The sequence below is a fragment of the Dyella sp. OK004 genome, assembly GCF_900114495.1.
In the GTDB taxonomy this organism is placed as follows: domain Bacteria; phylum Pseudomonadota; class Gammaproteobacteria; order Xanthomonadales; family Rhodanobacteraceae; genus Dyella_D.
Genome location: NZ_FOZI01000002.1, coordinates 1 through 57,671, shown reverse-complemented (window position 1 = coordinate 57,671; position 57,671 = coordinate 1). Strand labels below are relative to the sequence as shown.

Sequence of the window (57,671 nt, the reverse complement as noted above, 5' to 3'; positions counted from 1 at the left end):
GTGGCGCCATCGGCCGGCCTGCTTACCGAGCGCGAGCGGGAAGTCCTTCGCTGCATCAGCCTGGGCGCGAGCAACAAGCTTGCCGCACAGAAGCTCTCCATCAGCCCCAGCACTGTACGCACCCACGTTGAAAGTGTGTTCCGGAAGTTGGAGTGCTCAACGCGCGCGGCAGCTACGTTGAAAGCTACTCAGTTGGGTTTGCTGTAGAGCTGGGTCGCGCACCTGCGACTCAACCGGTCTGCGGTCTTCTGGCAAAGGGATGCGCGATGCGACGCGCAGCGCTGGATAGGTTTGACCTGCGTGCCATCCAGCATTCAGAGCGATGCGAGAACGCCGTCTCTGTTGGGCAAATTCCGGCGATCCGAATTCGCCATAGCTGTAGCTGCGATGTGCGCTTCACTTTCTGAGCCATACCAATGCGGGGTGACACCGAATCGGCCGCGCATGTAGCCTGCCGCGTTGGTCAGGTGCCAGCGGCCACGCCACAGGCCACCCGCGTTTGGCCCATCGGTCGACGTCTCAATAGTGATGGATGACATGCACGTGCTCCTTGGGCGGCATGGGCGACGCTAGTCCTAACACGGGGGAGTTACAACCAGTATTGGCAGCATGAGGTGTTCCCGTGGTTTCAGGCTGAGGCCAACTGAATAAGTAACGGATGCGGTCGTATGATGGGTTTCCCATAGGGGGCTTCATATGAAGGTAAATCCCGATCCGACTGAGGAAGGTCTGCTCCGCTATCAAGCAACAAACGGATTCTTTGACCTCGCCGACTTCTTTGTAGTGCGCAAGGAAGCGATTCGACTTGTACCGTGTCGATGCAGATCCAATTGTGTCAAGCCTTGCTCGGGCAGCTGCGGCTGCCAGGCATGCGCGTGGCGCTCGGCGGCGGACGGGCGGCCAGCGAAGAGAGGCTGGTTGCAACATTGAATGATGGGACAACCGTGCCAGGCATTTCACTGGATGCCAGGCAGATGTCCTCGCTCGGGGAGTTCGATGGATGTCCGCGGTCGACCAGAAGCGGGTGTGGATGGAACCCATGCAAACTCAATGTCATCCTGCACGGCTTCGTTGACCTCTCCGGCCGGAACGCCAAGAAGTTCGTTGATGCGTCCGTGCCGCATACCGAAAAAGATACCGCTGCGTCGGTAAGTCGCGGCCCACGTGACGCGATCCGCGCCTGTGTGCTCGTAATCACCTTCGTACGTAAAGCCGTTGGTGGTCTTGCCGGAAATACTGGTCATGGTGGATTCCTTTGAAAGAGATCGCTGTCTGCGCCTCCTTCCCTTGATGGGAGCGGTGCGGACAGCGCGAGCGTTGTTGGGCCAGCGACTGCCGTCAGAAATCGCGAGGGTCAGCGTTTGGGAGGGGTGCGCCGTCGTCATCCATGCGATTGGCGTCCATGTCTTGCCGGTATCGGTCAGGTTCCGGCGGATCGACCGCAGGCATGAGCGCACTCTGCCGCAGCGGGGCATTTGCTCGCGGTGATACCACCGATACGTCGTATCCCGGGAACCAGCGATTGCGCAGCTCGCTGTCTTCAGCATCCGAAAGAGGCGTGAAATGCAGCTTATGCGGGTGAAAGTAGAGTGAGTTCGTTTGATTGGGGGTATACATGGAGTTGCCTCGAGTACTGACCTACATCCTGTAGGTCATAAGCAAGCGCTAGCCCGCGGCTCCGACCAGGGCGGAGAAAACTCAGAGGCCTTGCAAGAAAAACCATATAGAGAATCTGAGGCGTCCGAAGCGGGTCTAACGAAGCTCCGGCGCACGATCAACATGCGCTTCGTGTTGTTACGCCGCTGTAAGGTCTTGCCTGGGGCGTGATGCAAGCCTAGCTCCGGAAGAAGTTCGCCTTTCCCGATAGCACTCAGGTATCGCGATGCTTGTGATCTTTGAAGTGCGACCATGCTGGCTGCTTTGCGCTTGCGGGCCATGCCTTCGGATCACTGTCACCTAACAAGTGCAAGCGCATGCTGCTGCGGCGCCAGGAAAGAAAGTCTCCTCCTTGGCAGGCGTCTCAGTTACGCGGTCCTCTCCCTAACGCCATCTGGGTACTTCTCCGATCTGCATCGGAGTCGCGGCTTCGGTCGCTCTGGATCCGCCCCGCGGATCACTACTCAAGGCAAACTTATGTCCAATCATGATTCCAACACCTCGCGCGCCGTTGGCAAGAATATCGTCGAGACAGCCGCGGCCAACGGCTCCTTTCATACGCTGGGCAAGGCTATGGAAGTGGCCGGACTCACCAATATCTTGAAGGGCAACGGCCCCTACACCGTCTTTGCGCCGACGGATGCGGCGTTCGAGAAGCTGCCCAAGGGCACGCTGGAAAATTGGCTGAAGCCAGAGAACAAGGCGGAGTTGATCTCCGTACTGAAGTATCACGTGTTGCCGGGTCGGACATCAGCCATCGAAGTCGGAAAGCTGACCGCGCCGAAGATGATGCAAGGTCAGGCCGCGCCGATTACGAAGGACGGCGACAAGCTCCGCATCGGCAGCGCCACCATCACTGAGCCGGACATCGCCTCGAGCAACGGCATCATCCACGCGATCGATGCGGTGAACGTGCCCACTAAGCACTAACCAACAAGATCTTGTGGCGGGGCGCGCCCCGCCGCGAGACCCCATGCGCTTACCCCATCACTGCCGGATCGATACGTCTCGACGCGGCTAATGTCGAGCATGCGGACCTAGGGATTCACTGCCTCTGGTAGCGCAAATAGCTCGCTCCACATCAATGGCTGAGGCCGTGCCGTAATCCGGCCACATGAGCGGGTTCTCCGTGGGCGGCTTCGCATCCTGCAATTCAATGGATGTCGCACCCGCGAGTGACATAAGACGGCGAATATCGCTGGCAAGCATTTCATCATCCAGTTCGACCGTAACCATGGTATGGCCCATCTGTTTGGGGACTGGAGGATGGCTGGGCGATCTGAACTCCGATGCTTTCTGGCCTTCCCGATGGCCCTGGTGACTGGTGCCGGACATGACCGATGTCGGCGCGCTTGCGCTTGCGGCTGAGTTTCCTACGCTTTCATCCACGCATGACTGCACGTGCATACGTTGCATGCCCCGTGCTAACAGCTTGTCTATGACGGATGCGGCTGCAAACTGATTATCAAATTTGGCTACGATGAGATTGGACATGCTAGTAACTCCCGCGTCGGGAACGTCTATATGCATGCTACGTCGCTGCAAGGAATTTTTCCGTGAGGACTTCCTTATGCGCGCCGTCAGGTGGAAGTCTGGACTGCCCCAGCCTCGTCTCTAGAAGGCTGCCACAAAAAAGGACCAGGCTACCGGTGTCGGCCGAGAATGCGAGAATTTTGCAAGCGTGCCGCAGCGCGATCTTGCCGCGACGGGCGCGCCTTGGTTGCTGCGGGCCGGATCATCGCATTCGGCGCACGCTCTCAGGAAAGGGGCGTACGCAGAAATTCGAACAACGAACATGCGAGTACAGGGGTGGCCACGCCTAGCTCGGACGCCTCGTCGAGAATCCACTTTTCATCGGACGCGTCACCCCGGACGCCCGTCTGACGAGCCAGATCGTTGGCTGTCAGACTAAGAAGGCGCGCGAGCGCGGCATCGCTGTGGCTCCAGATCTCCGCTAGCTGAGGGAGGTCAAGATCGGGGTCCGTTTTACAGCAAAGGATCGCGATACCTTCCTTGACCATCTGCGCCATGGCCGACGCCATGGCGGCATGGATCATCCTGGCGAAATGGCCCGATCCTGCCGGGCCCACTCGGCCCCAGCCTTGAGTGCGCGTGGGACTTAGCGCCTCGAAAACCCAGCCAAGATGCTCAATGGTCGATGGATCTCCTCCGATGACCATGCCGCCACCATCCGTGGATGGCCATGCTCTGCACATACCCACGTCGATGAGCTGATAGCGAAACCGTGAGAAGACGTGCGCCCGACGCAGTGTGTCCTTGTAATAGGAGTAGCCTGCGTCAATGACCGTGTCGCCCTTGGTGAGCAATGGCAGCAGCTCGTTATAGATACGTTCGGTCTCGGTGCGGTCTGGCAATGCCATCCATAGCGTGCGCGGTGGCGGCAAGGCTATCGCTAGGTCATCGAGGCGATCGACCAATGTCAGCCCCGGATGCAAGGTTCTTTCGTGCTCATCTCGGCCCGGATCGAAGCCGACGACCTGGTATCCGGCCTCCGACCATTGCATGGCGACGTGAGCGTTGGCCGCGTTGTATCCAATCATGCCGATCTGCATCGCTTGCCTCTTCGATCCTCTACTATCAAGGAATACCGGCATCTGATCCCGAAAGTCTGATCTGGGTGCGGTTATCCCCTTGTGAGGCCCACGACGTCGCGTCGACATCCAGGTGGCCTCCCTCCGTGCCAGTCATGGCCCACCTACCTGGCACCTCTTCACGCAGCGGCCTCGCCGAGCGGCGTAAAACCGAATGTCGGGAAGCAAAAGCCGAGCGTGATCGCGTTTGAGCGCGGAAAGGACGCTACATCCACAACCTCATAACGGGATGGTCGCTTTTGAAGATAAGCAGTCCTCTGGCTTTGCTGAGCCTACGCCACCTTCGGGCCATTCTTCGCAGAGAGTCCATGTTGCGTCGTGGCAGCTTTGCGCAAGAGCCTGCCTTGCGCTCGGAGCTGTACAGCGCCGACCAGATGGAGGCATACGGCGCGGTGCTGGCAAGCCGGCATCGTTCGAGCAAGCACTCCAGGGCCAATACGTTGTTGACGCGTCTTGCCGACAACGAGGTGGTGCTCTCGCACACTTGCGAAATGCTTACGCGCGCCTTGGGAGGCGGACAACGCATCACGCCCGCGGGCGAATGGCTGCTCGACAATTTCTATTTGATCGAGGAACAGATTCGCACGGCGCAGAGGCATTTGCCCAAAGGCTACAGCCGCGAGCTTCCGCGCCTCGTTCATGGACCATCCGCGAGACTTCCGCGCGTCTATGACATCGCGCTGGAAACCATCTCGCATGGCGACGGCAGGGTGGACAGCGAGAGTCTGCGCCGCTTTGTGGCCTCCTACCAGACGGTCACCCTGCTCACGCTAGGCGAATTGTGGGCCATTCCAATCATGCTCCGCCTGGCACTGATCGAGAATCTGCGCCGCGTGGCTGCTCGCGTGATGTCCGACTGGGGCGACCGCAACCTGGCCGACGAGTGGGCGGACCAGATGACCGAGATCGCCGAAAGCGATCCCAAGAGCGTTGTGCTCGCGGTGGCCGACATGGCGCGATCGGATCCTCCGATGGCCAGTTCGTTCGTCGCCGAACTGACCCGCCGATTGCAAGGACAAAGCCCGGCATTGGCATTGCCGCTGACCTGGATTGAGCAGCGGCTCGCGGAATCGGGCCTGAGCATCGAGCATCTGGTGCAGATGGAGGCGCAGCAGCAGGCCGCCGACCAAGTGTCTATCGGCAATAGCATCGGCAGCTTGCGCATGCTGTCGGCGATGGACTGGCGCGAGTTTGTCGAAAGCACCAGTGCGGTCGAACAGGCGCTGCGCGAAGATCCTGCGGGTATCTATGCCGCCATGGATTTCGACACGCGCGATCACTATCGGCATGTCGTCGAGGCGCTGGCTAAACATTGCGGCCACGCCGAAGCGGACGTGGCCCGCGCAACGGTCGAGCTGGCACGGTCTGGAAGCGGGCAGGGGGCTGCGCCGTCGCACGTCGGCTTCTATCTGGTGGACAAGGGAGTGGTGACTCTGGAGCGAGCCATCGCTGCCCGGAGAATTTTTTCACAACGACTGCAACGGCTCGTTCTGGCGGCTCCGCTGGAAATCTACCTTGGCCTGATCGCACTGCTGACCCTGCTGCTCGCGCGTCCTTTGATGCTCGGCATCGGGCTGAATGGCATACATGGGTGGCTGGCCGCGCTGATCGCGATTCCCACGGTGCTCGTGACCAGCCAGCTGGCCATCGGTCTGGTGAACTGGCTGGCGACCATCGCCGTGACGCCCCAGATGCTGCCTCGCCTGGATTTCAGCGAGGGCGTTCCCGAGCATGCCCGGACACTGGTGGTTATTCCTACGCTGTTTTCTAGCTTGCAGGATGTCGACGAGCTGATCGAAGGTCTTGAGGTGCGCTTTCTCGCCAATCGCGACGAACACGTCCATTTTGGCCTGTTGACCGATTTCACTGATGCATCGACGGAAGTCCTGGAGCAGGACGCGTCTTTGTTGCGGCTGGCACAACAACGCATCGATGCGCTCAATGCGGCCTATCCCGATGTGCATGCTGACCGGTTCTTTCTCTTTCATCGGCCGCGCCGCTGGAATGAAGCCGACAAGGTATGGATGGGTTTCGAACGCAAGCGGGGCAAGTTGGCTGAGCTCAATGCGTTGCTGCGAGGCACGGGGCGTGACCGGTTCTCGATGATCGTCGGACGCACGGATATTTTTCCGGAGATCAGGTACGTCATCACCCTCGACGCCGATACGCAATTGCCGCGCGATTCCGCCCGGCTGTTCATCGGTGCCATGGCGCATCCGCTCAATCGCGCTGTTTATGATCCCGCCAAGCGGCGCATCGTCTCTGGTTACGCCATTCTGCAACCGCGTGTCGGCATCAGCCTGCCCAGCGCGACGCGTTCATCCTTTGCGCGACTTTTTGGCAGTGATGCCGGCGTCGACCCGTACACGCGGGCGGTGTCGGATGTCTATCAGGATCTGTTTCGTGAAGGCTCTTTCATTGGCAAAGGCATTTACGATGTCGACGCCTTTGAACAGGCCATTGCCAGGCGTTTCCCCGACAACGGCATCCTGAGCCATGACCTGCTCGAGGGTTGCTACGCCCGATCCGGATTGATCAGTGATATCCAGCTCTACGAGGAATATCCCTCGCGTTACAACGCCGATGTGAAACGGCGTCATCGCTGGGTGCGCGGCGACTGGCAACTGCTGCCATGGCTTCTCCCCTGGGTTCCCTTGCCGGGCAAGCGCCGCGAGCGCAACCCGCTTTCCGCGCTGTCGCACTGGAAGATTCTCGACAATCTCCGCCGCAGTCTGGTACCGCCGTCGCTGCTGGCGCTGCTTTTGCTCGGTTGGCTGGACGTGTCGCAAGCAGCTTCGTGGACTTTTGCCGTTCTGGCGGTTGTCCTGGTTCCGCCGGTGCTGGCCTCGTTGCTGGATCTGCTCCAAAAGCCGAGCGAGGTGGTGCTCGAACAGCACCTGGGGGGAGCGCTGCATTCGGCCGGACAGCACTTCGCCCGTGCACTGCTGGCATTGATATGGCTGCCTCACGAAGCGCTGTACAGCCTGGATGCGATCGTCCGAACACTCTGGCGTATTGCCATCAGCCGGCGACGACTTTTGCAGTGGAATCCATCCAGAGAAGTGGAGCGCGTCAGCACCAACGATCTGGCCGAACTGTTCCGATCGATGTGGATTGGCCCGCTGCTGGCCATCGTGACCTTGACAGTGTTATGGCTGCGGAGGCCAGAAGCATTGCCGGTCGCTGGGCCGTTCTTGTTGATGTGGCTCGTGTCGCCTGCGGTGGCTTGGTGGATCAGCAAGCCGCCGTTGATCAGCACGTTCAATCCGACGCCGCGAGAGCGGCGTTTCCTGCGCCGGCTGTCCCGCAGAACCTGGGCGTTCTTTGAGGCACATGTGGGACCTCAGGAGAACTGGCTTCCGCCGGACAATATGCAGGAGCAGCCGGAGGCCGTCATTGCGCATCGTACTTCCCCGACCAACATGGGATTGGCGTTGCTGGCGAACCTTGCCGCCTACGACCTTGGCTACCTGACGGCAGGGCGGCTGGCAGAGCGTACGGCCGCCACGCTGCAAACGATGGGGAACATGGAGCGGTATCGGGGGCATTTCTATAACTGGTACGACACGCTGTCATTGCAGCCGCTGCGGCCGCGATACGTATCCGCCGTGGATAGCGGCAATCTGGCTGGGCATCTGTTGACCCTTCGTCCCGGCTTGCTTGCGCTGCCGGATGATCCGGTTTTTGACGAGCGCATGTTCGAAGGCTTGCATGACACTTTGGACATCTTGCGCGAAGCCGTGACCGCGGAACGCCCGGAAGGCGTCGCGGCTCTACTGGGTGTCGAGGCTGAACTCGAGGCCGCCCTCGCCGCACCATCGGAATCGTTGGCGATCGCGCGGGATCGCATGCAGAAGGTGCTGGATCGGGCGGAGAAAGCGGCCACCGAAGTGAAGGCCGTCCTCGATGGCCATGCCGATTTCTGGCTGCAGCGGCTGCTGGAGCAGTGCCGCGATATCCAGGATTACCTGGCTTCCTTGGTTGGGCTGTCCGGTGTCGAGGGAGAGGGTAGTCGGGAGGGCATCCCAACGCTTCGGCAAGTGGCCAATATCGACATGGACGAAGCGCAGGTGGCGATGGATGCGCGACCTTCGGTCCTGGCAGCGAAGCGACGCGCGATCGAGTTGATCGACGTGCTCGTCACGTTGGCGCAGCAGGCGGCCGACCTGGCCGATATGGAATATGAATTTCTCTACGACACCCATCGCGACCTGCTGTCGATCGGATACAACGTGGAGGAACGGCGGCTCGATACCGGCTTCTACGATCTGCTGGCATCGGAAGCACGGCTCACCAGTTTTGTCGCGATTGCCCAGCAACAGCTGCCACAGGAAAGCTGGTTCACGCTCGGCCGGCTGCTGACTAGCGTGAGCGGTGAACCGGTGTTGCTATCATGGAGCGGCTCGATGTTCGAGTACCTGATGCCGATGCTGGTGATGCCGAGCTATGAGGGCACGCTGCTGCACCAGACCTGTCGCACCGCCGTCGACCGACAGATCGAGTACGGCAATCAGCTGAGCATTCCCTGGGGCGTTTCCGAGTGCGGGTATAACGCACGCGATGTCCATTTCAACTACCAATACCGGGCCTTCGGCGTTCCCGGGCTCGGCCTCAAACGCGGCCTGGGCGAGGAGCTGGTCGTTGCGCCTTATGCGTCGGCCCTGGCGCTGCTGGTGGCCCCCGAAGCCGCTTGCGCCAACTTGCAACGTCTTGCTGACGAGGGGCTGGAGGGGCGCTTCGGCTTGTATGAGGCCGTCGACTACACCCCCGCGCGTTTGCCGCGCGGGCAAAGCTCGGCGATCGTTTACTCCTTCATGGCGCATCACCAGGGTATGAGTCTGTTGGCGCTCAGCTACGTGCTACGGCCGCGCCTGATGCAGAAGCGCTTCGAATCCGAGCCAAGCTTCCAGGCCACCTTGCTGCTGCTGCAGGAGCGGGTGCCCAGGACGGCAGCGGAATATCAGCACGCCACCGGCTTCGCCTCGCTGGAAGCCCCGTCGCTGGTATCCGAAACCTTATTGCGCGTGTTTGCCGATCCGAACCGGGCGGAGCCGGCCGTGCAGCTGCTTTCCAATGGCCGCTACCACGTCATGGTGAGCAGTGCGGGCGGCGGCTATAGCCGACACCGGGATATGGCTGTGACGCGGTGGCGGGAAGACATCAGCTCCGACAACTGGGGCATGTTCTGCTATTTGCGCGATGTGGCCAGCGGCGAATTCTGGTCTAGTGCATTCCAGCCCACCTTGAAGAAAACCGAGGCCTACGAGGCGATCTTCTCTGATGCGCGCGCCGAGTTTCGCGTGCGCGAACGGGACTTCGACGCGCATACCGAAATCGTGGTGTCGCCCGAAGACGACATCGAGCTTCGTCGCATCCGCATCACGAATCGCGGGCGAGCGAAGCGGACCATTGAGATCACCAGCTATGCCGAAGTGGTCTTGGCACCACCGATGGCCGATGCGGTGCACCCCGCCTTCAGCAATCTGTTCGTGCAGACCGAACTGGTGCGCGCATTGCAGGCCATTGTATGTACGCGGCGCCCGCGCTCCAGCCAGGAGCAGGTGCCATGGATGTGCCATCTGCTGGCCGTGCACGATGCCGACATCGACGAGATTTCCTATGAGACTGACCGTGCCAGATTCATCGGCCGCGGCCGCAGCGTGGCCTCGCCGCTGGTCATGGATAGCACCATTGACCGTCTTTCGGACAGCGAAGGTTCGGTGCTTGATCCGATCGTAGCCATCCGCTGCCGCATTACGCTGCAGCCCGAGCAATCAGCACTGATCGACACGGTCACCGGTATCGGTGACAGCCGTGACGCCTGCGTGCACTTGATGGAGAAGTATCGCGACCGTCATCTGGCTGACCGCGTGTTCGACCTCGCATGGACCCACAGTCAGGTACTGCTGCGCCAGTTGAATGCGAGCCTGGCTGATGCGCAGCTGTACGAGCGCATGGCCACGTCCATCATCTATGCGAATGCCTCTCTGCGTGCCGACACCGGCATTCTTCTGGCGAATCGGCGTGGCCAGTCAGGTTTGTGGGGCCAGGCCATTTCCGGTGACCTGCCAATTGTGCTGCTGCACATCGCGGAGCTTGCCAATATCGACCTGGTACGCCAGCTGGTGCAGGCACATGCGTACTGGCGCCTCAAGGGTCTGGCGGTCGATCTGGTGATATGGAACGAGGATCACGCCGGTTATCGACAGCAATTGCAGGACATGATCATGGGCCTGATCGCCTCCGGCGTGGAGGCGAGCCTGCTGGATCGCCCGGGCGGTATCTTCGTGCGGCCGGCGCAACAGATATCCAACGAGGATCGCATCCTGGTGCAGGCCACCGCGCGCCTGATCGTCGACGACAGTCGCGGTAGCCTGACCGAACAGATCAATCGACGGCGGGTAAGAACGCAGCCGGTGCCGTTCACCGCCGTGGCGAACCGGCTTACCTCTGACGAGGTCGGCGGTCACGCCGCGTCCGAAACGCCGCCCAGGGAGCTGTCTCTAAGCAATCCCTATGGCGGATTCAGTGCTGACGGCACCGAATATGTCATTACCTTGAAGGCAGGGCAGGCGACACCCGCGCCATGGGTCAACGTGCTGGCCAATGCGCAGTTCGGCACCGTAGTTTCCGAAAGCGGCGGTGCCTATACCTGGGGCGAGAACGCGCACGAGTTCCGGCTGACGCCCTGGCAGAACGATCCAGTGACCGACGGTTGTGGCGAGGCGATGTACCTGCGCGACGACGAAACAGGCTATTACTGGTCGCCCACGCCGCTGCCGCGATGTGGCGAAGGTCCTTATGTGACCCGGCACGGCTTCGGCTATTCGGTGTTCGAACACGCGGAAGAGGGCATCAGCAGCGAGTTGTGGGTTTACGTGTCTTTGGATTCCGCGGTGAAGTTCTCCGTGCTCAGGGTGCGTAATACATCCGGACGCACACGCCGCCTTTCCGCGACGGGGTATGTCGACTGGGTACTGGGTGAATTGCGCAGCAAATCGGCGATGCACGTGGTGACCGAGTCCGATCCGATGACCGGGGCGCTCTTTGCGCGTAACGCCTACAACACGGACTTCCCGGGTAGGGTCGCCTTCTTCGATGTCGACAACCCCGCACGCACCTTCAGCTGTGACCGCAGCGAATTTCTTGGCCGCAACAGCAGCCTGCGCGCACCGGCAGCGATGGGGCACGCGCGCCTGTCGGGACGTGTCGGTGCCGGTCTGGATCCTTGTGCGGCCATCCAGCTTGCCTTCGAACTGGATGACGGCGATGAGCAGGAGATCATCTTCCGACTGGGCATGGCCGGCGACGCCAAAGCGGCCAGCGATATGGTGCAGCGATTCCGCGGTATGGGCACTGCAGCCAACACCTTGGAAGCCGTACGCACGCACTGGCGCTGGACGCTGGGCAAGGTGCAGGTGCAGACGCCCGATCCAGCGGTCAATGTGCTTACCAACGGCTGGTTGATGTACCAGGTCATCGCTTGCCGCTTCCTGGCGCGCAGCGGTTATTACCAGTCCGGCGGCGCCTACGGATTCCGCGACCAGTTGCAGGACTCCATGGCGATGATCCATGCCTCGCCCTACAGCTCGCGCCAGCATTTGTTGCTGTGTGCCGCGCACCAGTTCGTCGAGGGCGATGTGCAGCACTGGTGGCATCCGCCGCTGGATCGGGGGGTGCGCACGCGCTGTTCGGACGACTATTTGTGGCTTCCCTTGGCCACCAGTCGCTACGTACTTGCCACCGGTGACCACGGCGTGCTCGATGAGGTCGCGGGCTACCTTGAAGGACGCCAGGTCGGTCTCGATGAGGAGTCCTATTACGACCTGCCAGCGCATTCGGGTCTGCGCGAAACGCTCTATGAGCATTGCGTTCGCGCCATCGGACATAGCATGCCGCGCGGCACGCATGGACTTCCGCTGATGGGTATCGGTGACTGGAACGATGGCATGAACCGCGTCGGTGAACACGGGCACGGCGAGAGCATCTGGTTGGGTTTCTTCCTTTATGGCGTGCTGCTTCAGTTCGCGCCGGTGGCACGTCTGCGCGGTGATGAAGCGTTCGCCGCCTGCTGCGAGGTCGAGGCCGCCAAGTTGCGCACGAGCATCGAACAGCATGGCTGGGATGGTGCCTGGTACCGGCGCGCGTACTTCGACGATGGCGCGCCCTTGGGTTCGGCCACCAACGATGAGTGTCGGATCGACTCCATTGCGCAAAGCTGGTCCGTGCTGTCTGGCGCGGGTGAGGCGGCGCGCCAGCAACAGGCGATGAATTCGCTGGACCAGCACCTGGTGCGTCGCGACGTTGGATTGGTGCAACTGCTCGAACCGCCGTTCGACAAGTCCTCACTCGATCCGGGCTACATCAAGGGTTATGTGCCAGGTGTTCGTGAGAACGGAGGGCAGTACACGCACGCGGCGATCTGGGCAACGATGGCGTTTGCCGAACTTGGCGACAGCAAGCGCGCGTGGGAATTGCTGGGCATGATCAATCCGGTCAATCACAGCCTGACGGCCGAAGGCATGGAGATCTACAAGATCGAACCCTACGTCGTGGCTGCCGATGTCTATGGTGTGGCTCCACATACCGGACGGGGAGGGTGGAGCTGGTACACCGGCTCGGCCGGCTGGATGTACCGGCTGATCGTGGAGTCGCTGCTTGGCTTGCACGTGGAAGGCGAGCGCCTGCATATCAGGCCCGTGCTGCCCTCCGCATGGCGTTCTTTCAGCATGGACTACCGATATCGCGAGACGGATTACCACATCACCGTCCTGCAGGAAGCCGGACTTGAAGGCGGCGATCAGGTCAGCCTCGACGGTAAGGTGCAAGTGGAGCAGAGCATCTCCCTGGTCGATGATGGCAAGGATCATCAAGTGGAGATCCGGCATCGATCCGCGTCGCAGAGTCATCCCGGCACAGACATCACGTCATGACGAGGCTGCCGATGTCCGATCTTGACGTCCTGCTGCATCCCATGCCCTGATTCGGCAAGACCACCACCACCCTGGAATTCAAGCAATGAGTGCCACGATCCATCCGCTTGCCGGCAAGTTAGCCCCGGCGTCACTACTGGTGGATGTGCCCAAGCTGCAGAGTGCTTATGCCAGCCTGCGGCCGGACCCTGGCGTGCCGACTCAGCGTGTGGCGTTTGGTACGTCGGGACATCGCGGCAGCTCGTTCGACCGCAGCTTCAACGAATGGCATGTGCTGGCGATCACTCAGGCGATTTGCGAATACCGCAAGCGCAAGGGCATCGACGGTCCGCTGTACATTGGTTTCGACACGCACGCGCTATCTCTGCCTGCCTTTGAAAGCGCGCTGGAAGTGTTGGCAGCTCAGAGTGTGGAGACGATGATCGCCAGGGGTGACGAGTTCACCCCGACACCCGCGATTTCCCACGCGATACTGACCTACAACCGCGGCCGCACCACGGGGCTGGCCGACGGCATCGTCATCACGCCATCGCACAATCCACCGGATAGCGGCGGCTTCAAATACAACCCGCCCAATGGCGGGCCAGCCGATACCGACGTTACTGGCTGGATCCAGGGCCGCGCCAATGCGTTGCTCGAAGGCGGCCTCAAAGAGGTGCGTCGCGTACCTGTTGAGCAAGCGCGCCGTGCGGCAACAACGCATTGGCACGATTTCATCGACGCGTATGTGCGTGACCTCGTTCATGTCATCGACTTCGACGCGATCCGGGTCAGCGGTGTCCACCTGGGTGTCGATCCGCTCGGGGGCGCCGGCGTGCATTACTGGGCGCCGATTGCTGAGCGATACAAACTCGACCTGACCGTGGTCAGCGAGGTGGTCGATCCCACGTTCCGGTTCATGACGGTGGACTGGGATGGCAAGATCCGGATGGATCCCTCGTCGTCGTATGCCATGCAGCGGCTGATCGATCTCAGGGATCGTTACGACGTGGCCTTCGCCTGCGATACAGACCATGATCGCCACGGCATCGTGACCCGGAGTGGCGGCTTGCTGCTGCCGAATCATTATCTGGCGGTGCTGGTCGACCATCTCTTCCAGCAGCGGCCGGCATGGAGCGCCGCGGCGGCCGTCGGCAAGACGGTGGTGAGCACCGCATCGATCGATCGCGTGGCGAAACGATTGGGGCGACAGCTCTACGAGGTGCCGGTGGGCTTCAAGTGGTTTGTCGATGGCTTGTTCGCTGGCTCATTGGGGTTCGGCGGCGAGGAAAGTGCAGGCGCATCGTTCTTGCGTAAGGATGGTTCCGTCTGGACGACCGATAAGGATGGCATCGCCGCGGCCCTGATGTCGGCCGAGATGACCGCACGCCATGGCCGCGATCCCAGCGAGTTGTACCGCCGGCTCGCCAGCGAGCTCGGAGATCCCGTTGCGGATCGCGTCGAGGCACCGGCAGATGCCGTGCAGAAATCGAAGCTGGCCAAGCTTTCACCAACGCAGGTCAAAAGCACCGAGCTGGCCGGCGAGAAGATTGAGCGCGTGCTCGACCGTGCGCCTGGAAACGGCGCAGCCATCGGTGGGATCAAGGTGATCTCCGCCAGCGGCTGGTTCGCCGCGCGGCCGTCAGGTACGGAAGACATCTACAAGATCTACGCAGAGAGTTTTCAGGACAAAGCGCATTTGGAAGCGTTGTTGCACGAGGCGCAGCAGATCGTTGACGTTGCACTAGACGCAACGTGAATCCAAGCCCCCAACCGTTTACGAAAGTTGGGGCGTACCAGCCAAGGTTAGGGGCTGTCGACAGGCTGCCAGTCGGCTACAAGGGCTTGACTCCAGACCTGGATCAGAGGTCTCGATCATGCCCATGAACACACAATCCCCTCCCTGGCTATCGATGCCGTCGCCAAGCGCGTCGGCGTTGCTATCGAAGTTGCGGTACCGAATTCGGCCGCCCCGGTAATACGGGGCGGCCGGTTTGCAGGTTTCAACGCGCAAGTATGGCGAAGCTGTCGACGGTCAGTCGTCGAGCAAGCCAAGATCGATGGAGTCCGCCATCGCCTGGTACCCCACGTCGTTGGGATGCAAATGATCGCCGCTGTCGTACGCGGGTAACAGGTTGGTGGGATTGGCCGGGTCGCGCACGACTTGGTCGAAATCGAGCACGCCATCGGCGCCGTTCGCCGAGCGCACGAAGGCATTGATGGCTTCGCGCTTCATTTCCCCTATGGCGTCGTAGGGCGAGGACCCATTGTCCGGATGGATCGGGCTATTTCCGCGAGGTGAAAGAAGTCAGCATTCCTTTGGAAGGTCGCATTCTCGCGGCGGCCGCCGCGCTGGTTTCGCTTCGTGCAGCACGGCCCTGGCGCGAAGCGCACATGGAACACGCTGCAAACGAACTGCTGATGACCGAAGCTGCTGCAGGCCGCTATGACGTTGGAGTCGTCCGTGCGCCTCTCGACAAGCCACGTTCTTCGGGTGCCAGGCTGCAGGTGGCGCCATCGGCCGGCCTGCTTACCGAGCGCGAGCGGGAAGTCCTTCGCTGCATCAGCCTGGGCGCGAGCAACAAGCTTGCCGCACAGAAGCTCTCCATCAGCCCCAGCACTGTACGCACCCACGTTGAAAGTGTGTTCCGGAAGTTGGAGTGCTCAACGCGCGCGGCGGCTACGTTGAAAGCTACGCAGTTGGGCTTGCTGTAGAGCAGGGTTGCGCTCCCGCGGCTCAGTCGTCCGGAGGGGCGTCTTCTGGCAGAGGGATGTGCCATTGGCTGACGGGTCTCCGGCTCGTTCTCATCGCTGATGCACAACGACTCGTTGCTGACGTACTACGTATGTGGACCTTCCACGTGAAAGGTCATGCAGCTACGAGGATGAAGATCATTCTTCAAAGCAAGCCCGATGCCAGTGGTAACTGTTGATGTTTTTCAAGAATTCGCAGGTAGGGTTTTCCCCAGGTCTCCCGTTATAGAAAGGTGATTGCACGACATACATGTGCACAGGGGCGCGTACGCCGGTAGCTGGCGTTGCGGGCAATATGGCTTGCTCTGGCGCTGACGGCGAATGCTGACGAAGTAGGAGTGTCTACCTTGCATACGCAACCGCGAACAACCATGGGTACGCAGAAAACCGTGGCTACTCAGACGTCGACGGTAATCATGAAGGGGTACCCCATCGTGGATGCCGCGGAGATCATGCCGATGGAGCCGGGTAGACAGCTGAACCTCGTTGTTTATCTCAGTCAGCGCAATACGGCAAAGCTGAAAAAGTATCTGCACGACGTCAGTCAGCCGGGAAGCCCGAGCTATCAGGAGTTCCTGACGCGAGAGCAGTTCAAAGCTGAGTTCGCGCCGACGGACGCTCAGGTGCTCGCAGTGGTTGCTTATCTGGAGAATGCGGGTTTTACCGACGTCAGGGTGGCACCGAACAACATGCGCGTAAATGCTGATGGCACCGCCATGAGCGTGAACGCCGCGTTCAACGCCGATATGCAAACATTCAATCTTCGCGGAAGGCGATGTTTTGCCAATGCGTCAGATGTAACTGTGCCGCAGTTGCTGGGCGACATCGTCCAATCAGTGCTCGGCTTGCAGGACGTCGAGACGGTACACATGATGTCTCGATCCATAACCGGCAACGTCGTGGCTTCCCGGTTCGCCGCAGCCAAAGTGACCCCCAGGCCAGTTGAACTTCCAGCGGTCCGTGATGCAGGAGGTACTGCGGAAGCATCGAACGCCGACGCGAATATCCTTGATTGGTACGAGTGCGATGTTGACAGTCATTGATCTGAATTCTGGGGACGGGCTACGGTCGTGATCGCAACATAAGATGCCAGAGCGTTTGACGGTTTGAGCATCGCGTTCTGAGTTTTGGGGGGAGTCCATTGCGCAAGGACGCGCTATCTCGGAACCGCATTCGCCCATCAGTCTGGGAGACTTCGATCACTAAATTCAGGTGATATTTGCGAGTGACGCTCGATGTGATCTATCTGTTGGTTGATGGTGAGTGGGAAGCAGATAAGGCATGTGGCAATGCCTTGGTTTAGAAGTAGGGTGGGTGTTGGCGCAAACCCGCCTTTTCTCACCGACACAACTCAGCAATCGGGCGTTGTGGATGTGAACGGAAATTCGATGAAAGCCGGCGGCGGCATCGATTTTTACGCCCCCAATGGACAAGAAAACCAAAAGTGGCTGCCCATCATCGCCGTGCTCGGAAGTCACGCCGCTTATTTTGCCAACGAGCAGGATAATCAGCTGTTGGACGTAAGGGGTGATCCGGGTGCCGCGAGTACGACGACCTCTGCGCACGATCTCGATCAATGGCCGCTCGATGGCGGGATCAATCAACGGTGGTCGGTGACGGTGCAAGGCAATCACTGACTCCGTACGAGGTAAGCCGGGCTATGCCGGGACTTACTTTAGTGCCGCATATACGGAAGGAATTTCGTGAAGACGCTGCGAGGTTCACAATGACTGATGCGTCGGTGTACTTCAGTGGGTGAGTTGCTCATGCTTCGCTAGTTGAATTAGCGGATGCAGCCTCTCAGTTGCGACATCGCGCTTGATAGCATCGATTAACGCCAGTGCGGCTTGTGACAGCCTGAAATCCCGTCGGTGCATGATGAAGACTTCCCGGCATATGATCGGGTCGAGCGGTGAGAACTGCATATTCATCGCCTGTGGATGGGAGGCGCCCAGACCGGACATGACGGCGACGCCCACTCCGCCGCTAGCCATCGCCAACTGCAGGGCAAGTGTGGATACCTCGACGCCATCGCGCATCCAGCTCACGATATCTGAACCCTTGCTGCTAAGCACATGCATGATGCTCGTATCATTGCTCTCGCGTAGCAGCGGAAGCTTCTCGAGCGCGGCTATGGTGACTGATTTTGGCAAACTGAAATGCTGCGGATTCGCTAGAACTCCAAGCGGCGCGGTCAGTAATTTGTCACAGAGCAGGTGCTCCGTATCGCCGATGGGCGAACCGATACCGAAATCGACCTCGCCGTGCATGGCGCGTCGCGTGATGCCGAGGCTATTGTCGGCCACCAACTGCACGCGCACTCGAGGAAACAATTTGGCGAATCTCGCCAGTACACCAGGCAGCACGGTGCAGCCAAATGCTTCGCCGACCGCCAGGCGGACGGTGCCGCGATGGCCGATGGATTCTTCTCGAATGATGTCGACGGCCTCGTCAAGGTCGTGCAATAACCGCTCGGCAATCGGCAGAAACCGCTCCCCTTCTGACGTAAGGCAGAGCCGGCGTGTGCTGCGCGCGAATAGCACGAAGCCGAGCTGATTCTCCATTTCCTGCAGCGCTCGGGTTAGTGCGGGTTGACTGAGATGCAAGGCTTCGCTGGCGCGCGAAATGTTGCCCAGCGTGGCAGTGGTCACGAACATCCTTAGCTGGCGCTGAGTCAGATTCATAACGTCGTTCTATAAATCATGGCGATCTTTGCATTGGACCTGAAAGTGCTCTCTGCATAGCCTGGGTCTATGAGAGATCCAGTCATGTTCCGCACAATTAAGCCGCGAAGAAAGGGCTGAGCAATCAACGTATTGCGTGTGGACACGATCGACAGCCGTCGATCAGGCCCAACGTAATCCGGCAGGGCCGTGCGGTCAATTCGAGCCTTCCACTACTGTGTTTGGGTATCCGAATTGGGGAGGGTCGGGCTGGCAGAATTTCATTAGAGGCGCAACCAGGGCAAGGTGCAACGTAGCACCTTTGAGTGGACCTGGGCGATATCGCGGGGGAGCCATATCGTGCTTAGCGCTCGCCGTCATTTTGTGTAACGAGTCCAATGGTGAGGTGGGCCAGAAGCGACGGGCGTCGATCATGCCGGTTCCTTGGCGGGATATCGACAAGGAGACCACGGCAGGCATTCGGATGGACCGCGACTTGCGCAAGGCGATCGAGTGCGGCGGGAGTGATCATGAAGGTCGTTCGATATTGCAGCGAGAACAAATCCTCTGCACTTAAGCGCAGGGTCGGCTCCAGTGGACTTCCAGGCTCGCACGCCTGATGGGGTGAGTGCGGGGTGAGCGTTCGGGCGCTGGTCTGCATCAGCGGGTCATGAATATCCGAGGCGTCGCCAGAATGATGGAAGTCGCGTGGTTAAAGGATGGGTGCGGCTTGAATGAGGAAAACGAACATGAAGACGCCTCATCTGCCCTGCTTTCAAGGGTGGGATTAGAAGACGACGATGTCATAGAGCGCCGCTTTGATAGTTTCGTTCGCGAGCATTACCACAACCTGGTGCAGTACTTACGGCGACGCACCAAAGGTGAGCAGGATGCCGAGGATGCGGCTCAGGAGAGCCTGGCCAAGTTGCTGCGCTACCGCACTTCTACGCCAGCGTCCGAATGGAAACTCCTGCTGTACCGCATCGCGACCAACGTTGCCCACGACCAAAGCCGATGTCAGCTGACCCATGCCGCCAAGGATCACATCGCGCTGGAGGGACGAGACATAGCGGCACCCGACCTTACGCCAGAGGATCGCGCTGCTCACGATCAGCAACTTGCCCTTATCACTAAGGCGATCCTGGCTCTTCCGCCCAAATGCCAGCAGGTCTATTTGCTGAAGCGGGTGCACGACATGAGCCGTGCTCAAATCGCGGAACACTGCAATATTTCAGTGAAAATGGTTGAAAAGCATCTCGCGAATGCGCTGATGCTTATAAGGCGTAATGTCTTCATGGAGACGGGAGAGACGTCGCCTTTCCCGCTCCAGCGGGCGAGAAAATCACAGTAGCAATGCTACCCGTTCTTGCCATCGTTGCTGTCCTCGCAAGAGCTAGGTCGTGCTTGTCCGATATCCGTAGCATCGATGAATGCCCTTCAAAAATTCCTAGGTAGGGTTTTCCCCGTGTCGCCCGTTATAGGGAGGGTGGCGGTATGGGTGGCACGTGTACAGGGGGCATCTTGCGTGCGTCGCTGCGGGCAATCCAGACGATAGGTCGCGTGATGGGGGGCGGCGTGCGTCATGTGGCTGCATCTGTGCCATTTGTTCTGGGCGTAACGGAATTTGCTAATGTCAAACCGTATGTTTGGTGCGGCGAGTTGCAAGGCCGCATGGGCGACAGTTCTGTCGCTGGCTATGTCGCTGACGGCGAATGCCTGTGATGAAAGGGCACCTACCCGTACACATGCAGCTATACCGCAGAACGCAGCTACTCAGGCTTCGACGGTGATCATGAAGGGCTATCCTGCAGTGGATGCCACGCAGAGCATGCCGATGGAGAAGGACAGGTGGCTGCACATCGTTGTTGATCTCAATCAACGCAATACGGCACAGCTACAAAAATATCTGAAAGATGTCATCTCGCCGGGAAGCCCGGGCTATCAAAAATTCCTGACACCGGAGCAGTTTAAGGCAAAATTTTCACCGACCGACGCTCAGGTATGCGCCGTTGTCGCTTATCTGGAGAAGTCTGGCTTCACTCGTATCCAGGTGGCGCCGAACAACATGCTCGTGGGTGCCGATGGCACTGCCATGAGCGTGGACGCTGCGTTCAACGCCAACATGCATACGTTCAATATCCGCGGGAAACAGCATTTTTCCAATGCGTCGGATGTGACCGTGCCTCGGTCGCTGGGCGGCATCGTGCAGTCAGTGCTCGGCTTGCAGGATGTTGTCGCGCCGCACGTGCTGCCGACGATCGGAACCTACAATTCCGTAGGCCCGCAGGCAGGAGACGCCAACACGAATCACGAGCCGGCAGCATCTCCGGCTATTCATAGTGCGAGCAGCAGTGCCGCCGCATCGAATCCCGAAGGGGATGCCATCGACTGGTACGGCCTCGAAGATCATTGATCTGATTGATACGGAGCTCGGACTATGACGATGATGCTAAGACTAACTCCGCATGGGCGGCAAACGACGAGCAGTGTGCATGGGTGATGTCGGCAGGCGCAGCTTGAACATCGTGTTCTGAGTACTTGGGGGAATTCATTGCGCAAGGACGCGTGTTCTCAGAACGGATTTTATCCAGCTAGGGTCACAAGCTTCGGCCACCGATCCTCGCTTATTTTATAGAGTCATTCCAGAGGGCGCGCGGTCATATTGACGCTTATTTCCTTGGAGGTCTGAACAAGACTACGCGGCTGTCATGATGTGTGGGAGGTTCGCTTGGTGCGGTGCGGAGTGATGCAGGGCGAGTTGCCTTCATCGCTCTTCAGTTGGTCCACCCCCTGAACCTTCCTCTACAGCCTAGACGTGGGTCGTGCCTGGCGTCTCCCACACATCATGACGGCTGCGTAGTCTTGTTCATGGGGCCTCTCAATGCATCGTCTCTGATGCACTTGAAGGGCGGGGCGAACTAACTATCAACGATGGCAGCCAGCTATTAGAAAGTACTTGACTGCATCTTGGTCGGCGTGGCTACCATGCTCATGCTAGGTGCAGTTTGATATTGCTTCATTCGGCATGGTCATTCCCGGGGAGGGCATGCGTGCACTGTTCTTTATGCTATTCGCCATTTGAGTATGGCCGCTTAAGCTGCACGACCAGCATCGGTGGTAACCGCGATGGCTGATTGTGGCTTCATGAGTATCGGGCCATCCCATGCGCCGATGTTGCATCCTGTCGATTCACGCTGCTGTAAATATTCGACCAGCGGTGTTCGTGCCGCATCTGGTTCGCGGTAGCTATGGTGTCGAACTCGGTAGGTTTTCGGCTTCGCTCCATTGATAGCGGCGTATGCGCGAGACGGATCCATTCGTAATTCATGGCCAGGCTTTTCTATGCGTAGAACTGGGAAAGTCAGAAGAAGTAAAGAAAGGCTCCGCGTTGCTTGCATAAACAAGGGAGATGACTGCTCCGTTGGTCTTTCGCGGCGGCTATGTACCGCCATCTGTGCAACGTTGATCCGGTCCGCATTCAGGCGCCATCGAGGCCTCGCCATAACAGCAGTAATGCTGACGCTCGCTACAGCCTCTGCATGGGCATCAGGGGCAACAGATTTATCTAGACACTACGTTGTCGTCCCAGGTGGCTTGTCTGATGCGCTCGACGCGCTTGCTTTGCAAGGCGACGTACAGATCGTCTACAACCCCGAGGTAGTGCGAGGAAAGATGGCGCACGGAGTGTCCGGATTTTTTTCCGCGGCGAGCGCTCTGAAGCATTTGCTCGAAGGCACTGGTTTAGATGTGAAGATGGCGGGTGAAAGAAGTTTTGTCGTTGTCCAGGGCGTATCTCCCGAGAGCGTAGGTAGACAACCTTCAGTCACCCCCGGAGGGCGGCCTCCCTACACACTGGACACGATAACCGTCAGTGGCGCATTGATCAGCAACGCTCAGATTCAGACCGCCACGCCGACGTTCACCATGACTGCCGAGGAAATCAATGCAAGAGGCTTCAGCAGTCTTGAAGAAGCTCTGCAAAGTTCAGTGCTGGCTTTGGGTCCGACACAAGGGCCGCAGTATTCATTTTCGTTTACTCAAGGAGCCCAGACGGTAAATTTTCTGGGTCTTGGGCCGGGTTTCACTCTCATCCTTCTCGACGGCAAGCCGCTGGCCAATTTCGGCATGTTGTACAACGGCACTTACAACTTTAATAACCTTGCCAATATTCCGATGTCATGGATCGATCATATCGACATCATGCCGGGCGGCGGTTCTTCGATCTATGGTTCCCAGGCCATCGCAGGCGTTATCAATATCGTCACTCGACAGCGGATGGAGGGTGGAGAAGTTTCGCTGCATGCGAATCGATTTACGGGTTCTGGAGGCGAAGGGCAGGGAGGGGATATCAGTTTTGGCCAGAGGTACGGCAGGTTCACTGTGCTGGGTGGGCTCGCGTTTGATCGTAGTGCACCTATCTGGGGCTACCAGCGTGGGTCAATCACCCACAACGCCAATCAAGACCGTGCGGCTGCTTCGCAAGCTGTCGTAGTGGATTTCGGAGGGATCCGCGCCTTCAATGGAAGGGCAGTGGGCTATCTGAGTCCTCCCGCGGGCTGTGATCGAGGTTTGTTTGGCGGTAGTACCGCGTTGGTCAATCCTCCTTCCACCCGCACTCATGGCCAGTACTGTGGCGCATTGATACAAAATTTCTCCACTCTCGCCGATGAAGGCCGGACCTATGACGGCCTTCTGAAGGTCAAATACGACGTTAACGAAAGCACGCGTCTGTACAGCGATATGCTGGTGGATTGGCAGGAGCAGCGATGGATGGCCGGCGTCCATAGATGGAAGAGCTCAAATCTTCCGGGACTGGGCCTTGTAGATGCGGACACGGGGCATGTTCTTCTGCTGGAGAGATACTTCGCTCCGGAAGAAATGCCCGGTGGCATACGCGGACAGATGCAGCGGCAGCACGATCTGCTGTATCAGTTTGATGTCGGCGCCAACGGGCGTTTTAGCAATCCGGACTGGTCCTGGGATATCTACTATCTGCGGTCTGGCGATCGAACCACCATAGTCGACTACGACCCTATAACCGCGCGGGTCAATCAATTCTTCACTAGAGAAATACTCGGCCCCGTGGTTGGCGTAGACCCGGCGACTGGATTCAGAAGCTATCGTCCCGATTACGCCGCTTTCTTTCGCCGCATTACACCAGCGCAATATGCTTCTTTCATCGAGCCTGTAAGCGATCTAAGTCAGAGCTGGATCAATAATACGCGCGCCTCAATAAGTAACGACCGCCTCTTTCATTTGCCCGGCGGAGATGCGGGCATGGCTGCTCTGGTCGAAGGGGGCAATGAGGCTTGGTACCAGCCCATCAATCCGCTCTATCTTGACGGAAGTGTATACGACCGCACTGCGGCTAGCGGTGGCGGCCGGCGCTCGCACCTGGCTTCGGCGATGGAGTTGAATCTTCCGTTGTTGCAACGATTGACGGCGGATTTATCGGTGCGCTACGACCGTTATGAGGTGGGTCGTGGCGGCTCAAGTCAGAAGGTTACCTACAAGGCGGGCCTGGAATGGAGGGCCTTGGACGCGTTATTGATCCGTGGCAACTATGCCACTGTCTTCAAGGCACCCGATATGTCGTCGCTCTTTCTGGGTCCGACCAGTAGCTATCAGCACGTGACTGACTATTACATATGCGCGTTGCAACATAGTCGCGATTGCAATGGCTACTCCCAATCAGTCAGAACGACGATTTCGGCCAACCCTTTCCTACGACCAGAGACAGCGAAAACCTGGACCTATGGCATCGTGTGGTCGCCTGGCGGCAACTTGAGTTTGAGTCTTGACTACCTGCATATCGCTATCCGGAACGAAGTGACTTTTCCGGACGGCAACTCCCTGATCCGCCATGAAGCATTGTGCCGGCTAGGTGAGGTGGACCCATCCTCGTCCGAATGCCGTGCATTGACCGACCCGATCAACGGACAGGTTCGCCGCGCCTCACGCGCCGACCCCGCTTACGTGCCCGGTGAGATCACGGGAATCACTGCGTACTATGCCAATCAGGCCGATGAAGTGACCGGATCCATTATCGCCAGCGCACGCTACCGCTTTGTCTGGCACGGAGTTGGTAGATTTGTGGCGCAAATGGACTACGGCGATATGCTCAAGCATACGTATCGGATGGGACCCGGCGGGCAGATGCTCAGCCGTCTTTCCGACCCGCAAAGTAGCTTCGATTTCAAGAGCGTCCTAAGCGGTTCGCTGAGCTGGGCGAGTCAAGATGGTCGCTGGAGCGGCACTCTGTATGGTCACCGTTACGGACCGACGCCCAACGCCAAGGCGATAAATCATGGTTTGACGGCGGCAGGAGCCGGGCGCACTTCCCCCTGGATCACCTATGACTGGAGCATGGCCTATATGCCTACTTCCGACCTGAAGCTATCCCTGCTTATCAACAACGTGACCGACAAGATGCCTGCAAAAGATCCGACGTACAGCGCGTTCCCGTATTTCAACGTCGATAGCTACAACGTCTACGGCCGGGAGATCATGTTGCAGGTGAAATGGCTATTCGGCCGCCATACCCATTGAGCTATCGGTCAGTCAGTTTCGGCGCAAATTTGTGCGACATCTCTGTATGGAAAGGATGGATCATGGCAATTGAAGCACTGCGGCCTTGTGATGTGGGTTGGGTCACTGTTGAAAGCCGGTGCTTGTCTAGACTCGTGAGTTGGTTGTTCTATGGGCTGGTCGAGTTCGGCGGGTAAAGGATGGGTGTGGTTTGAGTGCGGAAAACGAACGTGAAGAGGCGCCAGCCGCCCTGCATTCAACAGCGGGATTGGAAGACACCCGGGCCATAGAGCGCCGCTTCGATGGCTTTGTCCGCGATCATTACCGCAACCTGGTGCAGTTCTTACGGCGACGCACCAAAGGCGAGCAAGATGCCGAGGATGCGGCTCAAGAGAGCCTGGCCAAGTTGCTGCGCTACCGCACTTCAACGCCAGCGTCCGAATGGAAACTCCTGCTGTACCGCATCGCGACCAATGTTGCCCATGACCAAAGCCGATCTCAGCTGACCCATGCCGCCAAGGATCACGTTGCGCTGGATGGGCAGGAAATCGCGTCAATCGATCTCACGCCGGAGGAGCAGTTTGCCCGTGATCAACAACTCGCCCGGTTGACGGAGGCGATCCTGGCTCTTCCTCCCAAATGCCAGCAGGTCTATTTGCTCAAGCGGGTGCACGACATGAGTCGCGCGCAAATCGCGGAACACTGCAATATTTCGGTAAAAATGGTCGAAAAGCATCTCGCGAACGCACTGATATTGATAAGACGGAAGGTAGGCATTTCCACGATGGAAACGTTGTAATGGGCATGGACGAGGGGATGGCAGATATGGGTACGGGCTCTGGCTCGCACGAGCAGGCTGCGCATTGGTTGGCGCGTCTTCTGGATTCCGATGTCTCTGCCGAAGAACAGGCGGCATTCGAGCATTGGCGCGCGGCCAGCCCGGAAAACGACAGCGCATACCGGGAGATGGAGCGCTTGTGGGCGCAAAGTTCTGAGACGATCAAACACCCCGCCATTCTGGCGGCGGCAGATCGGGCCATGCGGTCTGATCGCCAACGGGCGCGTTTCCGCGGAAGCTGGCCGCTAAAGATTGCTCTCGCCGCGGCTGCTGTCCTGGTGGTTGGGGTATTTGCCTCACGATGGGCCGTCGTGCCCTCGGATCCTCTCGGTACGCATTACGCCTCGATGGCAGGGCAGCAGCGCACGCTGCACTTCAAGGATGGCTCGTCCGTTGTGCTCGATACGGATAGCGAAGTGGTCGAGCGCTACAGCGCGGGTACGCGCAGAGTAGACCTATTGCATGGCCGGGCGCAGTTCCAGGTCAAGGGTGATCATGCCTGGCCTTTTGTGGTGCATACCCAGGGGGGGACAGTTACTGCTGTAGGCACCCTTTTCCAGGTCCGTATGCAGGATAAGGTGGCCGCAGTGACCTTGCTTGAAGGAAGGCTGGAAGTGGTTGCGCCTCCCCGGAATGGAGCGTCGCAAACAAGATCGCTAACGGCGGGGCAGCAGGTGAAATACGATCGATCAGGGCAGATGTCAGCCGTGCATGATGCCGATCGGCCATTGGCTGAGGGCTGGACGACGGGCAGATTGGTTGTCCACGACTGGCGCCTCTCGGAACTCGTGGCAGAGATGAATCGCTACAGCGCAATGCAACTAATCGTTGCCGATCCGTCACTGGAAGACATACACATCAGTGGTAATTTTTCTGCGGGCGACCAGACGTCGTTGATCCAGATGCTGCAACAAGGTTGGCCGATAGCGGTCCATCAAGTTTCCGATAGAAAAGTGGAGTTGGTTCGACGCCACTAGACGTGTAGATGTCTTCTCTACTTGTTTCATAGAGCATCGGCATTTGTGATGTCGATCAATACTTCCAGGGTAGGGTTTTCTTTCCGCCTCTCGTTGTATAGAAGGCGCCCCCGATGCCGGTATGCCTCCCCAGTGGTCTCTCATGCACGGTATGCCGGCATCGGGCGCGCATGCGTGCGGAACTACGGTCAATTCTATTGTCGCGGCATCTCCCAACTTTCCGGTCCACTGACATTGATGACAGCCCGTTGGAGACCTCGTTCACGGTCGATGATGTGAGCTTGGACATTAAGTAAGAAGTGGCGCGACGTCGCGCTGTTGTTGTCTGGTCATACGCATCTCGTAGTGCGTATTACGATTTAGGCTCATAACGAAGCTGATCGTGCGCAAGTTTTTTTGCCGACCACTCGCGTCGGTCGAGAAGCGAGTTTCCGCCATAAAAGCGGACAAGCTGCGACGCAGCTCGACGTCTTCGCTCAGTCGGGCTGTCGCAGTCGAGCGAGGCGCGTCGGGTTGTGCATGATCACCTTCAGTCCGATCGCGATTTCAGCTCGTACGAGATGGATCGTTCGCAAATTCTTGTCACTCATCTTCGCCAGTCGAACAAAAGGTTTCCGCGCATAAGAAAGTGGATCGGACGCGACGCGGCTCGACGTTCTCGCTGCTTTGTCCACATGGCATAGGCATTGGCGGCGCCTTTCAAAAATCACCAGGTAGGGTTTTGTGTCCATCTCCCGTTGTAGGGAGGGCGACGCGAATAAATACCGATGAACACGGAATGTTGGAGGCATCGGTATCGGAGGGGTTTGAGGGTCGCTGGACCATCCTTGTGAATAAAGGACCGCACTCGCCTGCGGCAATGACTAATGCATAGGGCTTATGTGGCCACCTCGGCTTCGTTTGCCTCAATACAACATGGTGGGGAGTTCACAGATGTCAAACGTTATTCGTTCTTTGGGGAGTCGCAAGGCGTTGTTGCCGGCAGCTTTGTCGGTGGCGTTGTTGTCCATGTCAGCGCACGCCGACAATTCCTGGGTATCGACACGCACGCATGCGGGCATCAAGGACAGCACTGCAAACGCTTCTACATTGGTGATGACCGGCCATCCGTCGGTTGACGCAAGGCAGATCATGCCGCTGGAGCAGAGCAAGCCGCTGCACATCGAAGTCAGCTTGAGCCTACGCAATGCCGACCAGTTGCAGAGCTTTCTACAGTCAGTGAACCAGCCAGGCAGCGCGAGCTATCATCAGTTCCTGACGCCAGAGCAATTCAAGGCGCAGTACGCACCGACCGATGCGCAGGTGAAGGCCGTGGTGGCCCATCTGGAAGCCAGCGGCTTCCGTAACATTACGGTGGCACCGAACAACATGCTGGTGTCGGCTGACGGCCATGCCGCCAACGCCAACGCTGCGTTCAACGCCAACATGAAGACCTTCAGCTTCAAGGGCGAGCAGCGCTACGCCAATGCCGCCGATGCCACCGTGCCGCAATCTCTGGGCGGCATCGTGGAATCTGTGCTGGGCCTGCAGGATTTCGTCAGGCCGCATGTGATGTATCACAAAATGAGCAACGCTGTTGCCCAGCCGCAGGCCGGGGCCGCGGGTAGCCAGCAGGTCGGCCACAATCCGACGGATTTCGCGAAAATCTACGATGCCGGCAACACGGTTACGGCGTCCAAGACCACCGTCGGCATCATTACCTGGGGCGACATGACCCAGCCGATTGCTGACTTGAAGACCTTCACAACGAATGCCGGTATGGCGACGGTCAATACGAAGACGGTCACGGTGGGCAACGCGGGCGTCTCGGACGACGCCAATGGCGATGGCGAATGGGCATTGGATAGCCAGGACATCGTCGGCGTTTCTGGCGGCGTCAAGCAGCTGATTTTCTATGCGGCGGCCAACGGCGTCGGCAACGCCAGCCTGACCGACGCAGCCATCACCGCGGCCTATAACAAGGCGGTGACCGACAAAGTCGCCACGGTCATCAACGTGTCGCTGGGTGAAGACGAAACAGCTGCCGACAATAGCGGCACGCTGGCGGCGGACGATAAGGTATTCGCACAGGCGGTTGCACAAGGCCAGACGTTCTCAGTGTCTTCCGGTGACGCGGGCGTTTACCAGTGGTCGAACGACGGCGATCCCGGCTATGTCGCCGATGGCAACGGTGTGGTGAAGATCGACCTAACCCATTACAGCGTGAGTGAGCCCGCAACCTCGCCGAATGTCGTCGCCGTGGGCGGCACCACGCTGAGCACCGTGGGTACCACCGCGTGGTCCGGTGAAACGGTGTGGAACGAAGGGCTGGCTCCCGACAACGCTGGCAATGAGCGCCTGTGGGCGACCGGTGGTGGCGTCAGTCTGTTCGAGCCCGCACCGAAGTGGCAGACCACCGCACTGGGTGCAACGGTGACCAAGCGTCAGGTGCCGGACGTAGCGTTCGATGCCGCTCAGGTCTCCGGCGCCAAAATCGTCATTAACGGCGTCGCAGACCAGCTGGTGGGTGGCACCAGCCTTGCCTCGCCAATCTTCGTGGGCATCTGGGCGCGCATCGAGTCGGCCAACAACAACTCGCTGGGTCTGCCGACGCAGAACATGTACGCCCACTTCCCAACGGATGCCGCGCCGCTGCATGACGTGACCTCGGGCAACAACGGTTACGGCGGTCACGGTTATAGCGCCAAAGCCGGTTATGACAACTCCACCGGTTGGGGCAGCCTGGATATCGCCAAGTTCAACGCCTATGTCACCAAGTATTGGGGTGGCGGCAACGTGGGTGGTACCCCGACGGCCAATTTCAGTGCCACCACCAATGGCCTGACGGCGACCTTCACCGATAGCTCCACCGATGCGGGCGGCACGATCACCTCGCACGCGTGGACCTTCGGCGACAACGGTACTTCGACCGCCACCAGCCCGAGTCACACCTATGCGGCGGCCGGTACCTACAGCGTGACCGAGACGGTGACCGACAGCGCAAGCGGCAAGACCAGCAGCAAGACGGTATCGGTGACGGTCAGCAAGCCCGCAACGAACATCATCGCCGCCAATAGCACCTTGTGCTTGAACGTGGCCAGCAACACGTCGGGTGCGGGTGTCATCCAGTCGCCCTGCGCGGCCACCGGCAATGAGCTGTGGACGCTGGTGCCGGTGGGCAGCTACTACCACCTGGTTGCCAAGGGTAGTGGGCAGTGCCTCAACGTGCCGGGCAGCTCGACGGCTACGGGTACGCAGCTGATCCAGTACGGGTGCCAGGGTAGTAGCTCGACCAATGATCAGTGGAGCCTGGTGGCGGTGGGCAGTCGCTATCACCTTGTTTCTCGTAGCAGCGGCTTGTGCGCCAATATAAATGGTGGCTCCAACAGCGCTGGCGCCAAGGTGATTCAGTGGAGCTGCCAGTCGGCGTCCACGACGAACGATCAGTTCACGTTGTAATCGCTCGGTATGGCGGAGGCCAGTGCGAAGCTGGAGGACGCGGCGCCATCAACAACTGGAGCTTGGTGTTGATAATGTGAATGGCGTCGGATGAAAACGAAGGGCCCGACCGAGAGGTCGGGCCTTTTTTCGTCAGAACGAGAGAGAGTCGCCCGAGTGCGAATGGCTTTGTCGGCGGAATATGAGCTGCGCGGGTTTGAACCGTCTGTCTCCGCGCGCGGCACATCAATAGGGCGCCGCGATGCGCCCACTCGATGCTTGGTGAGCTATGTATATCGCTGCTTTTCTCATGGGGAGAAGATGCGCCGAGGAGTTGATCTTTCGCTGGGAGAGATGCGCATCGGCGGTGATTTCTCTGCCAGCACCCAACCATCGTTGATCTCGATGTTGTAGCAAGATTGGCCGATAGCGGCCCACCGAGTTTATGAGGAGAAAGTTAAGGCTGGTGCCACACTGCCAGGCATTTGGACGTACTTTTTTTCTCCCAGAACGCATACGCATTTGTGATCTCGTTCAATAATCTCTAGGTAGGGTTTTCTTTCCACCTCTCGTTATATAGAGGTCACCGCTACGACATGCCGTGCACAGAGAAATCGGGGGCTGGCGTGTTGGCAACGGGGCGTGGGGAAGACATGTTTGTTAGGTCAAGGGCCGCATCTCGTTGCGGCAACCAGCATGGGGTCCAGGCGGCCGCATAGGGTGCGCTTGCCTCAAAACCTAAAACCGGGAGTTCATCATGAGCGTTCGTTTGATTCAGGCAGCTACCTTCTCAGCCTTGCTTACGCTGGCTGCGAGTGCAGTCGCCACTGAAGGCAACAGCGGCAATCAGGCCGCGCAGAAAAACAGTCACGCATATCGGCACGGCGTGGTCGTTCCCGCCAACAAGGACATCATCAACTATCGCAAGAGTCATGACGGTTTGATGGTGGCCACGCCGGCCGCCAAGGCTGCGGCCGCCGCCAACCTGATGAGCTACGGTGGTGGCGATGCCAACGGTAATGGCGTCACCAGCGGCAAGCCGCGCGTCTACCTGGTGGTTTATGGCAACCAGTGGGGCAATCTCACCACCGATGCCGCCACCGGGTTGGTCTCGCTGAGCAAAGATAATGCGGGTGTGGTTCCCTACTTGCAGAAATTCTTCAAGGGTCTCGGTACCGGAGGAGAGTTATGGTCCGGCGTCATGACCCAGTACTGCGATGGCCCGAACGTTACCGCCGGTGCGACGGTATGCCCGAATAATGCGAGCTTCGTGGGCTATCCCACCGGCGGTGCCTATGCCGGTATCTGGTACGACAACGCGGCCGCTTCACCAAGTAGCGCCACGTCGGCGCAGCTGGCCGCCGAGGCAGTCGCCGCCGCCAAGCATTTTGGCAACACCACGGCCGCCTCTAATCGTTACGTGCAATACGTCATCTTGTCCCCTACGGGGAGCACTCCTGATGGGTTCAATACTCCAAACGGCACCTTTTGCGCTTATCACAGCTCAACCAGCGATGCCAACGCGGGCTCCATCGCCTACACCAATATGCCCTACGTGAACGACATCGACGCTGGTGGGCAATATACGTGCGGTGAGCACGGCGTTAATGCCGGCGCAGCAGGAACGCTCGACGGATTCTCGATTACTGAGGGCCACGAGTACGCAGAGACCATTACTGACCAGTTCTTCCCCAATGGCAACGCGGCGGGCTGGACCGACCCGAATGGCCAAGAGAACGGCGATCTTTGTGCCCTGGCCGCGGGTGGCGCCTTACAGAACATGAAGAGCGGTCAGGGCAGCTTCGCTGTCCAGGGCACGTGGTCCAACGACACGGCCAAGTGCGAATTCGTTCACGCGATCGTCGGCGCTGCTGTTGGCGGGACGCCGACGGCCAACTTCAGTGCCACCACCAATGGCCTGACGGCGACCTTCACCGATAGCTCCACCGATGCGGGTGGCACGATCACCTCGCACGCATGGACCTTTGGCGACAACGGCACTTCGACCGCCACCAGCCCAAGCCACACTTACGCGGCCGCTGGCACTTACAGCGTGACCGAGACGGTGACCGACAGCGCAAGCGGCAAGACCAGCAGCAAGACGGTATCGGTGACGGTCAGCAAGCCCGCAACGAACATCATCGCCGCCAATAGCAGCTTGTGCTTGAACGTGGCCACCAACTCGTCGGGCGCCGGCGTGATCCAGTCGCCGTGTGCGGCCACCGGCAATGAGCTGTGGACGCTGGTGCCAGTGGGTAGCTACTACCACCTGGTTGCCAAGGGCAGCGGGCTGTGCCTCAACGTGCCGGGCAGCTCGACGGCTACGGGTACGCAGCTGATCCAGTATGGGTGCCAGGGCAGTAGCTCGACCAATGATCAGTGGAGCCTGATGGCGGTGGGTGGTCGCTATCACATCGTTTCCCGTAGCAACGGCTTGTGCGTGAATATCTCGGGCAATTCCAGTAGCTCAGGCGCCAAGGTGATCCAGTGGACGTGCCAGTCGTCAACCTCGACGAACGATCAGTTCACGTTCTAATCGTTGTTGGCGACATCAGCTTGACCGTGCCGTGAGGCACTAAGGAATGCGGCAAACTGGAAGCTTGCCGGACAGGGATGGAAATGGGGCTGCGAAAGCAGCCCCATTTTTTTATTGGATCGACGATTTAAGTATGCGTTTCGTTGGGCAGGCCAATCGCTCTGTGGTGAGATTCTGAGGAAAGGCCCTGCGATTGCGGCTCAGAAATTTTATCTGGCGACAGATCAGCGCAGATGCACTAGCGCTAACATGCGCTGTGCTGCTTCAGCGCGCGGGTCTCGGCGGTCGGGAGGTAGCGCACCTTAAGCACACCGCCATGCGGTGTGATAAGGGCTTCTTCGGGGGCAGGGGGACGATGAGTAACCTTGTTGAGCATGTCCTCGCCTGTCATGCGTTATAAGCCTGCTTGTGTGAGCACGTTTCTGCCGTTATGGGTGTTCATGGTAGCCCGTGAAGGCCTTAACTCAATGGTCCGATTCAGGGCAGGCGGAACATCGATTACAGAGAGTGCTGAACACCCTGCTGGTGCTGACTTGGCCATGCGTCACAGAAATAAAAACGCCGAGAGGCGCGAGCCCCTCAGCGTTCTTGGTTCATCCCATGCAGCACGTTGCTGCTTGAAGCAATCAGTTCGACTGGGTGAACTGGATGTAAGGCGAGGTGCCGCCCATCGCGTTGCACGGACCAAGGTTCAGATTGTTGATTTCACCAGTCGAGCCGGCATTGGCCAGGCAGCTTGGAGCGTTCGTGCTGCCGTCGTTTACCTGCACGTTCACCGTGACCGGCGTGCCGGCGTTGAAGGTGGCCCCCGAACCGCCGCCGTTGCCGACGATGTTGAACTCGGACTGCTTCCACACATGGGCCATGCCGAGTGTGCTGTCGCCCTCGCTCACCGCGTAAGCATTGGCACCATTGGTGAAGGTCACCGTGTCGTTGCCGTTTGCCACAACCGAACCAGCCAGCTTCATATTCGCAAGCTGGGTCGCCGGAACGGTGACCGTATTTACGGCATTGCTGTTCTTATAGCAGCCGTTGTAGGAGGTCGTGCGGTAATGGCTCCACCCGCCCGGGCACTTGGCGTGCGCCGGGATGAACATCCAGTTCTGTATGAATACTTGCGCACCCGCCCCGGCATAGTTCGACGAGTAGATGAACTGCTCCCAGACCTGGCAGCTCGCATAGCCATAGCTTGCGCAGGCGGGCGAGGCGTTGGCCAGATTGGTATTGAGCTGCAGAGTGTAGTCGTTGCTGCCGCTCGCTCCGGTTTCACTCGTCAGCCCAGTCACGACCGGGAAGCTGCCCGTTGCCGAGCTGGTCAAATTGGCCGTGCTTGCGGCGTAGTCATTGCCATTGCCGACGGTTTCCAACGTGCTGCTGTTCACATGTGGATTGGAACGGTAGCTGGTAGCTCCACATGAAGCTCTTTCCCAGATGACGCTGGGAAACGAAGCGTGGAAACAACCCGCTGCAGGCGGGGCCATGTGCCTCATCGTTTCATGCCAGGACTTCATCGCTTGGGCTTGTGCCTCGGCAGCGATGCCGTTAGTCGAAGCTGCAGCAGGCAGGAATGACGCGGCGCCGAGAAGTCCGGCTACCGACACGATCTTGGCAATGCAACGAATGCCGAATGCGTTTTTGGACTGCATTGGTCTCCCCCATGGCAATTGATCTAAAAACCCTTTCCCCGAAAGAGCTTCAGGCGCTCATCGCAAACGCCAGCGCGCAGATGCAAGAAGCTCACGCCGCACAGGTTCAGGCTGTCAGGCAGAAGATCGAGACCTTGTTGAACAACAGTGGCCTCCGCCTGGAGGACATTTTCCCCTCGCGCGGCAAGAAGGCGCCGGCCAAAAAGGGTAGGGCAGGATCAGTAGCGCCTAAGTACCGCGATCTTTCGGACCCATCCCTGACCTGGTCGGGGCGCGGGCGTCAACCTGCGTGGTTTGCTAAGGCGCCTTAGGCGCCGCGGTGTCACCAAGGAGTCTCTACTTATTGGTGGCTCTGTAAAGCCAGCTGCGCCGGCTAAGAAGACGAAGGCTGTGAAGAAGACTTCAAAGAAAACGGTTAAGCGCGCGGGCAGAAGGGCCGTCGCGAAGAAGACGGTTTGAAGTCTGGCTATGGACCGCTATGTGGCGGCCGAAGTTGCGGTACCGAATTCGGCCGCCCCGGTTGTACGGGGCGGCCGTTTTGCACGTTTCAACGCAAGCATGGCGAAGCTGTCGACGGTCAGTCGTCGAGCAAGCCAAGATCGATGGAGTCCGCCATTGCCTGGTATCCCACGTCGTTGGGATGCAGATGATCGCCGCTGTCGTACGCGGGCAACAGGCTGGTGGGATTGGACGGGTCGCGCACGACTTGGTCGAAATCGAGCACGCCGTCGGCGCCGTTCGCCGAGCGTACGAAGGCATTGATGGCTTCGCGCTTCATTTCCCCTATGGCGTCGTAGGGCGAGGACCCGTTGTAGGGGGTCAGTGTCGCCAGGTAGATCTTGACCTTGTTGGCTTTCGCCTGGGCGATGGTGGCCTGCATGGCCGCGATGATCTGATCGGCGGATACGTCCTGTGGCGGGTAGACCCCGCCGATGATGATGTCGTTGATGCCCAGCAGGATCATCACGTGGGTTGCACCCGAAACGCCGACCACATCGTGGGAGAATCGCGTCAGGGCGGCGGGACCGACGCCATCGTAAATCCAGCGATTGCCCGCGATGGCGGCATTGACCACGCTTACATGGCCGAGGTCATCGGCGGCTTGTACGCGGTTGTCGAGGTCGTTGGACCAGCGGCGATTGGCATTCAGGGTCGAGCCGTATCCGTCGGTAATCGAATCGCCGAACGTCACGACCACCTTGAAGGGATGCGCCGCCAGGTCGGTGGCGCTGCCCCATGCGCTGGCAGTCGATACATCGACTTCACTGAGCCAGAAGTAGGTGTTCTTGGTCGTGGCACTACCCATCGTTGCGGCGCCTACCTGGTTGCCCGGCGAGAGGTAGTTGGTTTGCATGCCTATCGTGTGGGTCGTAACGATGGGCGTGTTCAGCGGAACGTACAGGCTGATCGCCAGATCCGATTGCGTCGGGACCTGCAGGTTGACCGCATCGCTCCATCGTTCTTCGCCGGGCGCGAGCGTTACGGTGCGCGCGCCGCCGAATCGGAGCCTATGATCGGTGGCGAGGTCGACGCCGCCGTTGCCCGTGCTGCGTGCAATCCGGGCTTCATCGAAGGTGACGGGCGTGGTTCCGAAGAAGTTGGACAGCTTGACGCGGATCAGGCTGCCGCCATGCGACGTGTGGACAATCTGGCGTACCGACTGGTTCGAGATCGTGAGTGGCGGAACGGTGGTGCCGGGGAAGAGGAGGTTGTAGTTCTGCGGCGCTGCATACCAGGTGGCGAACCACGGTGGTTGAACGCAGGCTGCCGACAACAGCACAACCAGTACCAGGGCGGCGATGACTTGACCGAGTGATCGAAAGGCGCGAGTGCCTCTCAGGGATACACGCTTGCTCATAACCATTTCTCCTATGGTGGTTTGCACGTGTGTTACTGAGGCTGGTTCGGCTTCGGGTCGCGGGTAAAAGGTGTCCTGCCGCCAGATCAGACGGTGGACACTCGACAAACGTTTAGTTGCTTGTGGGGAGCGTGCGGTTTACAGCCGACCGCGTTGTGATTCCGTCACGGAAGGCAGTGTTGGGCGTTAGTGGAGACGCTCGGCTTTCAATCCTGTGATAGGAGTCACTTTTTGCCACGCGAGACGCGGAGTGCGGTATCGACGCGGCGAAGTCAGGTATGCGCAATCTGATAGCGGAAGAAATGGAACTGGTGGCGGGTGGCGTCGTGCTCTTACGCCAGCGCCAACTCGTTGAGAATGAGCTGGAGGCGCTGCCGTTCGCTTTCTTCCAGCGTCCGGACTGGCAGAGGCAAGCTAGGGCGGGTGACCAACCCGAGGATTTCGGCTGCGGTGGCCGTGACCCTTAGGCTGCCGTATTGAAGGAACAGCGCCCACAAAGGTGCCAGTTTGTCGGAAAGCTGCCGGGCGCCTTGCGCGTTACCGGTTAGCGCGGCACGCGTGATGGCCAGGGCAGTTTTTGGAAACAATCCACCGATGACGGAGTACCAGGCTTCGCATCCTGCGTTGAGGCCGGTTGCCGCGAAGGCATCACCACTGACGCCGATCGTCACGTGCGAAGGAATCATCGCGCGCAGCCGTGCTGCGCGTGCTTGCGCTGCAGTGGGATCAACCGGCACACCCGGGATCTTGATCGATGCGACATGGGGGAGCTGGGCGATTCGGCTGTGCAGCTCATCGCTGAATTCGAAATGTGTCGTTGCTGGGTTGTCGTAGACACACAGCGGTACTGACAAGGAGCGGGTCACGGTTTCATAGAGACCGTAGACCTCTTCGTCGGACAGCTTTTGGTAGGACATCGGCGCAAGCAGCACGCCGCTCGCTCCAGCCTTCTGTGCGTCCTCGGCCAGATCAAGGACATCCCTTGTGCGCAGAGCGCCGATACCGATGATCACCGGGGTGTTTTCCGCGTGCCCGACGGCAAGTTGTGCGACCCGAAAGCGCTCCGCGCGCGTGAGGTAGGCATAGCTGCCGGTTGATCCCAGCGCGCCGATGGAATCAACGCCGGCACTCGCCAGCCGCTCGATTAGCCGGACGAACGTGGGCTCGTCGATGCCCACCTCGTTCAGCGGAGTCAGTGGAAATGCACTAAGGCCGGAAAACATCATTCATCTCTCCTATGTACTGATTACAGACGCATGCCGTGGCCGGTGTTTGGCGGGCGAGGCGTCACAAAGCTCATTTGGCGTACTTCTTCGCGCCGGCGACACACACCACTGCCCCCAGCGTCACTACCAACATCGCCCAGCTCACCTTCTCGTGGAGAAGCAGCGCAGCTAGGCCAAGACCCATGAAGGGCTGGAATAGTTGGAGCTGGCCCACGGCCGCGATCCCGCCCTGCGCTAGACCGCGGTACCAGAAGACAAAGCCAATCAACATGCTGAAAAGCGAGACGTAGGCGAGGCCAATCCACGCCGGGAGACCCGTGTGATCGATCGACTTTGGCATCGTCAGCAGGGTGACCATCAACATGACGGGCAGCGACAGCACCAGAGCCCAGCTAATGACCTGCCAACCTCCCAGCGTCCGGGACAGGCGCGCGCCTTCCGCATACCCCATTCCACACGCAACGATAGCGGCCAGCATTAGTAGGTCCCCTTCGAGGGAGGCCTCGACGCCGCCCATTACTGCGTAGCCAACGACGAAGGCGCTCCCTAACGCGGAGAACAACCAGAAGGCCGGTCGAGGACGCTCGCCACCACGGAGCACGGCGAAGAGCGCCGTACACAGCGGCAGCAATCCCACGAAGATAATGGAATGCGCGGAGGTCACGTGCCTCAATGCCAATGCGGTCAATAAGGGAAAGCCGATCACAACCCCTAAGGCGGTCAGCGCGAGAGAGGGTAGGTCGGTCGCTTTAGGGCGCGGCTGTCGAAGCAGAAGCAGGAGCGCCAATCCCAGAAGCGCGGCGATGGTCGCACGCGCGCAGGTCAGGAATGTCGGATCGAAATAAGCGACCGCTGCGCGCGTTGCCGGTAACGAGCCTGCGAAGATCGCCACGCCGATAAACCCATTCACCCAGCCGCTCGTTGCTTTTTCCATCGAAGACTCCTTTTTACCGATGAGCAGTAGGCATCGACAGAGCCGGGCGGCCTAGGCACAATCCAATACAGTTACTAAGAACTGTTATGTCCTTGTAGCCAGTACGGTTTGGGAGGCAAGCGTGGAGCGGAGCGGCACACGAATTCAGGCAGTGATGGCGGAAATCCAATCGAGGATCGCTGCCCGTATCTACACGCCAGGTGCCAGGCTGCCTTCCGTGCGCGCTCAGGCGCGAGCGATGCGGCTCTCTGTGTCGACCGTGCTTGAGGCCTATGAGCGACTCGTGGCGGAGGGGATCATCACATCCCGCCCCGGCTCGGGCTTCTATGTGAGCGGACCGGCTGCTCCACTCGCCCTGACCGAAATCGGCCCGAAACTCGACAGGGAAGTGGACCCATTATGGGTCTCACGCCAATCATTGGACTCCGATAGTTCGACGCTCAAGCCAGGATGCGGATGGTTGCCCCCGACATGGCTATACGAAGCGGGGGTTCGACGCGCCCTCCGAGCACAGGCCAGGGCAAACACGATCGAGTTGACCGAGTACGCCACGCCTCTGGGACATCCGGGCTTGCGCCAGTATCTCTCCCGACGGATGACCGCAGCGGGCATCGAAGCTTCGCCTGAGCGAATCATGCTTACGGAGTCGGGAACGCAGGCCATCGATCTGATCTGTCGCTTCCTGCTTGCGCCCGGCGATACCGTGTTGGTGGACGACCCTTGCTACTTCAATTTTCACGCCCTGCTCAAGGCGCATCGTGTGCAGGTGATCGGTGTGCCCTATACGCGGAATGGTCCGGATATCGATCGATTTGGCGCAGCATTGAAGGAGCATTCGCCACGCCTCTATATCACCAATTCGGGCATCCACAACCCGACAGGCGCCGTGCTTTCGCCCGTCACCGCTCACCGTTTGTTGAAGCTTGCCGATAGCTCGGATCTGATCATCGTCGAAGACGACATCTTCGCCGACTTCGAGGTCAATGCGGCGCCGAGGCTGGCCGCCTTTGATGGTCTCTCGCGAGTGATCCATATCGGCAGCTTCTCAAAGACGATTTCCGCGTCGTTGCGCTGTGGCTATATCGCAGCGCGTCCAGACTGGATCGAAAGCCTGACAGACTTAAAGATCGCTACGTCGTTTGGCGGTGGGCGATTGGCGGCAGATGTCGTGCTGACAGCACTTACCCATAGTGGCTACCGCAAGCATATGGAAGTGGTGCGGTTGCGACTGGCTGAAGAAATAGAACGCTCGGTGACTCGACTTAAAGCGATCGGTATCGAGCCCTGGCTCATTCCCCAGGCCGGTATGTTCCTCTGGTGCCGGCTACCTGAAGGAATCGACGCGATTACGATTGCGCGAGCCAGCTTGAAGGAGGGCGTAGTGCTCGCACCAGGCAACGCTTTCAGCCAGTCTCTGAGCGCCCGTGATTTCCTTCGTTTCAATGTGGCGCAATCGACAGACCCTCGTGTCTTTGATGTTCTAGGTAGAGCGCTTGCGGAAGAGGGGCTGTGTCGTTGAGGGCGATGGTCGAATTTATCCCGCCCCGGACATAAACAATTGTCGAAGGAACTTAACCCTGTCGCCTTATGAAGGCTGCTGAATATATTCGCATTTTCATCAAGGTGGCGCGCGGGATAAGCGCGCCAGTGCCATTGCTAAGGGCAGTTACGCTGACCAGGGACAGCTTTACCGGCCTGTCTGACGATGGCTCTACTGACACGTCCGGCTGTGGCTTGGTGCTGCCGCGGGGCTAGCCAAGGCCATCAGCTTCTTCAGCTCAATGGTACGCCCCCGTTTTGCCCACGTGACCCGAATTCCCAGAACTTCCTACGCCGCCTTATGTCGATGAAGGGGCCTGCCCGGCGCGCTGTCCGGGCCATCGACGGGAGACACGCCTTGAACAGGTTGTACCTGAAAGTGGGCGGCGCCCTTCTGCTAGCCGTGATGTTCGGCCAGGCCAGGGCCACCGATGCTAGCCACACCCCCACGCCGCAGCGCATACCGGACAGCTATGCGCATGCGGCGAAGCTGATCGACCTCGGTGATCGCCGCTACCTAAATCTGCGCTGTTCGGGCAGCGGAGCGCAGACCGTCATGCTGGAGGCCGGCGCGGTCGCCGATTCCTCCACGTGGTTCAAGGTGCAGCCACTCTTGGCCGCCCACGCACGCGTCTGCGCGTACGACCGAGCAGGCTTCGGCTTCAGCAGCGAGGGGCCGTTGCCGCGAAGTCTCGACGCTGACGTATCGGATCTGCACGCGCTGATCCAGAGCGCCGGCCTGGCGACCCCGCTGGTGATGGTGGGGCATTCGCTAGGCAGCAACATCGTCCGGCAGTACGCGAGTCGCTATCCGGCGGACGTGAGGGCGATAGTCCTGCTAGACCCGCCCGCGCAGGACATCGGCCGGTTTGCTTCCGGCTGGCAGAAGGATGAGGACACCCTCTCGGTACAGCGGTTCGCGTTTCTTCGCCGGTGCGAGGCTGCCGCCGAAAAGCACGAACTGCCGTCCACCGATCCGGAACTGAGCCAGTGTCTCGGCGAGGCCGATCCGCACGCCAGCGCCAAGCTCAACACGGTGAACCTCATCCTCATGTCCAAGCCTGCGTACTGGCACACCGTACTGTCGGTACTCCAAAACAATGCCGAGGTGTTCAAGCCGCCTGTGTCAAAGCAGGAGACGCACGGCTCGACACCCCTGATCGTGCTGTCTGCCGCCAACACCTATGCCGATGCGCTGCCGCGTGACCGCAAAGGGTTGGAAGAGGCCCGGGCCCATACGCAGGCGCAGATCGTCGCCACCTCCTCCGGCGGTACGCTGGTGCACGTTCCGGATACCTCGCATGACATCCAGATCGATCAGCCGGACGCGGTGGCCAAGGCGGTCATGCAGGCCCTGGGGATGGCGCAGCACACACCGAAGTAGTACCACCCAATCGAGGCCATGGGTCACAGCAGCCCGACATCTGGCCGAAGTGGATGATGCAACGTTGTGGAATGCGGTCTTCGCAGCCATTAGCGGGCTGTAAGAAGCACTGTGCCGCACCGCTCTTGATTACCACGATCTATGCATGACGGCACATGGCACGGCACCGCGACGACCATTGCCGGTATTGCGTGCGATATGCGGCGCGATCCCGCGTGTCCTCAACGCCGCGACGAAGTCCTGCGTGTTATAGCCCTTCGCGCCCAGGGTCGATCCGTGCCTGACGCCAGCCACGGCGAGCAGGTCCAAGGCACCGTCCCGTTCGCCGGTGCCGACAGCTGCGCGCCTGTTTGCCCTAGGGGCTTGACTCTAGACCTGGATCAAAGGTCTAGACTATGTCCATGACCACACAAATCCCCTCCCTGACTATCGGTGCCGTCGCCAAGCGCGTCGGCGTTGCTATCGACACCATTCGCTATTACGAGCGCGAAGGTTTGCTGCCGGAGCCGGAGCGGCGGGCCTCGGGTTATCGCAGTTATGACGAAGGCGCGGTGCGTCAGCTGCGTTTTATCCGCCGTGCGAAGGATCTGGGTTTTACGCTGGAGGAGATCCGCGATCTGCTGGCGCTGTCGGCGGATCGCCATCGCGGCGTGAAGGCGGTGAAGAAGCGTGCGCAGGAGCGGCTGGCCGCTATCGATGAGCGCATCGCCGAGTTGACGCGCGTGCGCAATGGGCTTGAGCAATTGGTGGAAGCGTGCCCGGGGCATGGCTCGCCGGAGCAGTGTCCGATTCTGCGGGCGCTGGTGGACGAGGAGCCGCAGGCATGAGCGCTGAGAAGGGATCTTGTTGCAGCGCGAATGCCGAGCCGGTGGAGCCTGAGGTGCCGGCAAGCTGTTGCGCCGGCAAGGCGGCGCATGCCGGTAGCGATACCCACGCGCACGATCATGCGCATGAGCATCATCACGACGGCGCTTCGGCGCATGGCGGTCATCATCACCATCATGTCGCGCACACGATGAAGGACCCCGTTTGCGGCATGGCTGTGGACCCGCACAGCGCCAAGTATCGCGCCGAGCACGAGGGGCACACTTATTACTTCTGTGCCGAGCGCTGTCGCACGAAATTCCTGGCGGAGCCTCAGCGTTATCTGCACGACCAGCCCGTCGCGCCTGTCGTCCCTGGCGCGATCTACACCTGTCCGATGCATCCGGAAGTGCAGCAGGTGGGGCCGGGCGACTGCCCCAAATGCGGCATGGCGCTGGAGCCGATGATGCCCAGCGCGGAAGCGGACGACGGCGGCGAGTTGCGCAGTATGTCGCGCCTTTTCTGGGCACTGGCTGCATTGACCTTGCCGGTGTTCCTGCTCGCGATGGGGCCGCATCTGTTCGGCTGGCACCTGCCGTCGCCGTGGGATCGCGCGGCGGCCTGGATCGAGATGGTGCTTTCTAGCGTCGTCGTGCTGTGGGGCGGCGCGCCGTTCTTCGCGCGTGGCTGGCGTTCGCTCAAGCCGTGGTCGCCGAACATGTACACGCTGATCGCGCTCGGTACGGGCGTGGCGTGGCTGTACAGCATGGTCGCGTTCGTTGCGCCTGATCTGTTTCCGGAAGGTTTCCGGGATATGCATGGCAGGGTAGGTGTGTATTTCGAATCCGCCGCCGTCATTGTCACGCTAGTCACGCTGGGCGATTTCCTCGAGCTGCGTGCACGCCGGCGCACCGGTGCAGCACTCAAGGCGTTGCTGGGTCTGGCACCGAAAACCGCACGGCGCCTTGCCGCCGATGGCAGCGAGCAAGATGTGCCGCTTGACGACGTCCATTCTGGCGATGTGCTGCGTGTCCGTCCCGGTGAAAAAGTGCCGGTGGACGGTGTGGTGCTGGAAGGCAGCAGCCATGTCGACGAGTCGATGCTTACCGGCGAGCCATTACCTGTGGCGAAGGTCAAGGATGACCGAGTCACTGGCGGCACAGTGAATCAGGATGGCGCGCTGACCATGCGTGCGGAGAAAGTCGGCGGCGAAACCATGCTGGCGCAGATCGTCGCGCTGGTGGCGCAGGCACAGCGCAGCAAGGCGCCGTTGCAACGGGTGGCGGATCGCGTGGCCGCCTGGTTTGTGCCAGTGGTGGTCGCGGTGGCTGTGCTCGCATTCATTGGCTGGGCCGTGTTCGGGCCAGATCCGCGGTTGGCGCATGCACTGATTGCACTGGTCTCGGTGTTGATCATCGCGTGCCCGTGCGCGCTAGGTCTTGCCACGCCGATTTCGATCATGGTCGCCAGTGGTCGTGGTGCGCAGAACGGCGTGCTTTTTAGGGATGCCAGCGCGATCGAAGCGCTGCGTGACGTCGATACGCTGGTGGTGGACAAGACCGGTACGCTAACGGAAGGCAAGCCTGCGCTGAAGGATGTGATCAGTGTCGGCGGTTTGTCATGGGATCAGCTACTGGCGTTTGCTGCCGCGCTGGAACGTCCGAGTGAGCATCCATTGGCACGCGCGATCCTGGCAGGCGCGGAGGCACGTTCGGTGAATGTGCCTGCGGTGACGGATTTCCGCACGCTGACGGGCGGCGGCGTGCAGGGGCGTGTCAATGGTCGCGATGTCGCGCTGGGCAATGTGCGTTTGTTCGAGTCGTTGAGCATCGCCATCGGTGATGACGCGCGCCAGCGTGCCGACGCGCTGCGCAAAGACGGCGCGACGGTCATGTTCCTGGCGGTCGACGGCGCGCTTGCTGGCCTGCTGGCGGTGGCCGATCGCATCAAGCCGAGTACGACGCAGGCTATCCGCGCTTTGCATGACGCCGGTTTGCGCATCGTGATGCTTACTGGCGACAACGCCGTCACGGCGCATGCGGTCGCGAAGGAGCTGGGTATCGATGCCGTGCATGCGGATGTTTCGCCGGCGGACAAGGCGGCGGTGGTCAATGCGCTGCGTGCGGAGGGGCGCCGGGTCGCGATGGCGGGTGACGGCATCAATGATGCGCCGGCGCTGGTTGCGGCGGATGTCGGTATTGCCATGGGGGGTGGTACTGACGTGGCGATGGAAAGTGCGCAGGTCACGCTGGTGAAGGGCGAGCTCACGGCCATTTTGCGTGCGCGGGCGTTGTCGCAGGCGACGGTGGCGAATATTCGGCAGAATTTGTTCTTTGCTTTTGTTTATAACGCGCTGGGGGTGCCGTTGGCGGCGGGGGTGTTGTATCCGCTGTTGGGGGTTACGTTGTCGCCGATGGTGGCGGCGTTGGCGATGAGTTTGTCGTCGGTGTCGGTGGTTACTAATGCGTTGAGGCTTAATCGGGTTGCGCTGTAGTTGAGGGCAGGACTTGCGATATCGCTTCTACTTCGTCATTCCGGCGTAGGCCGGAATCCAGTGCCTTATCGCTCGGTTGTCGAGGCTGCGTGCCTTGGCTCGCCTGCCGCGGGCTTTCGAACCGCTGCCGCGGTCCGAGTCACTTTTCTTTGCTTGCCCAAAGAAAAGTAACCAAAAGAAAAGGCACCCCTCTTACGCGCCCTCCGGCTACGCCTGCGGGTCCGTGAGGCTTGGCCGGGCTTTTCGACAGGACATCCATGTCCTGTCGAAAAGGAACCGGCATCCATGCCGGTTCCCCTACGGGCCTTTTCGTCCAACCCTCACCGCTCCACAGGGGACCCGTTACGGGCTCGCTTACGCATCGCCTTTTTGAGCAGCACTCCCTCTCCCCTCCGGGGAGAGGGTAGGGGTGAGGGGTGGGTGCTCGGGATCGCGTTTCTATCTCGCCTCACGCGACGCTCACGCTTGCAACAGGTGCCGCCCGATTTCGCGCAGTCCCTTGCCATTGAGCACTTCGATTCCTTGCCGCTCCACGCGGATCAACCGAGCGTCACGAAACCGCGCCAACAATCGGCTGACGGTTTCTGTCGCCAGGCGCAGGTGGTTGCCGATATCCGCGCGGGACATGGGTAGTGGCAGGTGGTCGGTGCGCAGGCCGAGTAGGGTGCGGCGGTCGCTGAGGTTGGTGAGGAAGGCGGCCATGCGTTCTTCGGCGGGGTAGTCGCCGCCGCTGAGGCGTTGTTGGTGGATCTGACGGCTCATGGTGTGCATGAGGTGCCATTGCACGTCGGGCTGGGTGGTGGTGAGGCAGCGCAGGCGGTCGAAGGGGAAGCGGCAGAATTGGGTGCGGCCTAGGGCGATGACGGCGTTGTCGTGGTGGCCGAGGCAGATGGCGTCTAGGGCGAACAGTTCGCCGGGGAGGTGGAAGGCGAGTACTTGTTCACGGCCGCTGCTGTCGACGGCGACGGTCTTGGCCATGCCGGACTGGACGGCGTAGAGGGCGCGAAAGGGTGTACGGGGGCGGTAGAGATATTCGCCATCGCGGAGCAGGCCGACGCGTTCCACGATGTCGCGTAGGCCAGAGAGTGTCGCTTCGCCGTAGCCGCCGGCCTGGCAGGTGGCGGCATGAGCGCAGCCGCTACAGCCGGTGTTGTGCGCGTTGCGGGTGGCAGGCCGGGTTTCCGGGGCGTGGGCGGCGTACATGCGGGTGCTCCTTGGTCATCGTGTCGAACACGTTGCTCCCGCCTTTAATGATCGGTCCGCGAAAGGCGGGAGTCGCACCCGTGCGCGGTTATGCCGCATGAATGCGAGGTGTGGCCGGCGGCGGGCAAAAGGCGGGCCGTTGCGCGGGTTGTCATGAATCGCTGCGGTGGCTTGAAGTATCCTTAGATGGTTGTCGCACCTGTGTTGCGGCCCGTTTCCGGTTGGTTTCTTCATGAACGTCAAGTCTTCTTCTTCCCCGCGTAATGCCGAGACTGGCCAGCGCCGTCCCAGCGTCGGCGTGCAGATCGGCAAGGTGATGGTGGGTAGCGGTGCGCCGATTGTGGTGCAGTCGATGACCAACACCGACACGGAAGACCCGGTCAGCACCGCCAAGCAGATCGCCGAGCTGGCGCGCGCCGGTTCCGAGCTGGTGCGCATCACGGTGAATACGCCAGCCGCCGCCGCAGCGGTACCGCGCATCCGCGAGCGGCTGGAGATGATGGGGGTGGAGGTGCCGATCATTGGCGACTTCCACTACAACGGCCATCAGCTGCTGGAAGGCGAGCCGGCCTGCGCCGAGGCGTTGGCCAAGTACCGCATCAATCCGGGCAATGTCGGTTTTGGCAAGAAGAAGGACAGCCAGTTCGCGGCGATCATCGAAAAGGCGATCCAGTACGGCAAGCCGGTGCGCATCGGTGCCAACTGGGGTTCGCTGGACCAGAGCATGGTCGCCATGTTGATGGACGAGAACCACACGCGCGCCGAGCCGTGGGATGCCGCGCATGTGGCGCGCGAGGCACTGATCCGTTCGGCGCTGGATTCCGCGCTGCGTGCCGAGGACATCGGCCTGCCGCGCGATCGCATCATTCTTTCCTGCAAGGTCTCGGGTGTGCAGGAATTGATCGCGGTCTATCGCGATATCGCAGCGCGCTGCGACTATGCGCTGCATCTCGGCCTGACCGAGGCCGGCATGGGTTCCAAGGGCATCACCGCGTCCAGCGCCGCGCTGGCGGTGCTGCTGCAGGAAGGCATCGGCGACACCATCCGCATTTCGCTGACGCCGGAGCCGGGCGCTTCGCGTACCGGTGAAGTAGTGGTGGCGCAGGAGCTGTTGCAGACCATGGGCCTGCGCGCGTTCACGCCACTGGTCACGGCTTGCCCGGGCTGCGGACGCACCACCAGCGAGTTCTTCCAGGAGCTGGCCAAGACGGTGCAGGCGCATGTGCGCGACAAGATGCCGGAGTGGCGCGTGAAGTACGACGGCGTGGAAAACCTCACCCTGGCCGTGATGGGCTGCGTGGTGAACGGGCCGGGCGAATCCAAGCATGCCAACATCGGCATCTCGTTGCCTGGTAATGGCGAGGCGCCGTCAGCGCCGGTGTTCATCGACGGCGAGAAGGCCATGACCTTGCGTGGCGAACACATCGCCGACGAGTTCGTGGGCATCCTCGACAACTACGTGGCCACGCGTTACCAGGCGCGCGGCGGCTGACCCATCGGAGCGTTGCTCTGCTCGAATGACTAGCGAAACGCTCCCTCTCGAAAACGCCATCCTCGCTGCCTGGCACCAGAACGCGCAGCCGTGGACGCAGGCGGTGCGCGAGCAGCGCATCGAAAGCCGCCGGCTGGTGACGGACCGTGCTGTGGTGGAGGCCATCATGGCCTGCGCGCCCAAGCGGGTGATCGATATTGGCTGCGGCGAAGGATGGCTGACACGTGTGCTCACGGGGCAAGGTGTCGAGGTGATTGGCGTCGACGCCGTGGCCGCCCTGATCGAGACAGCGCGAGTGCATGGGGGCGGGCGCTTTGAACATCTCTCCTATGCGCAGCTCGCCGCCGGGATGCTGGGCGAGCGAGCCGATGTCGTGGTGTGCAACTTCTCCTTGTTGGGCAAGCCGTCGGTGGAAAGCCTGCTGGCTGCCGTGCCTGGCCTGTTGAACCACGGTGGTGTGCTGGTAGTGCAGACCCTGCATCCGCTGATGGCCTGTGGTGATCAGCCTTATCGCGACGGCTGGCGCGAAGGTTCGTGGGCCGGTTGCGGCGAGGGCTTTGGCACGCCGGCACCGTGGTACTTCCGTACCCTGAGCGGCTGGCTGGATACCTTCACCGCCTGCGGCCTGCGTCTGATCCGTGTCGATGAACCGCTGCACCCAGACAGCGGCCGTCCGGCGTCCATCCTGTTTGTGCTGACGCCCGCACATAGCGCCTAAGACACGCGGTGTGCACGGGTTGGGATCGATGATCCATTAGTCATGGTCGGTCCGGTGCGCCAACGCACACCCATCTCCCCCAGTTGGGGGTAAGCTCCGCTGGTCACGCCCGCCGGGAAGGCCCCCAGCGGACGGTCAGGGGGATGGCATGAAATTGAAGCCTCAAGTCCGCACAGTGCTGTCCTACGTCATCGTGGCCAGCCTATGGATATGGTTGTCCAACCATCTATTGCTTTCCGTTGTGCGGGATGCAAAGACACTCAGCTTTCTGCAGAGCGTGAAGGGCACGTTGTTCGTGCTGATCACGGGTTGCCTGCTCTACGTCATGATCGATCGCGACCTGCGTCGCCTGGACAAGGTCAACCGCACCCTGCGCGAAGGCAACGAACAGTCGCTGCGTGTGCTGGTGTCGGCGATGGATATCCGCCACAAGGAAACCCGCGACCACTCCGAGCGCGTGATGCGCATGACCGTGGCGCTGGCGCGCCTGGCGGGCATGGAAGAAGAGGCCCTGCATCGCGTGAAGTTCGGAGCGCTGCTGCACGACATCGGCAAGCTGGCCTTGCCGGATGCGATCCTGATCAAGCCGGGCCCGCTGGATGCGGAAGAAATAAAGGTGATGCGTACACATCCGCAGATCGGCCACGATCTATTGCAGCGTGTGGATTTCCTGCGGCCGGTGATCGACATTCCGTACAACCATCACGAACGCTGGGACGGCAACGGTTACCCGCGCGGGCTGCGCGGCGAGTCGATACCGCTGGCCGCGCGCGTGTTCAGCGTGGTGGACGTGTGGGATGCGCTGAGTTTTCCGCGCGTCTACAAGCCTGCCTGGCCCGAGCAGGAAGTCATCGACTATCTGCGCAAGATTTCCGGAAGCCAGCTGGACCCGAATATGGTCAAGCTGTTTCTGGAGCATTACGACGAACTCAAGCGCATCGGCATGGACCGCCTGGACCTGCTGCAGCCACCCGAGGTCAACTCTCCCCACGTGCTGCATTGAAGGTGCGCCGGTAGTTTATCGGCGAGGTACGGAACGCACGCTGGAAATGTTGGCGCAGCGTAACCGGCGAGCCCAGGCCCACCGCGCCAGCGATGCGGTCCAGCGGCAGGCTGGTGGTTTCCAGCAAGCGCTGCGCTTCACTGAGGCGTTGGGACATCAGCCAGTCACCGAAGCTGCTGCCGGTAAGCTGGCGAAAATGTCGGGTAAAGCTGCGCCGGCTCATCGCGGTGCGCGCCGCAATCTCATCCAGGCTATGCGGATGGCGCAGCTTGCGACGGATCTCGTCGAGCAGTTTCGCCATGCGCACATCGCCGGCCATCGCCGGCACCGGCTGCTCGATGAACTGCGCTTGCCCGCCATGGCGGAACGGCGACACCACCATGCGTCGCGCGATGCGGTTGGCATGCTCGCTGCCCAGCAGCTGACGCACCAGATGCAGGCAGCAATCGATGCCCGCCGCGGCGCCGGCCGAGGTGACCACCTGGCCCGCATCCACATACAACACATCCGGGTCCACCTCGGCGGTGGGGAACAGCGCCGCCAAATCATCCGTAGCGAACCAGTGCGTGGTGGCGCGCCGGCCGTCGAGCAGGCCGGCATGGCCCAGCACGAAGGCGCCCATGCACAAACCGACGATGCGCTTGCCGCGCGCGGCGGCAAGCCGCAAGGCCTCTAGTAAAGCTTCCGGCGGTCGCTCCTCGGCGTCGCGCCAGGAGGGCACGATCACGATGTCGGCGTTGCGAAGTTCGTCCAGGCCGTAATCCGTGGCGATGGTGAAACCCGAGGCACTGCGCACGCGCTTGCCCTCGGCGGAACACACGCGCAAGCGGAACGGCGATGTCTTTTCGCGCAGCACTGCCTGGAACACACCGCAGGGCACAGAGAGATGGAAGGGAAGGATGTCGTTGAACGCCACCACGGCGATGCGGATCTTGCGCATGGGTGTATCCGGTTGGCCCGATAACATCGATCATTGTCCTTTGGGCCACTCTCGCACAAGTGCCTGGCGGCGCAGCATACGCACACCTTCCACACACCAGGAGCTGTGCCATGACTGCCAAGACCGCGCGCCGCGCGCTGATCGTGATCGACGTGCAGAACGAGTACTTCACCGGAAATTTGCAGATCGAATATCCGCCGGTGGCCGATAGTCTCGCCAACATCACCAAGGCTATGGATACCGCCACGGCGGCCGGCATTCCGGTGATTGTGATCCAGCAGAACTCACCGGCCGATGGCCCGGCCTTTGCCGAGGGCGGCGATGGCTGGCAGCTGCATCCGGAAGTGGCGCGCCGTCATCGCGATGCGCATTTCGGCAAGCCGCTGCCGAGTGCGTTCAGCGGCACGGGGCTGGCTGATTGGTTGCAGGAGCAGAAGATCGACACGCTGAGCGTGGTGGGTTACATGACGCACAACTGCAACGACACCACGATCAAGCACGCTTTCGATCGCGGAATGGCGGTGGAGTTTTTGCATGATGCGTCGGGCTCGGTGTCGTATGCGAACCGTGCGGGGTATGCGACGGCGGAGGAGATTCACCGGGTGTTTGCGGTGGTGGAGCAGTCGCGGTTTGCGGCGGTGTTGGGGACTGAGGAGTGGGTGCACTGTGTTGCTACGGGTGATGCGCCGGCGCGGGAGGATATTTTGAGTTCGTACCGGCAGGCAAAGACGTTGCGGGCTGTCAGAGCGGCCTGAGTCGAAAGCTCGTCAAGCGTGGCGCTTCCTTTTGGGACGCCACGTATACGTCCCGCGGCTATGCGAGCCGATCCGGAAAACACTTAGCAAGAACCATGTGCCGAAGGCGTGCATCGAATGCAGCCTTTTGACGTTTCGTATTTCTCGCATAGGCGCGGCATAGGCTGCTGCCTAACATTCATTGCGCTTAGACCATTGCCCTAATGAATTCAGAACGGTGGGATGGTTCCCAGCGTTCTGAAAAGTATGTGTTGCAGAACCTATTACGTAGTGATTATTGAAAATGATTTTTCATCCGAGTAATTCCAGCGGCCCAGTGCCGCGTGCGCTTCATCATGCGTTTTTTTTCGTGGCGACCGGTTTGACGCTGAGCGCGTGCTCGGCGGGACCGGGTCTTCATTTTGAGACGGCCGGATCAATGCCGCCCGTTCGCCCGATTACCGCCGAGTTGATCGATATGCAGGCCCGAGCGATGGCAGCCAGTCCGCTGGGCGCGCAGGTGCTGTCCCTGGTGGGCGAAGCCGATCCGGTGTACCGCGTCGGTCCGCGCGATACATTGGCAATCACGGTATGGAATCATCCGGAGCTCTCGGTTCCGCTGATGCCCGGCGTCGACAAATCGACTCCCGCTGCCGCGCAGCCGATGGGTTACGAGGTCGATGCGACCGGCCGATTGCACTATCCCCTGATCGGAGCAGTTGCCGTGGGTGGCAAGGATACGGCAGCAATCAGGGGCCTGTTGACCTTGGCGCTAGCGAAGTACATCCACGATCCTCAGGTCGATGTTCGCGTTGCCGGTTTTCGCAGCCGCCGAATCTTTGTGGATGGTGAAGTTCGCCTGCCGGGTGACAAGCCGATCACGGATGTACCCATGACGCTGGCGCTGGCGCTTGGCGAGGCGGGCGGCGTCACGTCGAACAGTGATCTAAGCGATGTCGTGCTCACGCGGAACGGGAAGGACATAGCGCTGGATCTTCCGCGCCTTGCTGCGGCTGGGGTGAGCGCCGATCGCATTCCTCTGCAAAACAATGATTTGGTACGCGTGTTGTCACGTGAAAATAAACAAGTGTTCGTTGCCGGCGAAGTGGGGCGTCCGAGCCCCGTGCCAATGCTTAACGGGCAGCTTAGCCTTGGCGACGCACTGGCGGCTTCCGGCTCGGTGAGCCAGACAGGCAGCAATCCCCACGGCATTTATGTGATCCGACCGCATGAGGGTCAGCCGACTGAAGTTTTTCAGCTCGATGCGAAATCCCCGGTGACGTTGGCGCTGGCCGGCCAGTTCCCATTGAGGCCTAGGGATCTGGTCTATGTGCAGACCTCGGGCTTGATGCAATGGAGCCGCATGACCAGCCTTCTGGTGCCTAGCTCGCAGGCGCTTTACAACGCACAGCGCGCTACCGGGCCATGACCATGGACAGCGTTCTCCTGGTTTGCATGGGCAACCTGTGCCGCAGCCCCATGGCACAAGCCCTGTTGGGGCGGGCCATGCCGGAGTTGCGGCTTGCCTCGGCCGGTTTGTCGGCGCGCAGTGGTATGCCCGCCGACCCTTACGCGATTCAACTTATGGCCGAGCGCGGGCTTTCCCTGTCGGCGCATCGGTCGCAACCACTCAGGGCAGGTCTGTGCGCTCGATCCGGACTGGTTCTCTGCATGAGCCACGAGCAGAAACGAATGATCGAGTTACATAACCCACGAACCAGCGGCAAGGTATTTGTCCTGGGGCACTCCGCCATTCCTGACCCGTATGGTCGTGGACTTGATGCCTTTGTCGAATCGATGCATCAGATCGAGTCGGAGCTGCACGAATGGTTGCCTAAACTCAGAGTGCTGATGAGTCGGGCGGAGGTTGTGGGCCCATGAGCGAGCATGATCATCGGGAGATCCGCGACAACGCACACCACAAGGAGCTGGATCTGCTTGCGCTGGTCGATATGATTTTCATCCAGTACAAGCTCATTCTTGCCAGTGTCATCGCGCTGCTCGTGTTGGGCGTGGGATATGCCTTTCTTGCCCGGCCGGTCTATCGGACCGACTTGCTAGTCCAGGTCAACCGGCCGGCTGACCGCGCGGGGCAGGGGTTGCTCGGCGAGCTGTCGTCCATTTTGGATGTGCCTTCGAGCGGCGATGCCGAGATCGAGGTCATTCGCTCGCGCCTGGTGCTGAAAGAAGCGATCGAGCACAGTCATTTCGATATTGAAGTCGCCCCCATCCGGTTTCCGTTGATCGGCGATCTGTTATCCCGCCATCAGGAGACGATCTTCAGGCCGGGTTTGTTCGGCCTGGGCGGTTACAACTGGGGCAACGAGCTGGCGACGGTGGATCGCTTCGATGTGCCACACGACCTGGAAGGGGAGAAGTTCACGCTGACCGCGCTCGATGCGGATCGTTTTCGGCTGACTACCCATCTGCTTTCACAGGCCATGGTGGGTCAGATCGGACGGCCGGTACGTTTCCCTTCTTCGATGGGCGACATTGTCATCAAGGTTTCCGGATTTCACGCCCTGCCGGGTGCGAGCTTCCAATTGCGCAAATGGTTCTGGCTGGATGTCATTGAGGATCTGCGCAAACGCATGGTTATCGCCGAGCTCGGCAAGCAGTCGGGTGTCATATCGGTGGCGTTGAACAATACCGATCCAGCGCGGGTCAGTCGTTTGTTCAACCAGGTCGGCGACGTTTATGTGCGGCAGAACCGGGACCAGAAATCGGAAGAGGCGCGCAAGTCGCTCGGCTATCTCGAACGCCAGCTGCCAGAATTGAAAAGCACGCTGAGCGATTCCGAAGAGGCCTTGTTGCGGTTCCGCAACAAGCATAAGGCCATCGATCTCAGCGAGGAGGCCCGGCTCGCATTGGGGCAGGCTGTTGCGTTGCAGACACGGATCAGCCTGCTGCAGCAAGAGCGTCTGGCCTTACTCCAGCAGTTCACCCCGTCGCACCCCAACGTAGTGGTCATTGATCGACAAATGGGAGCTGCGGGGCGCGAGCTTGGGGATATCGAGTTGCGGACCAGTGCTTTGCCGAGCGTAGAGCAGGAGTTTGTCCGCCTGACACGCGATGTCCGCGTCAATAGCGATCTGTATGTCGCACTTTCCAACAGCATGCAGCAGTTGCGTCTGGCGCAGGAGAGCGCCATCGCGAATGTCCGCATCGTGGACCGGGCTGCTGTGCAGGAAACGCCGATCGCGCCACGGCGCCTGTTGATCACGGCCGCCTCGCTGCTCGGCGGTCTGATGTTTGGCCTGTGCGTAGTGCTGGTTCGTCGCCTATTGTTCGGCGGCATCACTCAGCCGCATGACATTGAGGATGCGTTGGGTAAGCCGGTTTATGCCGCCATCCCCGTGAGCAAGCATCAGCGGCGAAACGAGAGGCTGCATGGCGGCCTGCGCAAGAATCAGGAGACGGAGTGGCCCGTATTGGCATCGCTCTATCCGCAGGATCCGGTGGTGGAGAGCCTGCGCAGTCTGCGCATGGCGTTGCAGCTTGCATTGCTCGACGCGGGGGGCAACGTTGTTGTCATCACCGGCCCTACCAAGGGCATCGGCAAGTCGTTCGTGTCCATCAATCTGGCCGGCATTTTTTCTACCAGTGGCAAACGTGTATTGCTGATTGATGGCGATCTGCGTAAAGGCAGGCTGGACCGGCGCTTCGGTTTGGGCAACGCCCTGGGTCTGGCTTCCGTCCTGGCCGGCAATGTTGCCGTCACCGAGGCTATCCAGGCCACCTCTACGCCGATGCTAGACGTGCTCACTACGGGGCCGAAGCCGGCGCGTCCGACAGAATTTCTGCAGTCGGCCAACCTGCGGGCGCTGCTGGGTGAAGTCTCGAAGATATATGACCTGGTCGTAATCGACGGTACTCCCACGCTTCCCGTGGTCGATGTCATTCCCCTGGCGGCAGCGGCCTCGCTGGTTGTACTGGTGGCGCGCTACGACGTCACCCACGAAGGCGAGTTGATGGAGGCGTGCAGGCGGCTGGAACGGGCAGGTGGGCGCGTAGGTGGTGTACTTCTCAACGCCATGCAATCGAGCGCGGTCAGCTCGCGATATGGTTACGGCAACTACGACAGTTATGCCGTTGATAACCCCGCGTCTTGAAGGGGCGGGTTATATGAGCTTATGCCCATAGCTATTGCGTGATGGCGAACTTCGAGGCCGGCAATGCCGGCCTTTTTCTTTGGTGATGAATGGCTATGCGGATTATGTGCGTAAAGCATTTAGATCTATAGATATAATCGTAGTAATCCAATATTAAGTAGACGTATAGATGTCTAAAGTTTATGGCATGCGAGTTTTCATTTTTTTGGCATGTCATGGGTTGTTATGCGACTCGCTTGATCATAGGGCGGGTGCTTGTTCGCTCTTTCATGTCTTTACCTTTTTGGTAGGTATGAATAGAGCATGCTGAATGTCCATGTCTTGCAATCGTGCGCGGTGGCCGGGTGTGCCTCTGCAACCGCCATTTTCCTTCTATATTTCATGGCGGGTTCGCTTGGTTTGATCGACCGACCTAATGAAAGGAAGCACCACATAGGCAATGTGCCTTTGATAGGAGGGCTGGCCACCTATCTCGGCGTGCTGGCGGGCGCTGCATACCATAGTCACTTCCACGTCTTCAGCCAGATGCTGCTCGGCACGGCTGGGGTGCTGGTTGTGCTCGGCGCAGTGGACGATCGGCGTGGTCTTGGCGTGCGCGTTCGCATGGCCGTGCAGGTTCTCGTGATCCTCGTCATGATCGGTGTCACGGACGTGCACATCCGGTCGCTGGGCGTGATGTTCGGGCACAACGTTGATTTGGGCATGTTTGGCGTTCCGGTAACTGTGGTCGCCATTGTCGGTCTGGTGAATGCCTTCAACATGATGGACGGCATTGATGGCCTGGTCGGTTGCCTGACCCTGGCCAGCGTGGCGTCGATCATCTTGTACGACGGCCAGGCCGATGCGCAGACCTCAAAGGTCGTTCTTCTGCTTCTCGCCGGCGCATCGCTGCCCTATCTGATTGCCAATTTCGGCATCGGAAGACACAAGGTTTTCCTCGGCGATGCGGGCAGTACCGTGATTGGCTATGTGCTTGCCTGGGTGCTAATCAGGCTCAGCCAGGATCGTGGAACGCCACTGACGCAGGTGGATACCCTGTGGTGCGTGGCGTTGCCGGTATTCGACACGATCGCCGTGTCAGTTCGCCGCGTTATCGACGGCACGTCACCTTTCAAGCCGGATCGTGGGCATATTCATCACCTGATGCTTCGTGCAGGTCTTGGCGCGCGCGCGACCCTGGCAGTGCTCATTCTTATGGCCGTCGTATTGGCGATTGTTGGCGTACTCGTTCGCTATCTGGATCCGGGCATCAACGTGCTGATGTTTGTGGCGTTGTTGGCAATCTATGTGACAGCCACCTGCATGGCTTGGCGCGCGCTGTCAGCGCGCGATTTCTCCGGCATGGGCCAGTCGTCTCAAACGCAGGTCGCACGGCCCTCATAGCCATCTTTTTATATCGTCCGGAGTCCGCGGTTTCGGCCGCGCGGGCTCCGCATCCCAGGACTATTGCATGACAATGAAAGTCACCCTATTTGGCACCGGCTATGTGGGTCTGGTGACCGGTGCCTGTCTGGCCGAGATGGGCAATCACGTGGTCTGCGTCGATATCGATGCAGTCAAGGTGGAGCGCCTGAAGCGGGGCGAGATGCCGATCTACGAGCCGGGCCTGGAGCCGATCGTCAAGCGCAATTACGCCAGCGGACAGCTGGATTTCACCACCGATGCCGCGCCCGCCATCGCGCATGGCCAGGTCCTCTTCATCGCCGTGGGCACGCCGCCGGACGAGGACGGCAGCGCCGATCTGAAGTACGTCCTGGGTGTCGCCCGCACCATCGGCCAGCATCTGGACCGGTATGCGGTGGTGGTGAACAAGTCGACCGTGCCGGTGGGGACCGCCGATCGGGTGCGCGAGGCGATTGCCGCTGAGCTCGCGACGCGCAGCGCGAACATTGAATTCGATGTGGTATCGAACCCCGAGTTCCTGAAGGAAGGCGACGCGGTGGAAGACTGCCTGCGTCCCGATCGTATCGTGATCGGCAGTTCCAGCGCGCGCGCGGTGAACGTGCTGCGTAAGCTGTATGCCCCCTTCAATCGCAATCACGACCGTACTGTCGTGATGGATGAGCGCTCCGCCGAGCTGACCAAGTACGCCGCCAACGCGATGCTGGCGACCAAGATCAGCTTCATGAACGAGATCGCCAATATCGCCGAGCGCGTGGGCGCCGATGTGGAGCTGGTGCGCCAGGGGATCGGCTCCGATCCGCGTATCGGCTATCACTTTATTTATCCGGGCGCCGGCTATGGCGGTTCGTGTTTTCCCAAGGACGTGCAGGCACTGGAGCGCACCGCGCGCGGCGTGGGGTATGAAGCCCGTCTGCTTGGGGCGGTCGAGGCCGTCAATCACGACCAGAAGACCAAGCTGTTCGAGCTGATCTCGCGCCATTTTGACGGGCAGCTCCAGGGCAAAACGGTGGCGCTGTGGGGTCTGGCGTTCAAGCCCAATACCGACGATATGCGTGAGGCGTCCAGTCGACGTTTGATGGAGGCCTTGTGGGAAGCGGGCGCTACGGTGCGTGCCTACGATCCGGAGGCGAGAGAAGAGACTCACCGCCTCTATGGCGACCGTGCGGACCTCACGCTTTGCGAGGGCGCGTATCAAGCGTTGGACGGCGCGGATGTGCTGGCGATCGTCACCGAATGGAAGGCGTTCCGTAGTCCGGACTTCGCGCGCATTCGCAGCGCACTAGCCAG

41 protein-coding genes and 2 pseudogenes (1 of these 43 running past the window's edge) are annotated in these 57,671 nt (G+C 60.2%); 29 read left to right on the top strand and 14 right to left on the bottom strand.

All coding sequences use genetic code 11. The features are described from left to right. A protein-coding gene (locus BM338_RS06985; protein ID WP_090450185.1) for an HD domain-containing phosphohydrolase crosses the window boundary here: on the top strand, positions 1-207 show its end. Its footprint begins 1,257 nt before the window's first position; 207 of the gene's 1,464 nt are visible here — the last part of the coding sequence; the start codon falls outside the window, past its left edge; it ends in the stop codon at positions 205-207. 107 nt (positions 208-314) lie between these two features. Here the strand turns inward: BM338_RS06985 and BM338_RS21340 are convergent, their stop codons facing one another. The 3 genes from BM338_RS21340 to BM338_RS21335 form a co-directional block, all read right to left on the bottom strand. Beyond that, positions 315-539: a hypothetical protein gene (locus tag BM338_RS21340; RefSeq protein WP_143109267.1), complete on the bottom strand. Its 225-nt coding sequence runs from the start codon at positions 537-539 to the stop codon at positions 315-317. Between the two features lie 417 nt (positions 540-956). Further along, positions 957-1,244, bottom strand: coding sequence for a hypothetical protein (locus BM338_RS06980; RefSeq protein ID WP_090450184.1), 288 nt, complete (start codon positions 1,242-1,244; stop codon positions 957-959). A gap of 94 nt (positions 1,245-1,338) precedes the next feature. Then, positions 1,339-1,617, bottom strand: a complete 279-nt coding sequence (locus BM338_RS21335; RefSeq protein ID WP_143109266.1) for a hypothetical protein — start codon at positions 1,615-1,617, stop codon at positions 1,339-1,341. A 516-nt stretch (positions 1,618-2,133) separates the two neighbouring features. Here BM338_RS21335 and BM338_RS06970 point away from each other — a divergent pair. Further along, positions 2,134-2,586 carry a fasciclin domain-containing protein gene (locus BM338_RS06970; protein WP_090450182.1) on the top strand — a complete coding sequence of 151 codons (453 nt, stop codon included), beginning with the start codon at positions 2,134-2,136 and terminating at the stop codon, positions 2,584-2,586. An 87-nt stretch (positions 2,587-2,673) separates the two neighbouring features. Here the strand turns inward: BM338_RS06970 and BM338_RS06965 are convergent, their stop codons facing one another. Both BM338_RS06965 and BM338_RS06960 read right to left on the bottom strand, forming a co-directional pair. After that, the gene (locus BM338_RS06965) at positions 2,674-3,150 is read right to left on the bottom strand and encodes a hypothetical protein (RefSeq protein WP_143109265.1); all 477 of its coding nucleotides are present in this window, start codon (positions 3,148-3,150) and stop codon (positions 2,674-2,676) included. A gap of 263 nt (positions 3,151-3,413) precedes the next feature. Next, entirely contained in the window at positions 3,414-4,229 is an 816-nt protein-coding gene (locus BM338_RS06960; RefSeq protein WP_177229261.1) for an NAD(P)-binding domain-containing protein, read from the bottom strand. Positions 4,230-4,576: 347 nt separating this feature from the next. On the opposite strand from BM338_RS06960, the gene BM338_RS06955 reads away from it, so the two are divergent. Then, entirely contained in the window at positions 4,577-13,201 is an 8,625-nt protein-coding gene (locus BM338_RS06955) for a glycoside hydrolase family 94 protein (protein WP_090450179.1), read from the top strand. 85 nt (positions 13,202-13,286) lie between these two features. Continuing rightward, complete coding sequence (gene pgm / locus BM338_RS06950; RefSeq protein ID WP_090450178.1) at positions 13,287-14,939, top strand: phosphoglucomutase (alpha-D-glucose-1,6-bisphosphate-dependent); 1,653 nt, start codon at positions 13,287-13,289, stop codon at positions 14,937-14,939. Between the two features lie 276 nt (positions 14,940-15,215). Here the strand turns inward: pgm and BM338_RS06945 are convergent, their stop codons facing one another. Then, entirely contained in the window at positions 15,216-15,461 is a 246-nt protein-coding gene (locus BM338_RS06945) for an SGNH/GDSL hydrolase family protein (protein ID WP_343124160.1), read from the bottom strand. Between the two features lie 5 nt (positions 15,462-15,466). Between BM338_RS06945 and BM338_RS21885 the strand changes: the two are divergent. From BM338_RS21885 to BM338_RS06930, 4 genes and pseudogenes are all read left to right on the top strand, one after another. Continuing rightward, positions 15,467-15,622: pseudogene (locus BM338_RS21885) on the top strand (LuxR family transcriptional regulator); the annotation flags it as partial. Next, entirely contained in the window at positions 15,602-15,895 is a 294-nt protein-coding gene (locus BM338_RS06940) for a response regulator transcription factor (RefSeq protein WP_343124159.1), read from the top strand. The pseudogene BM338_RS21885 and the gene BM338_RS06940, both read left to right, overlap by 21 nt. 410 nt (positions 15,896-16,305) lie before the next feature. Beyond that, positions 16,306-16,977, top strand: coding sequence for a protease pro-enzyme activation domain-containing protein (locus BM338_RS06935; protein WP_090450175.1), 672 nt, complete (start codon positions 16,306-16,308; stop codon positions 16,975-16,977). Positions 16,978-17,322: 345 nt separating this feature from the next. Further along, positions 17,323-17,571: an RICIN domain-containing protein gene (locus tag BM338_RS06930; protein ID WP_090450174.1), complete on the top strand. Its 249-nt coding sequence runs from the start codon at positions 17,323-17,325 to the stop codon at positions 17,569-17,571. Between the two features lie 111 nt (positions 17,572-17,682). Here BM338_RS06930 and BM338_RS06925 read toward each other — a convergent pair whose 3' ends face one another. After that, entirely contained in the window at positions 17,683-18,618 is a 936-nt protein-coding gene (locus BM338_RS06925; RefSeq protein ID WP_090450173.1) for a LysR family transcriptional regulator, read from the bottom strand. 649 nt (positions 18,619-19,267) lie between these two features. On the opposite strand from BM338_RS06925, the gene BM338_RS06920 reads away from it, so the two are divergent. From BM338_RS06920 to BM338_RS06890, 7 genes are all read left to right on the top strand, one after another. Further along, positions 19,268-19,948, top strand: coding sequence for an RNA polymerase sigma factor (locus tag BM338_RS06920; RefSeq protein WP_090450172.1), 681 nt, complete (start codon positions 19,268-19,270; stop codon positions 19,946-19,948). 279 nt (positions 19,949-20,227) lie between these two features. After that, positions 20,228-21,010, top strand: coding sequence for a protease pro-enzyme activation domain-containing protein (locus tag BM338_RS06915; protein ID WP_090450171.1), 783 nt, complete (start codon positions 20,228-20,230; stop codon positions 21,008-21,010). A 1,181-nt stretch (positions 21,011-22,191) separates the two neighbouring features. Next, entirely contained in the window at positions 22,192-25,146 is a 2,955-nt protein-coding gene (locus tag BM338_RS06910; RefSeq protein WP_177229260.1) for a TonB-dependent receptor, read from the top strand. A 190-nt stretch (positions 25,147-25,336) separates the two neighbouring features. Then, complete coding sequence (locus BM338_RS06905) at positions 25,337-25,924, top strand: RNA polymerase sigma factor (RefSeq protein ID WP_177229259.1); 588 nt, start codon at positions 25,337-25,339, stop codon at positions 25,922-25,924. Between the two features lie 17 nt (positions 25,925-25,941). Beyond that, on the top strand, positions 25,942-26,940 hold the full coding sequence (locus tag BM338_RS06900; protein WP_177229258.1) for a FecR family protein: 999 nt from the start codon (positions 25,942-25,944) through the stop codon (positions 26,938-26,940). A 933-nt stretch (positions 26,941-27,873) separates the two neighbouring features. Beyond that, positions 27,874-30,378, top strand: coding sequence for a protease pro-enzyme activation domain-containing protein (locus tag BM338_RS06895; RefSeq protein WP_177229257.1), 2,505 nt, complete (start codon positions 27,874-27,876; stop codon positions 30,376-30,378). Between the two features lie 736 nt (positions 30,379-31,114). Continuing rightward, positions 31,115-32,893, top strand: a complete 1,779-nt coding sequence (locus tag BM338_RS06890) for an RICIN domain-containing protein (protein WP_090450166.1) — start codon at positions 31,115-31,117, stop codon at positions 32,891-32,893. A gap of 626 nt (positions 32,894-33,519) precedes the next feature. On the opposite strand, the gene BM338_RS06885 is transcribed toward BM338_RS06890, so the two are convergent. After that, the gene (locus tag BM338_RS06885) at positions 33,520-34,275 is read right to left on the bottom strand and encodes a hypothetical protein (RefSeq protein WP_255367221.1); all 756 of its coding nucleotides are present in this window, start codon (positions 34,273-34,275) and stop codon (positions 33,520-33,522) included. A gap of 245 nt (positions 34,276-34,520) precedes the next feature. Between BM338_RS06885 and BM338_RS06880 the strand changes: the two genes are divergently transcribed. Continuing rightward, positions 34,521-34,850: an H-NS histone family protein gene (locus BM338_RS06880; RefSeq protein WP_255367220.1), complete on the top strand. Its 330-nt coding sequence runs from the start codon at positions 34,521-34,523 to the stop codon at positions 34,848-34,850. 266 nt (positions 34,851-35,116) lie between these two features. Here the strand turns inward: BM338_RS06880 and BM338_RS06875 are convergent, their stop codons facing one another. The 3 genes from BM338_RS06875 to BM338_RS06865 all read right to left on the bottom strand — a co-directional run bounded on the left by BM338_RS06875 (position 35,117) and on the right by BM338_RS06865 (position 38,557). Continuing rightward, positions 35,117-36,397, bottom strand: a complete 1,281-nt coding sequence (locus BM338_RS06875; RefSeq protein ID WP_177229256.1) for an SGNH/GDSL hydrolase family protein — start codon at positions 36,395-36,397, stop codon at positions 35,117-35,119. 332 nt (positions 36,398-36,729) lie between these two features. Then, a complete protein-coding gene (locus BM338_RS06870) occupies positions 36,730-37,623 on the bottom strand; it encodes a dihydrodipicolinate synthase family protein (protein WP_255367219.1) in 894 nt (297 codons plus the stop codon). A gap of 70 nt (positions 37,624-37,693) precedes the next feature. Further along, a complete protein-coding gene (locus BM338_RS06865; protein ID WP_090450163.1) occupies positions 37,694-38,557 on the bottom strand; it encodes a DMT family transporter in 864 nt (287 codons plus the stop codon). Positions 38,558-38,678: 121 nt separating this feature from the next. On the opposite strand from BM338_RS06865, the gene BM338_RS06860 reads away from it, so the two are divergent. After that, on the top strand, positions 38,679-40,076 hold the full coding sequence (locus BM338_RS06860) for an aminotransferase-like domain-containing protein (protein WP_177229255.1): 1,398 nt from the start codon (positions 38,679-38,681) through the stop codon (positions 40,074-40,076). Between the two features lie 378 nt (positions 40,077-40,454). After that, complete coding sequence (locus BM338_RS06855; protein WP_090450161.1) at positions 40,455-41,480, top strand: alpha/beta hydrolase; 1,026 nt, start codon at positions 40,455-40,457, stop codon at positions 41,478-41,480. Positions 41,481-41,639: 159 nt separating this feature from the next. Here the strand turns inward: BM338_RS06855 and BM338_RS21755 are convergent. Continuing rightward, positions 41,640-41,750: pseudogene (locus BM338_RS21755) on the bottom strand (IS5/IS1182 family transposase); the annotation flags it as partial. 131 nt (positions 41,751-41,881) lie between these two features. Here BM338_RS21755 and BM338_RS06845 point away from each other — a divergent pair. Further along, positions 41,882-42,307, top strand: a complete 426-nt coding sequence (locus BM338_RS06845; RefSeq protein ID WP_090451190.1) for a heavy metal-responsive transcriptional regulator — start codon at positions 41,882-41,884, stop codon at positions 42,305-42,307. Between the two features lie 188 nt (positions 42,308-42,495). Next, the gene (locus BM338_RS06840) at positions 42,496-44,778 is read left to right on the top strand and encodes a heavy metal translocating P-type ATPase (protein WP_255367284.1); all 2,283 of its coding nucleotides are present in this window, start codon (positions 42,496-42,498) and stop codon (positions 44,776-44,778) included. 459 nt (positions 44,779-45,237) lie between these two features. Here the strand turns inward: BM338_RS06840 and BM338_RS06835 are convergent, their stop codons facing one another. Then, positions 45,238-45,981: a helix-turn-helix domain-containing protein gene (locus BM338_RS06835; RefSeq protein WP_090450159.1), complete on the bottom strand. Its 744-nt coding sequence runs from the start codon at positions 45,979-45,981 to the stop codon at positions 45,238-45,240. A 232-nt stretch (positions 45,982-46,213) separates the two neighbouring features. Here BM338_RS06835 and ispG point away from each other — a divergent pair, with 232 nt between their 5' ends. From ispG to BM338_RS06820, 3 genes are all read left to right on the top strand, one after another. Then, positions 46,214-47,473 (top strand): flavodoxin-dependent (E)-4-hydroxy-3-methylbut-2-enyl-diphosphate synthase, encoded by a 1,260-nt coding sequence (gene ispG / locus BM338_RS06830; protein ID WP_090450158.1) that lies wholly within the window; start codon positions 46,214-46,216, stop codon positions 47,471-47,473. 25 nt (positions 47,474-47,498) lie between these two features. Then, positions 47,499-48,191 carry a class I SAM-dependent methyltransferase gene (locus BM338_RS06825; protein WP_090450157.1) on the top strand — a complete coding sequence of 231 codons (693 nt, stop codon included), beginning with the start codon at positions 47,499-47,501 and terminating at the stop codon, positions 48,189-48,191. A 148-nt stretch (positions 48,192-48,339) separates the two neighbouring features. Beyond that, complete coding sequence (locus tag BM338_RS06820; RefSeq protein WP_090450156.1) at positions 48,340-49,194, top strand: HD-GYP domain-containing protein; 855 nt, start codon at positions 48,340-48,342, stop codon at positions 49,192-49,194. Here BM338_RS06820 and BM338_RS06815 read toward each other — a convergent pair. Further along, positions 49,169-50,134, bottom strand: a complete 966-nt coding sequence (locus BM338_RS06815) for a GlxA family transcriptional regulator (protein ID WP_090450155.1) — start codon at positions 50,132-50,134, stop codon at positions 49,169-49,171. The genes BM338_RS06820 and BM338_RS06815 overlap by 26 nt on opposite strands. A gap of 110 nt (positions 50,135-50,244) precedes the next feature. Here BM338_RS06815 and BM338_RS06810 point away from each other — a divergent pair, with 110 nt between their 5' ends. The 6 genes from BM338_RS06810 to BM338_RS06785 all read left to right on the top strand — a co-directional run. Continuing rightward, positions 50,245-50,889: a cysteine hydrolase family protein gene (locus tag BM338_RS06810; protein ID WP_090450154.1), complete on the top strand. Its 645-nt coding sequence runs from the start codon at positions 50,245-50,247 to the stop codon at positions 50,887-50,889. A gap of 283 nt (positions 50,890-51,172) precedes the next feature. Further along, the gene (locus BM338_RS06805; protein ID WP_090450153.1) at positions 51,173-52,297 is read left to right on the top strand and encodes a polysaccharide biosynthesis/export family protein; all 1,125 of its coding nucleotides are present in this window, start codon (positions 51,173-51,175) and stop codon (positions 52,295-52,297) included. Positions 52,298-52,299: 2 nt separating this feature from the next. After that, on the top strand, positions 52,300-52,749 hold the full coding sequence (locus BM338_RS06800; protein WP_177229254.1) for a low molecular weight protein-tyrosine-phosphatase: 450 nt from the start codon (positions 52,300-52,302) through the stop codon (positions 52,747-52,749). After that, a complete protein-coding gene (locus BM338_RS06795; RefSeq protein ID WP_090450151.1) occupies positions 52,746-54,980 on the top strand; it encodes a polysaccharide biosynthesis tyrosine autokinase in 2,235 nt (744 codons plus the stop codon). The genes BM338_RS06800 and BM338_RS06795 overlap by 4 nt, the downstream gene beginning before the upstream one ends. Before the next feature lie 303 nt (positions 54,981-55,283). Beyond that, positions 55,284-56,363, top strand: coding sequence for a hypothetical protein (locus BM338_RS06790; RefSeq protein WP_090450150.1), 1,080 nt, complete (start codon positions 55,284-55,286; stop codon positions 56,361-56,363). Between the two features lie 73 nt (positions 56,364-56,436). After that, positions 56,437-57,671 (top strand): UDP-glucose dehydrogenase family protein (locus tag BM338_RS06785; RefSeq protein WP_090454148.1); only part of this gene is annotated, 1,235 nt, incomplete at its 3' end.

Bases quoted from the DNA above. Each gene is read 5' to 3' on its own strand.
- BM338_RS21340 (WP_143109267.1), bottom strand. From the start codon at position 539: ATGTCATCCATCACTATTGAGACGTCGACCGATGGGCCAAACGCGGGT.
- BM338_RS06980 (WP_090450184.1), bottom strand. From the start codon at position 1,244: ATGACCAGTATTTCCGGCAAGACCACCAACGGCTTTACGTACGAAGGT.
- BM338_RS21335 (WP_143109266.1), bottom strand. From the start codon at position 1,617: ATGTATACCCCCAATCAAACGAACTCACTCTACTTTCACCCGCATAAG.
- BM338_RS06970 (WP_090450182.1), top strand. From the start codon at position 2,134: ATGTCCAATCATGATTCCAACACCTCGCGCGCCGTTGGCAAGAATATC.
- BM338_RS06965 (WP_143109265.1), bottom strand. From the start codon at position 3,150: ATGTCCAATCTCATCGTAGCCAAATTTGATAATCAGTTTGCAGCCGCA.
- BM338_RS06960 (WP_177229261.1), bottom strand. From the start codon at position 4,229: ATGCAGATCGGCATGATTGGATACAACGCGGCCAACGCTCACGTCGCC.
- BM338_RS06955 (WP_090450179.1), top strand. From the start codon at position 4,577: ATGTTGCGTCGTGGCAGCTTTGCGCAAGAGCCTGCCTTGCGCTCGGAG.
- pgm (WP_090450178.1), top strand. From the start codon at position 13,287: ATGAGTGCCACGATCCATCCGCTTGCCGGCAAGTTAGCCCCGGCGTCA.
- BM338_RS06940 (WP_343124159.1), top strand. From the start codon at position 15,602: ATGACCGAAGCTGCTGCAGGCCGCTATGACGTTGGAGTCGTCCGTGCG.
- BM338_RS06935 (WP_090450175.1), top strand. From the start codon at position 16,306: ATGGGTACGCAGAAAACCGTGGCTACTCAGACGTCGACGGTAATCATG.
- BM338_RS06930 (WP_090450174.1), top strand. From the start codon at position 17,323: ATGAAAGCCGGCGGCGGCATCGATTTTTACGCCCCCAATGGACAAGAA.
- BM338_RS06925 (WP_090450173.1), bottom strand. From the start codon at position 18,618: ATGAATCTGACTCAGCGCCAGCTAAGGATGTTCGTGACCACTGCCACG.
- BM338_RS06920 (WP_090450172.1), top strand. From the start codon at position 19,268: ATGAATATCCGAGGCGTCGCCAGAATGATGGAAGTCGCGTGGTTAAAG.
- BM338_RS06915 (WP_090450171.1), top strand. From the start codon at position 20,228: ATGTCAAACCGTATGTTTGGTGCGGCGAGTTGCAAGGCCGCATGGGCG.
- BM338_RS06900 (WP_177229258.1), top strand. From the start codon at position 25,942: ATGGCAGATATGGGTACGGGCTCTGGCTCGCACGAGCAGGCTGCGCAT.
- BM338_RS06895 (WP_177229257.1), top strand. From the start codon at position 27,874: ATGTCAAACGTTATTCGTTCTTTGGGGAGTCGCAAGGCGTTGTTGCCG.
- BM338_RS06890 (WP_090450166.1), top strand. From the start codon at position 31,115: ATGAGCGTTCGTTTGATTCAGGCAGCTACCTTCTCAGCCTTGCTTACG.
- BM338_RS06880 (WP_255367220.1), top strand. From the start codon at position 34,521: ATGCGTTTTTGGACTGCATTGGTCTCCCCCATGGCAATTGATCTAAAA.
- BM338_RS06875 (WP_177229256.1), bottom strand. From the start codon at position 36,397: ATGAGCAAGCGTGTATCCCTGAGAGGCACTCGCGCCTTTCGATCACTC.
- BM338_RS06870 (WP_255367219.1), bottom strand. From the start codon at position 37,623: ATGATGTTTTCCGGCCTTAGTGCATTTCCACTGACTCCGCTGAACGAG.
- BM338_RS06865 (WP_090450163.1), bottom strand. From the start codon at position 38,557: ATGGAAAAAGCAACGAGCGGCTGGGTGAATGGGTTTATCGGCGTGGCG.
- BM338_RS06845 (WP_090451190.1), top strand. From the start codon at position 41,882: ATGACCACACAAATCCCCTCCCTGACTATCGGTGCCGTCGCCAAGCGC.
- BM338_RS06840 (WP_255367284.1), top strand. From the start codon at position 42,496: ATGAAGGACCCCGTTTGCGGCATGGCTGTGGACCCGCACAGCGCCAAG.
- BM338_RS06835 (WP_090450159.1), bottom strand. From the start codon at position 45,981: ATGTACGCCGCCCACGCCCCGGAAACCCGGCCTGCCACCCGCAACGCG.
- ispG (WP_090450158.1), top strand. From the start codon at position 46,214: ATGAACGTCAAGTCTTCTTCTTCCCCGCGTAATGCCGAGACTGGCCAG.
- BM338_RS06825 (WP_090450157.1), top strand. From the start codon at position 47,499: ATGACTAGCGAAACGCTCCCTCTCGAAAACGCCATCCTCGCTGCCTGG.
- BM338_RS06820 (WP_090450156.1), top strand. From the start codon at position 48,340: ATGAAATTGAAGCCTCAAGTCCGCACAGTGCTGTCCTACGTCATCGTG.
- BM338_RS06815 (WP_090450155.1), bottom strand. From the start codon at position 50,134: ATGCGCAAGATCCGCATCGCCGTGGTGGCGTTCAACGACATCCTTCCC.
- BM338_RS06810 (WP_090450154.1), top strand. From the start codon at position 50,245: ATGACTGCCAAGACCGCGCGCCGCGCGCTGATCGTGATCGACGTGCAG.
- BM338_RS06805 (WP_090450153.1), top strand. From the start codon at position 51,173: ATGATTTTTCATCCGAGTAATTCCAGCGGCCCAGTGCCGCGTGCGCTT.
- BM338_RS06800 (WP_177229254.1), top strand. From the start codon at position 52,300: ATGGACAGCGTTCTCCTGGTTTGCATGGGCAACCTGTGCCGCAGCCCC.
- BM338_RS06795 (WP_090450151.1), top strand. From the start codon at position 52,746: ATGAGCGAGCATGATCATCGGGAGATCCGCGACAACGCACACCACAAG.
- BM338_RS06790 (WP_090450150.1), top strand. From the start codon at position 55,284: ATGCTGAATGTCCATGTCTTGCAATCGTGCGCGGTGGCCGGGTGTGCC.